The 57,671-nt window shown below is 55.8% G+C and carries 56 protein-coding genes (2 of these 56 cut by a window edge); 48 read left to right on the forward strand and 8 right to left on the reverse strand.

Features of this window, described 5'->3' with window-relative positions; translation table 11 throughout:
• Both B9Z39_RS03235 and B9Z39_RS03240 read right to left on the reverse strand, forming a co-directional pair.
• Positions 1–55, reverse strand: the 5' portion of a protein-coding gene (locus B9Z39_RS03235) for a TetR/AcrR family transcriptional regulator (protein WP_108300683.1). The gene continues 593 nt to the left of window position 1, outside the view; the window shows 55 of its 648 coding nt (coding positions 1–55); it begins with the start codon at positions 53–55; its stop codon lies beyond the left edge, outside the window.
• A 24-nt stretch (positions 56–79) separates the two neighbouring features.
• On the reverse strand, positions 80–547 hold the full coding sequence (locus B9Z39_RS03240; RefSeq protein ID WP_100147515.1) for a phasin family protein: 468 nt from the start codon (positions 545–547) through the stop codon (positions 80–82).
• 111 nt (positions 548–658) lie between these two features.
• Between B9Z39_RS03240 and B9Z39_RS03245 the strand changes: the two genes are divergently transcribed.
• The 23 genes from B9Z39_RS03245 (at position 659) to B9Z39_RS03355 (ending at position 24,543) form a co-directional block, all read left to right on the forward strand.
• Positions 659–1,198, forward strand: a complete 540-nt coding sequence (locus tag B9Z39_RS03245; protein ID WP_100147516.1) for a phosphatase PAP2 family protein — start codon at positions 659–661, stop codon at positions 1,196–1,198.
• A 7-nt stretch (positions 1,199–1,205) separates the two neighbouring features.
• Positions 1,206–1,571, forward strand: coding sequence for a diacylglycerol kinase family protein (locus B9Z39_RS03250; protein ID WP_108300684.1), 366 nt, complete (start codon positions 1,206–1,208; stop codon positions 1,569–1,571).
• 45 nt (positions 1,572–1,616) lie between these two features.
• Positions 1,617–2,123, forward strand: a complete 507-nt coding sequence (rfaH, locus tag B9Z39_RS03255) for a transcription/translation regulatory transformer protein RfaH (RefSeq protein WP_108300685.1) — start codon at positions 1,617–1,619, stop codon at positions 2,121–2,123.
• 29 nt (positions 2,124–2,152) lie between these two features.
• Positions 2,153–2,887 carry a polyprenyl diphosphate synthase gene (gene uppS / locus B9Z39_RS03260; protein WP_255416776.1) on the forward strand — a complete coding sequence of 245 codons (735 nt, stop codon included), beginning with the start codon at positions 2,153–2,155 and terminating at the stop codon, positions 2,885–2,887.
• An 8-nt stretch (positions 2,888–2,895) separates the two neighbouring features.
• Positions 2,896–3,861: a GDP-L-fucose synthase gene (locus B9Z39_RS03265; protein ID WP_108300686.1), complete on the forward strand. Its 966-nt coding sequence runs from the start codon at positions 2,896–2,898 to the stop codon at positions 3,859–3,861.
• Entirely contained in the window at positions 3,858–4,988 is a 1,131-nt protein-coding gene (gene gmd / locus B9Z39_RS03270) for a GDP-mannose 4,6-dehydratase (RefSeq protein ID WP_108300687.1), read from the forward strand. The genes B9Z39_RS03265 and gmd overlap by 4 nt, the downstream gene beginning before the upstream one ends.
• A 136-nt stretch (positions 4,989–5,124) precedes the next feature.
• A complete protein-coding gene (locus tag B9Z39_RS03275) occupies positions 5,125–7,773 on the forward strand; it encodes an SLBB domain-containing protein (protein WP_158269443.1) in 2,649 nt (882 codons plus the stop codon).
• A 9-nt stretch (positions 7,774–7,782) separates the two neighbouring features.
• Positions 7,783–8,970, forward strand: a complete 1,188-nt coding sequence (locus tag B9Z39_RS03280) for a Wzz/FepE/Etk N-terminal domain-containing protein (protein WP_108300689.1) — start codon at positions 7,783–7,785, stop codon at positions 8,968–8,970.
• Between the two features lie 195 nt (positions 8,971–9,165).
• Positions 9,166–10,335, forward strand: coding sequence for a nucleotide sugar dehydrogenase (locus B9Z39_RS03285; protein WP_108300690.1), 1,170 nt, complete (start codon positions 9,166–9,168; stop codon positions 10,333–10,335).
• A 9-nt stretch (positions 10,336–10,344) separates the two neighbouring features.
• Entirely contained in the window at positions 10,345–11,325 is a 981-nt protein-coding gene (locus tag B9Z39_RS03290) for a UDP-glucuronic acid decarboxylase family protein (RefSeq protein WP_108300691.1), read from the forward strand.
• Positions 11,326–11,423: 98 nt separating this feature from the next.
• Positions 11,424–12,587 (forward strand): DegT/DnrJ/EryC1/StrS aminotransferase family protein, encoded by a 1,164-nt coding sequence (locus B9Z39_RS03295; RefSeq protein WP_108300692.1) that lies wholly within the window; start codon positions 11,424–11,426, stop codon positions 12,585–12,587.
• Between the two features lie 10 nt (positions 12,588–12,597).
• Positions 12,598–13,818, forward strand: coding sequence for a class I adenylate-forming enzyme family protein (locus B9Z39_RS03300; protein WP_108300693.1), 1,221 nt, complete (start codon positions 12,598–12,600; stop codon positions 13,816–13,818).
• A gap of 20 nt (positions 13,819–13,838) precedes the next feature.
• Complete coding sequence (locus tag B9Z39_RS03305; protein ID WP_108300694.1) at positions 13,839–14,075, forward strand: acyl carrier protein; 237 nt, start codon at positions 13,839–13,841, stop codon at positions 14,073–14,075.
• Positions 14,068–14,988 (forward strand): iron-containing alcohol dehydrogenase, encoded by a 921-nt coding sequence (locus B9Z39_RS03310; protein ID WP_108300695.1) that lies wholly within the window; start codon positions 14,068–14,070, stop codon positions 14,986–14,988. The genes B9Z39_RS03305 and B9Z39_RS03310 overlap by 8 nt, the downstream gene beginning before the upstream one ends.
• A gap of 1 nt (position 14,989) precedes the next feature.
• Positions 14,990–16,036, forward strand: a complete 1,047-nt coding sequence (locus B9Z39_RS03315; protein WP_158269444.1) for a hypothetical protein — start codon at positions 14,990–14,992, stop codon at positions 16,034–16,036.
• Between the two features lie 7 nt (positions 16,037–16,043).
• Positions 16,044–17,216, forward strand: a complete 1,173-nt coding sequence (locus B9Z39_RS03320; RefSeq protein ID WP_108300697.1) for an acyl-CoA reductase — start codon at positions 16,044–16,046, stop codon at positions 17,214–17,216.
• Complete coding sequence (locus B9Z39_RS03325; protein ID WP_108300698.1) at positions 17,213–17,920, forward strand: hypothetical protein; 708 nt, start codon at positions 17,213–17,215, stop codon at positions 17,918–17,920. The genes B9Z39_RS03320 and B9Z39_RS03325 overlap by 4 nt, the downstream gene beginning before the upstream one ends.
• Complete coding sequence (locus B9Z39_RS03330) at positions 17,917–18,606, forward strand: sugar transferase (protein WP_108300699.1); 690 nt, start codon at positions 17,917–17,919, stop codon at positions 18,604–18,606. The genes B9Z39_RS03325 and B9Z39_RS03330 overlap by 4 nt, the downstream gene beginning before the upstream one ends.
• A 3-nt stretch (positions 18,607–18,609) precedes the next feature.
• Positions 18,610–19,407, forward strand: coding sequence for a hypothetical protein (locus B9Z39_RS03335; protein ID WP_108300700.1), 798 nt, complete (start codon positions 18,610–18,612; stop codon positions 19,405–19,407).
• Positions 19,408–19,444: 37 nt separating this feature from the next.
• The gene (locus B9Z39_RS03340; RefSeq protein WP_108300701.1) at positions 19,445–20,701 is read left to right on the forward strand and encodes a lipid II flippase MurJ; all 1,257 of its coding nucleotides are present in this window, start codon (positions 19,445–19,447) and stop codon (positions 20,699–20,701) included.
• Between the two features lie 10 nt (positions 20,702–20,711).
• Positions 20,712–22,055, forward strand: coding sequence for an O-antigen polymerase (locus B9Z39_RS03345; RefSeq protein WP_108300702.1), 1,344 nt, complete (start codon positions 20,712–20,714; stop codon positions 22,053–22,055).
• A gap of 39 nt (positions 22,056–22,094) precedes the next feature.
• Positions 22,095–23,231 carry a glycosyltransferase family 9 protein gene (locus tag B9Z39_RS03350; RefSeq protein WP_108300703.1) on the forward strand — a complete coding sequence of 379 codons (1,137 nt, stop codon included), beginning with the start codon at positions 22,095–22,097 and terminating at the stop codon, positions 23,229–23,231.
• A 13-nt stretch (positions 23,232–23,244) separates the two neighbouring features.
• Positions 23,245–24,543: a glycosyltransferase family 4 protein gene (locus B9Z39_RS03355; protein ID WP_108300704.1), complete on the forward strand. Its 1,299-nt coding sequence runs from the start codon at positions 23,245–23,247 to the stop codon at positions 24,541–24,543.
• A 228-nt stretch (positions 24,544–24,771) separates the two neighbouring features.
• On the opposite strand, the gene B9Z39_RS03360 is transcribed toward B9Z39_RS03355, so the two are convergent.
• Entirely contained in the window at positions 24,772–27,234 is a 2,463-nt protein-coding gene (locus tag B9Z39_RS03360; protein WP_199221162.1) for a nucleoside-diphosphate sugar epimerase/dehydratase, read from the reverse strand.
• Positions 27,235–27,553: 319 nt separating this feature from the next.
• Between B9Z39_RS03360 and B9Z39_RS03365 the strand changes: the two genes are divergently transcribed.
• The 23 genes from B9Z39_RS03365 to B9Z39_RS03470 all read left to right on the forward strand — a co-directional run bounded on the left by B9Z39_RS03365 (position 27,554) and on the right by B9Z39_RS03470 (position 49,413).
• Positions 27,554–27,844, forward strand: coding sequence for a hypothetical protein (locus B9Z39_RS03365; protein ID WP_108300706.1), 291 nt, complete (start codon positions 27,554–27,556; stop codon positions 27,842–27,844).
• Positions 27,845–27,967: 123 nt separating this feature from the next.
• Positions 27,968–28,585, forward strand: a complete 618-nt coding sequence (locus tag B9Z39_RS03370; protein WP_108300707.1) for a YjbF family lipoprotein — start codon at positions 27,968–27,970, stop codon at positions 28,583–28,585.
• Between the two features lie 299 nt (positions 28,586–28,884).
• Positions 28,885–31,461: a YjbH domain-containing protein gene (locus B9Z39_RS03375; RefSeq protein WP_369908107.1), complete on the forward strand. Its 2,577-nt coding sequence runs from the start codon at positions 28,885–28,887 to the stop codon at positions 31,459–31,461.
• 71 nt (positions 31,462–31,532) lie between these two features.
• On the forward strand, positions 31,533–32,018 hold the full coding sequence (locus B9Z39_RS03380; protein WP_108300709.1) for a helix-turn-helix transcriptional regulator: 486 nt from the start codon (positions 31,533–31,535) through the stop codon (positions 32,016–32,018).
• 52 nt (positions 32,019–32,070) lie between these two features.
• Entirely contained in the window at positions 32,071–32,664 is a 594-nt protein-coding gene (locus tag B9Z39_RS03385) for a nucleotidyl transferase AbiEii/AbiGii toxin family protein (protein WP_233248905.1), read from the forward strand.
• A gap of 15 nt (positions 32,665–32,679) precedes the next feature.
• The gene (locus B9Z39_RS03390) at positions 32,680–34,122 is read left to right on the forward strand and encodes a mannose-1-phosphate guanylyltransferase/mannose-6-phosphate isomerase (RefSeq protein WP_108300710.1); all 1,443 of its coding nucleotides are present in this window, start codon (positions 32,680–32,682) and stop codon (positions 34,120–34,122) included.
• Positions 34,123–34,225: 103 nt separating this feature from the next.
• A complete protein-coding gene (locus tag B9Z39_RS03395) occupies positions 34,226–35,050 on the forward strand; it encodes a glycosyltransferase family 2 protein (RefSeq protein ID WP_108300711.1) in 825 nt (274 codons plus the stop codon).
• Between the two features lie 17 nt (positions 35,051–35,067).
• On the forward strand, positions 35,068–35,751 hold the full coding sequence (locus B9Z39_RS03400) for a bifunctional 2-polyprenyl-6-hydroxyphenol methylase/3-demethylubiquinol 3-O-methyltransferase UbiG (protein ID WP_108300712.1): 684 nt from the start codon (positions 35,068–35,070) through the stop codon (positions 35,749–35,751).
• Between the two features lie 45 nt (positions 35,752–35,796).
• Positions 35,797–36,414 (forward strand): hypothetical protein, encoded by a 618-nt coding sequence (locus tag B9Z39_RS03405; RefSeq protein ID WP_158269445.1) that lies wholly within the window; start codon positions 35,797–35,799, stop codon positions 36,412–36,414.
• 23 nt (positions 36,415–36,437) lie between these two features.
• On the forward strand, positions 36,438–37,613 hold the full coding sequence (locus tag B9Z39_RS03410; RefSeq protein WP_108300714.1) for a glycosyltransferase family 9 protein: 1,176 nt from the start codon (positions 36,438–36,440) through the stop codon (positions 37,611–37,613).
• Positions 37,610–38,671: a dTDP-glucose 4,6-dehydratase gene (rfbB, locus tag B9Z39_RS03415; RefSeq protein ID WP_108300715.1), complete on the forward strand. Its 1,062-nt coding sequence runs from the start codon at positions 37,610–37,612 to the stop codon at positions 38,669–38,671. The genes B9Z39_RS03410 and rfbB overlap by 4 nt, the downstream gene beginning before the upstream one ends.
• Before the next feature lie 124 nt (positions 38,672–38,795).
• Positions 38,796–40,241, forward strand: a complete 1,446-nt coding sequence (locus B9Z39_RS03420; RefSeq protein WP_108300716.1) for a UbiA family prenyltransferase — start codon at positions 38,796–38,798, stop codon at positions 40,239–40,241.
• Positions 40,238–40,651: a GtrA family protein gene (locus B9Z39_RS03425; protein WP_108300717.1), complete on the forward strand. Its 414-nt coding sequence runs from the start codon at positions 40,238–40,240 to the stop codon at positions 40,649–40,651. Before B9Z39_RS03420 ends, B9Z39_RS03425 begins: the two co-directional genes overlap by 4 nt.
• Positions 40,648–41,988, forward strand: a complete 1,341-nt coding sequence (locus B9Z39_RS03430; protein ID WP_108300718.1) for an FAD-binding oxidoreductase — start codon at positions 40,648–40,650, stop codon at positions 41,986–41,988. The genes B9Z39_RS03425 and B9Z39_RS03430 overlap by 4 nt, the downstream gene beginning before the upstream one ends.
• A 2-nt stretch (positions 41,989–41,990) precedes the next feature.
• Positions 41,991–42,734 (forward strand): SDR family NAD(P)-dependent oxidoreductase, encoded by a 744-nt coding sequence (locus B9Z39_RS03435; RefSeq protein ID WP_108300719.1) that lies wholly within the window; start codon positions 41,991–41,993, stop codon positions 42,732–42,734.
• Positions 42,735–42,745: 11 nt separating this feature from the next.
• Positions 42,746–43,867 (forward strand): hypothetical protein, encoded by a 1,122-nt coding sequence (locus B9Z39_RS03440; protein ID WP_108300720.1) that lies wholly within the window; start codon positions 42,746–42,748, stop codon positions 43,865–43,867.
• A 73-nt stretch (positions 43,868–43,940) separates the two neighbouring features.
• Positions 43,941–45,488 (forward strand): hypothetical protein, encoded by a 1,548-nt coding sequence (locus tag B9Z39_RS16860; protein ID WP_146183269.1) that lies wholly within the window; start codon positions 43,941–43,943, stop codon positions 45,486–45,488.
• Positions 45,489–45,567: 79 nt separating this feature from the next.
• Positions 45,568–45,921 (forward strand): XRE family transcriptional regulator, encoded by a 354-nt coding sequence (locus B9Z39_RS03445; RefSeq protein WP_233248906.1) that lies wholly within the window; start codon positions 45,568–45,570, stop codon positions 45,919–45,921.
• A 42-nt stretch (positions 45,922–45,963) separates the two neighbouring features.
• Positions 45,964–46,320 (forward strand): hypothetical protein, encoded by a 357-nt coding sequence (locus B9Z39_RS03450; protein ID WP_146183270.1) that lies wholly within the window; start codon positions 45,964–45,966, stop codon positions 46,318–46,320.
• A complete protein-coding gene (gene rfbD, locus B9Z39_RS03455; protein ID WP_108300723.1) occupies positions 46,317–47,231 on the forward strand; it encodes a dTDP-4-dehydrorhamnose reductase in 915 nt (304 codons plus the stop codon). Before B9Z39_RS03450 ends, rfbD begins: the two co-directional genes overlap by 4 nt.
• A 5-nt stretch (positions 47,232–47,236) precedes the next feature.
• On the forward strand, positions 47,237–48,112 hold the full coding sequence (rfbA, locus tag B9Z39_RS03460; RefSeq protein WP_108300724.1) for a glucose-1-phosphate thymidylyltransferase RfbA: 876 nt from the start codon (positions 47,237–47,239) through the stop codon (positions 48,110–48,112).
• Between the two features lie 3 nt (positions 48,113–48,115).
• Positions 48,116–48,667: a dTDP-4-dehydrorhamnose 3,5-epimerase gene (gene rfbC, locus B9Z39_RS03465; RefSeq protein ID WP_108300725.1), complete on the forward strand. Its 552-nt coding sequence runs from the start codon at positions 48,116–48,118 to the stop codon at positions 48,665–48,667.
• The gene (locus B9Z39_RS03470; RefSeq protein WP_108300726.1) at positions 48,667–49,413 is read left to right on the forward strand and encodes a methyltransferase domain-containing protein; all 747 of its coding nucleotides are present in this window, start codon (positions 48,667–48,669) and stop codon (positions 49,411–49,413) included. The genes rfbC and B9Z39_RS03470 overlap by 1 nt, the downstream gene beginning before the upstream one ends.
• Positions 49,414–49,451: 38 nt before the next feature.
• Here B9Z39_RS03470 and B9Z39_RS03475 read toward each other — a convergent pair whose 3' ends face one another.
• From B9Z39_RS03475 to galE, 5 genes are read right to left on the reverse strand one after another with little or no spacing between them, the layout of a single operon-like run.
• Positions 49,452–50,684, reverse strand: coding sequence for a hypothetical protein (locus tag B9Z39_RS03475; RefSeq protein WP_100148029.1), 1,233 nt, complete (start codon positions 50,682–50,684; stop codon positions 49,452–49,454).
• A gap of 6 nt (positions 50,685–50,690) precedes the next feature.
• Positions 50,691–51,599, reverse strand: coding sequence for a glycosyltransferase (locus B9Z39_RS03480; RefSeq protein ID WP_108300727.1), 909 nt, complete (start codon positions 51,597–51,599; stop codon positions 50,691–50,693).
• Positions 51,593–52,606, reverse strand: a complete 1,014-nt coding sequence (locus B9Z39_RS03485; protein ID WP_146183271.1) for a glycosyltransferase — start codon at positions 52,604–52,606, stop codon at positions 51,593–51,595. Before B9Z39_RS03485 ends, B9Z39_RS03480 begins: the two co-directional genes overlap by 7 nt.
• 28 nt (positions 52,607–52,634) lie before the next feature.
• On the reverse strand, positions 52,635–55,364 hold the full coding sequence (locus tag B9Z39_RS17135) for a sugar transferase (RefSeq protein ID WP_233248907.1): 2,730 nt from the start codon (positions 55,362–55,364) through the stop codon (positions 52,635–52,637).
• The gene (galE, locus tag B9Z39_RS03495) at positions 55,361–56,383 is read right to left on the reverse strand and encodes a UDP-glucose 4-epimerase GalE (protein WP_108300729.1); all 1,023 of its coding nucleotides are present in this window, start codon (positions 56,381–56,383) and stop codon (positions 55,361–55,363) included. Before galE ends, B9Z39_RS17135 begins: the two co-directional genes overlap by 4 nt.
• Before the next feature lie 125 nt (positions 56,384–56,508).
• Here galE and B9Z39_RS03500 point away from each other — a divergent pair, with 125 nt between their 5' ends.
• Both B9Z39_RS03500 and argB read left to right on the forward strand, forming a co-directional pair.
• Entirely contained in the window at positions 56,509–57,378 is an 870-nt protein-coding gene (locus B9Z39_RS03500) for a hypothetical protein (RefSeq protein WP_108300730.1), read from the forward strand.
• A 17-nt stretch (positions 57,379–57,395) separates the two neighbouring features.
• Positions 57,396–57,671, forward strand: the 5' end (the start) of a protein-coding gene (gene argB, locus B9Z39_RS03505) for an acetylglutamate kinase (protein WP_100148024.1). 597 nt of this gene lie beyond the right edge of the window; 276 of the gene's 873 nt are visible here — the first part of the coding sequence; the start codon lies at positions 57,396–57,398; the stop codon falls past the right edge of the window.

The following is a 57,671-nucleotide window of genomic DNA, read 5'->3' on the forward strand; positions in this document are numbered from 1 at the left end:
CCAGCGTGACTTCTAAAATTCGCTCAGCGGTGCGGCGGGGCGCCTTCTTTGCCATGGTGAATGAAGGTCAGTGCCTGTATTACTTGGCCACTTTCTTTTTGGCCACAGCTTTTTTAGCTGGCGCTTTTTTGGCAACCGTCTTTTTCGCGGCTGGTTTGGCTGGTGTGCCCAATTGCTTTTCTAACTGGGCAATGCGTGCGTGCAAGGCTTGCAACTCGGCGGCAGAAGGAATGCCCAAGCGCGTTAACGCTTTGGCCACGCGGTCTTCAAAAATGTTTTCCAGCTTGTCCCATTGCCCTGTGGCACGCTCGTTGAACTGGTGCGCCACTTGCGTCACTTTTTGGGTGGCTTCAGCCAGCTTTTCCTCGGCGGTAATTTGCGCCTTGCGTTGCATGGTGATGCCGTCACTCACCAATTTTTCAAACGCTTTGGTGCCTTCTTGCTGCGCTTTAGAAAACGCGCCCAGGCCAGCCAACCAAATTTGCTGAGCTTGCTCTTTCACGTTATCGGTCATGGCGGCAGGGTCAAAGTGTGGTTTGGTAGACATGGGGTGCTTTCATCAAAATGGTTGGACAACTTTAACGTGAAGCCTCTCATTTGTCTAAATGCCAATCTTCACAATCGCTATATAGAATGATTTGATCGAAAGGCTCATCTCATGCAACAACTTCTCTCCAAGCTTATCCTCCTTGGCAGCATGGCCGTGTTGTCGTTGCAAGCACACGCACTTGACAGCACCACGCGCAACGCCAATTTGGTCACTATTGGGTTGCCTGCTTTCGCCGCAGGCATGAGTTTTTTGAATGACGACACAGCCGGTGTCGTGCAGTTGGTCAAGTCAGAGGTCGTGACCTTGGGCATTGTGGAGGTACTCAAGTCGACCACCCACGAAATGCGACCCAATGGCAAAGACGATAAAAGCTTTCCCTCTGGGCATGCGGCGGTGGCCTTTTCGGCCGCGCAGTACATGCAAATGAAAGGTGGCTGGGAATACGGTGTGCCCGCCTACTTGGCTGCCAGTTATGTGGCCTGGGCCCGGGTGGATGCGCGTGAGCACCACTGGCGCGATGTGGCTGCAGGTGCCGCCACAGGCATGTTGACGACCTATTACTTCACCGACGCCAACACTGGCCGTCGACTTGGCATGAGCTGGACCGGGCGCTCAGCCTCTTTGCAGTTTCAACAACCTTTGAACTGATCTGGCCATGGGATATTGGGCCCGCCGCTTACGCAGCTTTGGCTTTGCGGTGCAAGGCTTGCGCCTGCTGTTGACCACGCAGCCCCATGCGCGCATTCATGTGCTGGCCTCGGTGGTCGTGGTGTTGGCTGGTTTTTACTTTCAAGTCACGCGTTTGGAGTGGGTGGCCTTGTTGTTGGCGATGGCCATGGTGTGGGTGGCTGAGGCACTCAACACCGGCATTGAGTTGGCGGTCGATCTGGCGTCCCCTGAGTGGCATGCTTTGGCGGGCAAGGCCAAGGACGTGGCGGCGGCCGGTGTTTTATTGGCAAGTTTTGCGGCTTTTTTGATTGGGATGTTAATTTTTTTGCCAAAATTAACAAATACGGTTTAATTGAGCCCTCCGTGCTCAGGGTAAACTCTCATCAAAAGTAGAGAAATGACCATCACAGACATGTCCTCCTCCGCTTGGTACGCCGTCCACACCAAGCCGCGCCAAGAAGTTCGGGCCCTTGAAAACCTTGAAAACCAAGGCTTTGAGTGTTTTTTGCCGATCATGGAAGTTGAAAAAGTTCGTCGCCAAAAAGTGGCGCGCATCAGCGAGCCCATGTTCAGCCGCTACCTCTTCATTCGGCTCAATGACGTCAACCACAACTGGTCGCCCATTCGTTCCACCTTGGGCGTGAGCAAATTGGTGAGCTTCGGCCATGTGCCAGCCAAGGTGCCTGCGCAGTTCATCGACTTTCTGCGTGAGGCACCCCCCACCACCGTTGCGCGTTTGTTCGAGCCCGGAGATAACGTGCGCATTGCCTATGGGCCATTGGCCGGCTTAGAAGGCGTGTACCAAGCCCATGACGGCGAAACCCGCGCGTTTGTGTTGGTGGACTTGTTGGGGCAACCCCAAAAACTCAAACTCGCTATCGAATCATTGGCCGTCAGCCATTGAGTCCGCGCGTTCATTTTGTTCTTACATAATTGCCTCCTGTGAACAGCGCTTTACCCCACACTCCCATCCACCCCCCCCATCACGTTGCCATCATCATGGATGGCAATGGCCGTTGGGCCAAACAACGCCACATGCCGCGCACGGTGGGCCATGCCAGGGGGGCTGCCGGCGTTCGCGCACTGGTGCAAGCGTGTGTTGACCATGGCGTTGACTACCTCACTTTGTTTGCCTTCAGCACCGAAAACTGGGGACGACCCAGCGACGAGGTGTCTACCCTCATGGGGCTGTTCATTCAATACCTTGAAAAAGAAATGAAGGCCATGCAAGCCGAAGGCGTTCGTCTGCGGGTATTGGGTGACATCAGCGCCTTCCCCGCAGAGTTGCAACAACGCATCGAAGCGGCACAAAGCGCCACCGTTCATAACCATGCCATCACGCTCAACGTAGCCGCCAACTATGGTGGCCGTTGGGACATCGTGAACGCAGTGAAGTCTTGGGGGCAGGCCAACCCAGGTCTTTCAGTTCAAAGCATGACCGAGCAAGACTTGGCCCAACACCTCAGTACCTCTGGCATGCCTGAGGTGGACTTGCTCATCCGCACCGGTGGTGAGTCACGCATCAGCAATTTTTTGCTTTGGCAGGTGGCTTACGCGGAGCTGTATTTCACCGATGTGTTGTGGCCAGACTTCGATGAGAAACAACTCGACAAAGCGTTCACATGGTTTGGTAGCCGTGAGCGACGTTTTGGCACCGTGACTGCCTGAACCAGAACATGACATCACCACAAAAAATCTACGTTGCAGGGCATCGCGGCATGGTGGGTTCAGCCATCGTCCGTGCGCTCAAACAGCAAGGACACGCGCGCATCATCACCCGTACCCATGCAGAACTTGACCTGACGGACCAGGCTGCGGTGCGTGGTTTTTTCGAAAGCGAAAAGCCCGATCAGGTCTATCTTGCCGCCGCCAAAGTAGGCGGCATTCACGCCAACAATACGTTTCCCGCTGAGTTCATTTACCAAAACCTCATGATGGAAGCCAACGTCATTCATCAGGCATGGTGCGCTGGCGTCAAAAAGCTGTTGTTCTTGGGCTCTAGTTGCATTTACCCGCGCATGGCAGAGCAGCCCATGCGTGAAGACGCCTTGCTCACTGGCACCCTAGAGCCCACCAACGAGCCCTATGCCATTGCCAAAATCGCTGGCATCAAATTGTGTGAAAGCTACAACCGTCAATACGGCGCCAGTCACGGGGTCGACTACCGAAGCGTCATGCCCACCAACTTGTACGGTCCCGGTGACAACTACCATCCAGAAAACAGCCACGTCATACCTGCGCTTATTCGGCGTTTTCACGAGGCCAAGGTTCATCATGCACCCAGCGTCAGCATTTGGGGTACGGGCACACCGCGCCGTGAGTTTTTGTATGTAGACGATATGGCCGCTGCAAGTGTCCATGTCATGCAGCTTGATAAGCCTGTGTATGACCAACACACCCAGCCCATGCAAAGCCACATCAATGTAGGTAGCGGGGGGGATGTCACCATTGCTGAATTGGCACACGCCATTGGTCAAACGGTGGGCTATCAAGGGCACATCACATTTGACAGCACCAAACCCGATGGCGCTCCCCGAAAGTGGATGGACAGCCAAAAACTCAACGCTTTGGGCTGGACGCCTCAAGTCAATTTACACAACGGTCTTCAGTTCGCCTACCAAGATTTTTTGAGCAACGTATGACGCAATCACAACCCAAAGTCGCCCTCATCACCGGTATCACTGGCCAAGATGGTTCTTATTTGGCTGAGTTTCTTTTGGAAAAAGGCTACATCGTTCACGGTATCAAACGTCGCGCCAGTCTGTTCAACACACAGCGCGTGGACCACATCTACCAAGATCCACACGTCGACAACGCCAATTTCAAATTGCACTATGGCGACCTGAGCGACACCAGCAACCTCATTCGCATCGTGCAAGAAACCCAGCCGGATGAAATCTACAACTTGGGCGCACAAAGCCATGTGGCTGTGAGCTTTGAAAGTCCGGAGTACACCGCTGATGTCGATGGCATGGGCACGCTTCGTTTGCTAGAGGCCATTCGTATTTTGGGTTTGGAAAAGAAAACCCGCTTCTATCAAGCGTCCACTTCAGAGTTGTATGGCCTGGTGCAGGAAACACCACAAAAAGAAACCACGCCGTTCTACCCCCGTAGCCCCTACGCTGTGGCCAAGATGTATGCGTACTGGATCACGGTCAATTACCGCGAAGCCTATGGCATGTATGCCTGCAACGGCATCTTGTTCAACCACGAAAGCCCGCGCCGTGGCGAAACCTTTGTCACCCGCAAAATCACTCGTGGCTTGGCCAACATCGCCCAAGGCTTGGAACAGTGTTTGTACATGGGCAATTTAGATGCCTTGCGTGACTGGGGTCATGCCAAAGACTATGTGCGCATGCAATGGCTGATGTTGCAACAAGACACAGCGGAAGACTTTGTCATTGCCACGGGTGTGCAGCACAGCGTGCGTCAATTCATCGCATGGTCTGCGCAAGAGCTGGGCGTTACCCTCAAATTCGAAGGCGCTGGCGTCAACGAAACAGCGACGGTGATTGCCATTCAGGGCGATGATGCCCCTGGCTTGAAGGTGGGCGATGTGGTGGTCAAAATCGACCCGCGCTATTTCCGCCCCACCGAAGTCGAGACCTTGTTGGGTGACCCGAGCAAAGCCAAACAAAAGTTGGGTTGGACACCCGAGATCACCGTGCAAGACATGTGTGTTGAGATGGTGAAAACTGATCTTTCAGAAGCTAAAAGAATGGCCCTGCTTAAAAAGCATGGCTATGAGGTCAACATCAGCGCTGAATAGTGCTGTTCGGTCAAAAGTGTGGGGCGATATGTCGCCCTACAATAAGTTTCATCAAAATAAAACATATCGACGTCGTCGCATATGTGGCGGTAGCGTGTTTTAGAGGAAAGATTTTCCAATGAGTCTCTTGACATCTATGGCCAAAGCAAAACATGTGCTTTGGCTGGCGGTAGCGTGCTTGAACGGCGCTGTCATGGCGCAACAATTACCGCAAACTGCTGGGGCTGGTACTTCTACCGGTACTTCTGTTGGCACTGGCGCGGCAGGCTTTAGCATGGGGGCAATGACCACAGGTGGCGTTCCTTCTATACGCCAAATCGATCCCATCACACCTGCGCAAACTGCCCCCAACAATTTCCAAGCTGGTTTTTTCCCGCCCCCTGAGCCGCTGAAGCCCAATGACTTTCAGAAGTTTGTTTTGGAAACGGCGGGCTACAAGCTTCCCCTGTACGGGCAAGTCTTTTTTGAAAACTTGCAGTTTTCACAGCAACGCGCCCAGCAATTGCAACAGGCCCAGTCTGCAACTTCCCCTGTGGGGGCTGGTTTTGCGCCTATCGACAACGCACCCGTTAGCAATGACTACTTGTTAGGCCCCGGCGATCAAGTGCTGATTCGTGGTTGGGGTTCGTTAGACATGGATGTGCGTGCCTTGATTGATCGCAACGGCATGGTCAGCTTGCCTCGTGTGGGCGCGGTATCTTTGGCGGGCGTCAAGGCATCGCAAGCAGAAGGCGTGCTGCGTAACGCCGTAGGCAAGTTTTACAAAGACTTTCAGTTGAGCGTGACTTTGGGGCAGTTGCGTTCCATCACCGTGTATGTGGTGGGGCAGGCGCGTCGCCCGGGCAGCTACGCACTCAGCAGCGTATCGACGCTGGCCAGCGGTCTGCTTGCAACGGGTGGACCCAATGCCACGGGTTCTATGCGTCGGGTAGAACTCAAGCGTGCAGGTCAAGTGGTGGCTGAGTTTGACTTGTACAGTTTCCTGGCGCGTGGCGACAGTGCAGGCGACATCAAGTTGACCGATGGCGACGTCATCGTCATTCCGCCCGCTGTGGGTTATGTGGCTCTGTTGGGCAAAGTCAACAACCCGGCCGTGTATGAAATTAAGTCGGTCAACGAAACGCTCGACCAATTGCTGGCTGTTGCTGGTGGCCTGCCTGTGGTGGCCGACCCGCGGCGTGTCACCTTGGAGCGCCTGACACCCAGCAACAGTCAGCCGCGTAGCGTGCAAGACTTTGCGTTGAACGAACAAGGCCTGAAAACCCAACTTAAAAACGGTGACTTGCTCACCGTCTTGGCCATTTCTCCTGAACTGGGCAATGCGGTGACTTTGCGAGGTAACGTTGCGCAGCCTGTGCGCTTGGGTTTTCGTGATGGCATGCGTGTGCGTGACCTGATTCCCAACCGCGAAGCCTTGATCAGCCGCGATTCAGTGCGGCGTCAAAATGAGGTGTTGTTTGATGCCAGCCAGCGCGAACGCACACAACGTGACCGCGAAATGATTCCCGACGATTTGTTGGCAGACAAAGAGCTGGATGACCGCTTGATGCGAGACCCGCGTTACGTCACACGCAGTACTTCCAGCATGCCCAGTACGCAAGGCACAAAGCCTGGTGATTCGAATGCCAACCCATCCATGTCTGCCGATGTCGTGCGCAATAACCAGCGCAACAACAGACCCGATATCTACGACATTGAAAGTTACCGTGACCAACGACAAGCACGCTTGTTTGGGCAGCAAGCGCCGATACAAACGAAAGACAAAAACGAAGTGCCTTCAGTGGCTGAACTGATTGGCAACTTGTATGACGAAATCAACTGGGACTACGCTGTCATTGAACGCATCAACCGCAAAGATCTGAGTGTCAGCTTGCTCCCGTTCAACTTAGGGCGCGTGTTGAACGATGCGAAAGATCCTGACAACCACTTGCTTCAAGCGGGTGACGTGGTCACGGTGTTTTCCGTTAACGACATGCGGGTGCCCATTGCCAAACGTCGCATCATGGTGCGCATTGAGGGCGAGGTGGCCCAGCCTGGTATTTATCAGGCCAAGCCCGGAGAAAGCTTGAGCAGTGTGTTGCAGCGTGCCGGTGGTTTGACGCATGACGCCTATTTGTTTGGAACAGGCTTGTACCGAGAAGATGTGCGCAAAAGTCAAATTGATAATTTGCAAAAACTCATGCGCCGTCTAGAGTCTGAGTCAAGCGCACAAATTGCGCAACTCAGCCAAAGCATGGGTGCCAGCTCAGACGCTAACTTGGCGCAAACCCGTATGTTGGCAGCTCAAAACGCGCAACGCCAAGCACTGGAGCGTGTCAGGTCGGTGCGTCCCGAAGGCCGCATTGCCTTAGGCTTGGAGCCCGATGTGTACAACTACATCAACAAACTGCCAGACATTCGTGTGCAAAACGGAGATCGACTGGTCATTCCTAATCGCCCAGATTTTGTCTACATCTATGGCGCAGTCAACACCGAATCGGCCTTGATTTATCGTGCGGGGCAAACCGTGGCCGACTACCTCAAGCTCTCGGGTGTGGGGGTGGCGGCTGATCGAAATGCCGTGATTGTGGTGCGTGCCGATGGCTCTGCATTCACCAGCGACAACTCGTGGTTTGGCACTTCGGTCAACAACGTCAAGCTCATGCCCGGTGACGCCATTGTGGTGCCCGACAAAGTGGATATGGAGTCCACATGGAGCTCTGCCATTCGCAATACCAAAGACATCACCCAAATTTTCTACCAACTTGGCTTGGGTGCAGCTGGGTTGAAGGCCTTGGGTTATTAAGGATTGCAGATGTCTGAAATGAACCAAATTGCAACCAACCCCGCTGAGCCTGAAGATGACGAAATCAGCCTCATTGATCTCGCGATTGCTCTGGGCGAGGAAAAGAAAACGCTTTTTGCAGTGCCAGCCATTGCCACCGCGCTGGCGCTTGTGGTGAGCCTTTTGATGACACCTGTATTTACCGCAAAAACCATCATGATGCCGCCACAACAGCAGCAAAGCGGTGCGGCCTCAGCGTTAGCAAGCTTGGGTGGTTTGGCCGGCCTCGCAGGTGCCGCTGCGGGTATCAAAAGCCCTGATGAGATGTATGTGGCTTTCATGCAGAGTGAAAGTCTGCAAAATGCTGTGATCAAACGGTTGAATTTGCAAGAGCGATATGACGAGAAAACCCTGATGGATACCCGCAAAGAACTGAAAGAGAAAGTCAAAATCTCTCCAGATAAAAAATCTGGCCTCATCACCATTGAGGCGGATGACAAAGAGCCAGCTTTTGCGGCCCAGTTGGCCAATACTCACGTTGAAGAATTGCGCAACTTACTGAGCCGCTTGGCAGTCACTGATGCTCAGCAGCGGCGTGTGTTCTATGAGCAGCAAATCAAAAAAGTGCAACAAGAGCTGGTGGCTGCCGAACAAAACTTTAAACAAGCCAAAGAAAAATCGGGCATGCAAGTCACTGCCGTGCTGGCTGAGAGTGGTGTGCGCACCAGTGCTGAGTTGCGTGGGCAAATTGCTGCTCGTGAAGTGCAACTGCAAGCCATGAGTCGTTTTGCGACCCCGCAAAATCCAGACATGCAGCGTATCAGCAGCGAGTTGTCAGCCATGCGCGGTCAATTGACTAAATTAGAACAAGGTGGGGGTGGCGATGTGCAAGGGTCACCCAGCCAACAGCAGGCAGTAAAGTCTTACCGAGACGTCAAAGTGCAAGAGGCCATGCTGGAGGTGTTGATCAAGCAGTATGAGTTGGCTAGGGTCGATGAGGCCAAGGAGGGACCACTCTTGCAGCAAGTGGACGTGGCTACGGTGCCGGAGCGAAAAGCTAAGCCCAAGCGTGCCATGATTGTGTTGGTGTCTGCCTTTGTCGGTTTGTTTTTGGGTGTGTTGATCGCCTGTGTACGACGCGCTCTGCGCAAATCAAAAGAGTCTGGTGAATTGCAACTTTTATTGCTGAAGAAAGCTTGGGGCATAAGTCGCTCATGATATATGGGCAAGTCTTGATGTTGGGGTTTTGCGGGATCTTCACGAAAACCTATTCAAAAATCATCACGCTGTGACTGATTTTTTGTTTATGTCTTTATTCATAAAAAATTTAGAAAAATACTTAATTTTTTTGATCGACTGCGTGGTTTTAAGGCCAACGAGTATCAAGTCAACGTCAGTCAGGAATAACTCAATATGAAAATCGCCATCGCTGGCACTGGTTATGTAGGTCTCTCCAACGCGGTTCTTCTGGCTCAGCACAACGAGGTCGTCGCTCTGGATATCAATGCCGAGAAAGTTGATCTAATCAACCAAAGACTTTCGCCTATCGAAGACGTTGAGATTGCCGACTATCTGAAAAAGAGCCAATTGAACCTGCGCGCCACTACCGACAAACTGCAGTCCTATATCGGTGCCGACTTCGTCATCATCGCCACGCCCACTGACTATGACCCGCAGACAAACTACTTCAATACCAAGTCAATCGAGTCGGTAGTTACCGATGTCTTGGCGATAAATCCAAAAGCGGTCATGATTATCAAGTCCACAGTACCAGTAGGCTACACGACCAAACTGCGTCAGCAGTTCAACTGCGACAATATCATTTTCAGTCCTGAGTTTCTGCGTGAAGGTCGGGCCTTGTATGACAACCTACACCCGAGTCGCATTGTGGTGGGCGAACAGTCCGAGCGAGCCCAGACGTTTGCGAATCTACTTAAACAGGGAGCCATCAAGCAAGCGATTTCGGTGCTGCTTACAGGCAGCACCGAAGCCGAGGCCATCAAGCTCTTTGCCAATACGTATTTAGCCATGCGTGTGGCCTACTTCAACGAGCTGGACTCCTACGCAGCCAGCCACGGCTTGGATACCCGCCAGATCATTGATGGCGTGTGCCTGGATCCCCGCATTGGCAATCATTACAACAACCCAAGTTTTGGTTACGGCGGATACTGTCTACCGAAAGACACCAAGCAGATGCTCGCCAATTACCAGGATGTGCCGCAAAACCTGATTCGAGCCATTGTGGACAGCAACACCACCCGCAAGGACTTCGTAGCTTTCGACATCCTTAAGCGCAGTCCCAAGGTAGTTGGCATCTACCGCCTAGTCATGAAGGCTGGCAGCGACAACTTCAGATCCAGCAGTGTGCAAGGAGTTATGAAGCGGCTTAAGGCCAAGGGTGTGGAGGTGATTGTTTTTGAACCGACACTGAAAGAAAAAGAGTTCTTTAGGAGCCCTGTGATTCAACACATTGAAGCCTTCAAAGCACAAGCCGATGTGATTATTGCCAACCGTCATTCACCTGAACTGGTTGACGTGCAGACCAAGGTCTATACGCGCGACCTGTTTGGATCAGATAGCTAACAAAAAAACATGCGCCAATACGAAACCCGCAAAAAAATCCTTGTCACCGGCGGAGCCGGCTTTCTGGGCAGCCACCTGCTCGACCGCCTACTCGCGCGTGGAGATGAGGTCATTTGTGTTGACAATCTCTTCACTGGAACCAAGCGTAACATTGAACACCTTCTGGACCACAAGCACTTCGAGTTCATTCGACACGATGTGACCTTCCCGCTGTACCTTGAGGTGGACCAGATCTACAACTTGGCCTGCCCAGCAAGCCCAATTCATTACCAGCACGACCCGGTGCAGACCACTAAGACCAGCGTACACGGTGCCATCAATATGCTGGGTCTGGCCAAGCGTTTGGAGGCCCGTATATTTCAAGCGAGCACCAGCGAGGTTTATGGTGACCCTGACGTGCACCCACAAACAGAAGCCTACTGGGGCAACGTCAATCCCATTGGCGTGCGTAGCTGCTACGATGAGGGGAAGCGTTGTGCCGAGACGCTATTTTTTGACTACCACCGCCAGTATGGTTTAGATATTCGCGTGGCACGCATCTTCAACACCTACGGGCCGCGAATGCACCCTAACGATGGCCGGGTGGTCAGCAACTTTATTATGCAAGCCCTACAGGGCAAAGACATAACCATCTATGGCGACGGCAGCCAGACCCGCAGCTTTTGCTATGTAGATGATTTGATCGAGGGCTTCATCCGCTTCATGGACTTGCCCCGGGCAGAAAATGGTGATCCAGGTTTTCCTGGCCCCATTAACCTCGGCAACCCGGGCGAATTCACCATCAAGCAGCTGGCAGAAAAGGTCATAGACCTTACCGGCAGCGCATCTAAGCTGATCTACCAGTCACTCCCTTCAGATGACCCCACACAACGTAAGCCTGATATCAGCCGCGCTAGAAAATATCTAAATGATTGGCAACCTGCGGTGCAACTCAACGAGGGTCTTCAAAAGGCAATCTCGTATTTTGACGATCTACTTACAAAAACCTAAATCACATAGAAATCATGCCTAAAACTTAGATCGAGAAGCTGACATAAGAAAATCAGGCCAATATTGCAGAGGTTTACTAAAAATCGCAAATTAATACCATGTCCCAACAACATTTCCTGCCCTTCGCGCTGCCGGATATCGGCGAGGAAGAGATCAACGAGGTCGTCAACGCCATGCGTTCGGGCTGGGTCACCACCGGTCCCAAGACCAAGCAATTTGAAGCGGACTTCGCGCAGTGGCTGGGAGGTGGCGTGGAGGCCATCGCCGTCAACTCGGCGACCTCGGGCCTGCACCTCGCGCTGGAAGCGCTGGGGATTGGCCCCGGCGACGAGGTCATCACCACTGCTTACACCTTCACCGCATCGGCGGAGGTCATGCGCTACCTCGGTGCACATCCAGTGCTGGTGGACATCGACCCCAACACCTTAAACATCGATCCTGCGCGAATCGAAGCTGCGATCACGCCGCGCACCAAGGCGATCATGCCGGTGCACTTTGCCGGACTGGGCTGCGATATGCAGGCCATCCTCGCCATCGCGCGCAAGCACAACCTGAAGGTCGTCGAGGACGCCGCGCACGCACTGCCCACCCGGGTCGGTGGTGAACTGGTTGGCAAGCTCGCATCCGACGTGACCGTCTTCAGCTTCTACGCCACCAAAACCATCACCACAGGCGAAGGCGGCATGGTCGTCTGCCGCGATGCCGACATCGCCAAGCGCTGTCGCCTGATGCGACTGCACGGCATCAACCGCGACGCCTTCGATCGCTACACCTCCAACAAGCCGTCCTGGTACTACGAGATCGTCGCCCCCGGCTTCAAGTACAACCTGAGCGACGTCGCCTCGGCGATGGGCATCCATCAACTGCGTAAGGCCGACGTGTTCCAGCAGCAGCGCCAGCAGATGGCGGACCGCTACTCCTTCGAACTGGCCGACCTGCCCTTGCTGCTGCCTCCCGGCGCACCTGCCGGCGACCTGCACGCCTGGCACCTCTACGTGCTGCGCCTGAGTGATGCCGCCACCGTCAGCCGCGATGACTTCATCCAGGCCATGTTCGACCGCGGCATCGGCTGCAGCGTCCACTTCATCCCGCTGCACCTGCACCCGTACTGGCGCGACACTTACAAGCTCCAGCCAAGCGACTTCCCGAAGGCGCTCGACTCGTTCCAGCGCGCCATCAGCCTGCCGCTTTACACCAAGATGACGTCCGACGACCAGGCCCGCGTCATCGACGCCGTGCGCGCCATCCTGACCGGCAACTGAGCACATCCGCATGTCCGGCACCATTTCGTCACCCACGGCACTGACCGGCTGGCGCGTTCTCCGTGAGGATGCACTCCGCCACGACTTGGCCGACCTGACTGCATGCTGGCGCGCGCGCCGACCCTTCGTGCTGATGCCCGCTAAGACCGCTGTCGCCGATGATTGGCTGGCCCAGGCACTCTCGACACTGCCTGCGCAGGCCCTCGAAGGCCACTTCGCGATGCTGACGTCCGGCTCGTCGGGCGATCCCAAGCTCGTGCTGTGCGAGATGGTGCGGGCCGAGGCGCTGGCCCGCGCACTGCAAGTCGCGCAGAGCAACGCCGATGTGGACGCAGCGATCGTCACGCTGCCGCTGACCTACAGTTTCGCGTTCGTGAACCAGTGGGTGTGGTCCGAGGTGCATGGCCGTCCGCTGGTGCAGACCGCCGGCCTGGCAGACCCGGCCGACCTGCGTTGGGCGCTGCTGGAAGCGAAGCGGGCCATGCTGTGCCTGGTCGGCGTGCAGGTGCCGCTGCTGCTGCAGTATTTTGCCGGGCAGGCCTTCCCCGGCGTGTCGCGCATCCACTTCGCCGGCGGCCGCTTCCCACAAGAGCAGTTGCCGGCGCTCGCGGCCCTGTTCCCGAAGGCGCAGGTCTACAACAACTACGGCTGTGCCGAAGCCATGCCACGGCTGACCGTGCGGCCCGCCACCGCCAGCACCGACCCGGCCGACGTCGGCCCGGCACTGCCCGGCATCGAGATCCGCTCCGACGGCGAAGGCGCGCTCGTGTTCCGCAGCGCCTATGGCGCCGTAGGCATCGTCGAGCAGGGCCGCTTCTCGCCCATCGGCGCGGACACCTGGGTGCGCAGCGGCGATATGGCTGAGCCCACGCCCGAGGGGCACTGGCGCCTCACCGGCCGCCTGAGCGAAGTCTTCAAGCGGCACGGCGAGAAGATCTCGCTGCCCACCATCCTCGGCACTGTGGCCGCGGCGTGGCCCGGCCAGTTCGCCGCCTATCGCGAGGTCGATCGGCTCGGCGAAGACAGCTGGGTGCTGGCATTGGCGCCGCTGGCCGAGGACGCACAGGTGCGATCCATCCTGCTTGCCTTGCGCAAGCAGCACCCGCGCGCCCACTGGCCCCTGCGCATCGAGGGCCATGCCGCACTCCCCCTGCTGTCCAACGGCAAAGCCGACCTGCGCAGCCTGCCGCAACATCCCGGCGCCGCCATCCTCTGGCGTCAACCCATCTGAATCACAGGACCACAGTCTTCATGAAAAAGCTCCAACGCGTCATCGTCGATGTCTTTCTGCTCGCCCCCGAGGAATTCCGCCTGGACTTGACCCGCGAGGAGGTCGATACCTGGGACTCGCTGGGCGTTGTGTCCCTGGCCGTCGGCATCCAGGAAGCCTTCGGCTACCACTTCACGCCGGACGAGGCGACCGGCCTGACCAGCGTGCAGGACATCGTCGACATCCTGCGCGCCAAGGGCATCGAACTGAATGATTGAGCTGCCGCCACGGCTGCCACTTGCCGAGGCCCTGCCCCGCATCGGCGGCCGGATCTGCCTGTGGACCAGTCCCTCCGTGCGTGCCTGGGCCGAGTTGCACCTGCCCTGGTCGGCCCAGGACGCACCCACGCATGACGCCGACTGGCTTGTCGTCGCCGGTGGCGGCCGGATGATCGACCAGGCCAAGGCCCTGAAGCTGGCACATCCCGACCTGCACCTGGCCGTCGCGCCTTCGCTATGGGGTAGCGGGGCGGAAGCCTCGCCGGTGGTGGTGCTGGACGACGCCGGGGTCAAGAACATCCACATCGACGCCGCATCGATGCCGGAACTGATCATCGACGTGCCCGAGTTCGCGGCCTCGGTGCCCGCCGACCGTGCCCGGCTGGCATGTGGTGATGCCTGGTCCCACGCGCTCGAAGGCTGGCTGTCACCGCTGGCATCCGACACGCTGCGAACCGACCTCGGCCAGGTCATCCGCGCGATGAGCGGGCTGCCGCTGGCGCCGGATGCGCGCTGGTTCCAACTCAGCGCTCTCGCCTGCGCTGGCCAGGCCAAGTCCAGCGTCGGACTCATCCACGGCATCGCCCACGAACTAGAAGCACCGCTGCAGGCCGCCGACCAGCACGGCCCCTGGCACCACGCACGGCTGTGCTCGCTCTACCTGTTGCCGGTGATGCGCTACAACGCCTCGCGCTCCGAGAAGCTGACCATATTTGCCGAACAGTTCGGCGTGGACCTAGCCCCGGTATGGCAGCGCCTGGCGGAACTGCACGACCATGCCGCCTACCGGGCCACGCTGCCCGCGCTGCAGGAGCACTGGCGCAAGGTGCTGCGCAACCCCTGCAGCCGTACCAACTCGGCGCTGGTCAATGCGCAGGCGCTGGACTTTTTGCTGGCCTTCGAGGCGACGTGACATGACCGCGCTTTTGAACGAACCACCGTTCTCACCTCGCGATGCCGCCGCGTTCGCGGCGGCCATGGACGCGCTGACGCTGGAGCACCTCGCGGGCTGCCCCGCCTACGCACGCGCCTGGCCGCAATCGCAGCCCGGCGGCGCGCTGGAAGACCTGCCCTACCTGCACGTCTCTGCCTTCAAGCACTACGTGTGGCGCACCGATGGCCCCGAGCTGAAGCATCAGCGACTGCTGCGCAGTTCGTCGACGTCCGGCGCCAACGCCAGCCAGATCTCGCTGGACACCCGCAGCGGCGAACTGCAAGCGGCGTCCAGCGCCGCCATCCTGCGCGACATGGTCGGCTCCGAGTTGCGGCCGCTGATCGTCATCGACAGCGTCAAGTCGCTGCAGCGCCGCGGAGAAGTCAGCGCGCGCATCGCCGCGGCCATGAGCCTCAAGCCGCTGTCGGCCGAAATCCATTTCGCGCTTGACGATGCCGACGCGCCCGACAGCACGCGCTGGGACCGCATCGCCGAGTTGGCCGAGCAGCACGCGAGCCTGCTCGTGTACGGCTTCACCTGGATCCTCTGGCAAGCCTGGGCTGACCGCGCCATCCCCGATCACGCCCGTGCAGCCCTGGCGCGCTGCAAGGTGCATTTCGTGCACAGCGGCGGCTGGAAGAAGCTTGAACAGATCCGCGTCGACCGCCAGACCTTCGACAGCGCGCTGCTGCGCCATGTGGCGCCCGGCTCCGAGGTGTGGGACTACTACGGCCTCGTCGAGCAGGTGGGCGTCATCTTCCCGTTGTGCCCGCACGGCTTCCGCCATGTGCCACGCTGGGCCCACGCCATCGTCCGTGATCCGTGGACCATGGCCGCGCTGCCCGACAGCCCCGGCCAGCTGCAACTGATGAATCTGCTGGCACACGGCGCGCCGTACCACAACGTGCTGACCGAGGACATGGCCCGCCTAGTGCCGGGCGACTGCGCCTGCGGCCGCCAGGGCCAGCGCTTTGAGCTCATCGGCCGGGTGCCCAAGTCCGAAGTGCGCGGCTGCGCCAACCAGTGACCGCGCCATGCTGACCTTCTTCGAAACTCCCCAGGCAGCCCAGGCCGTCGCGCTGAATTTCGACCTGACCCGGCGCCTGGACGACTGGACGTCGTTCCGCAAGGTGATGGCATCGCGCGTGCCCGACGCCTTCACGCGTGACGAGTGGGCCTACCTCATCACCTTCCTCGACGGCGACCATCTGCAGGCCATCTTCACGCAGACCTTCGGGCGCCGCCTCTACGCGCCCGGGCTCCGCCGCATCGAGGCGCTGTTCCGCGCCCGGCCACGCGTCTCCGTCTGGCTGCCCAACAACGTGAGCCTGCTGGGCCCTCTGGTGCTGATCATGATCTCGCTGGGGGGGGGCGCCATCACGCTGAAAGCCGGCTCGCGCTCGGAGGATCTCTGCCAGGCCTTCCTCGACTATTGCCGCGTGCATCTGCCCGAAAGCGAGCTGCGCACCTATCTGTCGAAACAGGTCGACGTGCAGCGGTTCAGCCGCGAGTCGCCGGCCAATCGCGAACTCGCCCAGGCCGATGTGCGCATCGTCTTCGGCTCGGACGCCGCCGTGGCCGCCATCGACGCGCTTCCCCACCCAGCCGGCAGCGTGCTGGTGCCGTTCGCCGACCATCAGTCGGAGGCCTGGGCCGAAGTCGCTGCGCTGAACGATGCCGCGCTGCTGCAGCTGATCAAGGTCTTCGCGATCTACGGCACCGCAGGATGCACGTCGCCGCGGCGCTTGCGCCTCATCGATGCCAGCGAGGCCGACTGCGAGACCGTGCGCCAGCGCCTCGCCGCACTCTGGCCCACCGCACAGCGTCAGGACGTCGCGATGAACGTCGCATCGCAAAACGTCGCGTCGCGCCAGGTGCTGGCGGCGCTGGGCTGGGCGGCAGAACTCGCGCCCCGCAACGCCGCCGTGCTGGCCACTGGCCATGCTGGCCTGCCCGAGGCGACCGGCGCCATGACACTGTCCATCGTGCCGTGCCAGCGCGATGACCTGGGCCAGGTGCTGCCCGCCAACATCCAGACCGTCGGGCACGTGCTGGTCGAGCCGCAATCCCCGGCCTGGCTGGAGCTGCTCGCCCCCACCGCTGTCAAGCGCTTCGTGCCGGTGGCCGCGATGCACCATTTCTCGCCGGTCTGGGACGGCGGCAATTTCTGGCGCTCGCTGTTCGAACAGGTAGACATCGCCTCATGATTGATCGCCACGATTTCAACTCGGACTGGTGGGGTCGCTCTGTCGGCATCATCCAGGACGACCAATGGTTCGACCTCCCACCCAGCCAGCAGCGGGCCGAGCTAGCGCCTTATGCGTGGGTGGAGTTCAAGTCGCCGCTGCCAGTGATTGAACCATCCCGCTATACCTCCGCCGGCTTCCGGCTGACCGATACGCAGATCGCCTTCCGCATCGCGCTGGACAAGATCGAGGAGACCGCGTCCATGCTGAAGCTCGACTGCGTGGCCGCGTCAACCAAGCCCTTCCAGCTCGATGCCGCGTCGATGTCCGACTTCCAGCACGAGCGCTTCGCCCACCTGTACGGTGTCTCGTCCGACCGCATCACCAGCCGCTTCGCTACATGGGCCGGCCAGCTCTTGAAAGCTCACCCGGACTGGGCGCTCGAAGTCTCCTACGAAGGGCAAACCCAGGGCTGGTTCGTCGCCGAACCCACCGGCAAAGGCCTTTACTTAGCCCTCGCCATGCTCGCCCGGGGCGCAACGCTGTCGGGCGCCAGCCTGTACCGCAAGGCGCTCCATCACTTCGCGGTCCAGGGCCAGCGCATCGGCCACGCTGGCTTCAGCGCCAGCAATACGGCCGTGCTCAACATCTATTCACAACTCGGCGCGCGCTTCACGGCGGCCCAGGGCATCTGGCTCTGGCAGGCCGACAACCCATCTTCATGATCAAGCGCCTTTTCGACATCCTGCTGGCCGCTGTTGCCTGCGCGATCCTGCTCGTCTTCTTTATCCCTTTCGCGATTCTCATCAAGCTAGATAGCCCCGGCCCCATCTTCTTCAGGCAGCAGCGGCTGGGCCGGCTGGGCTACACGATCAACGTGCTGAAACTACGCACTATGCACGTCAACGCTGAGGCCATCTTCAACGCCGACGGCTCCCGGTATGTAGGCCAGCGTGACCCGCGCATCACTCGCATGGGATATTTCCTGCGCACCGGTTTTGACGAACTAACCCAGGTTTACAACGTGCTGCTTGGTGAGATGAGCTTCATCGGCCCGCGGCCCGACGACCTTTTCTCGGTCCACAACCTCGAAGGTACCGAGTGGCTGAAGCTCAGCGTGCGCCCTGGCATCACAGGCCTGGCGCAGCTGACGGGCCGTAACGACCTACCCTGGAAGGAGCGCCTCCAGTACGACGTCTACTACGCGAAGAACCGCACCCTGATGCTCGATCTGCGCATCACCGCCCGCACGCTGGGCGTGCTGTTCAAACGCGAAAATCCGCAGCCGCTCGTCGCGCGCGACGTGATTAACGCCTTCTTCGCACGTCCTGAACTCAAGGCCGAGGCGGCCCAGCTACAGGCCATGGTGATGCAACGTCGACCTAGAGATCCTCGAAACCAGGTGGCCTGATCCATGGACTCCCGGTTCACCATTCTCGTCAACTCGTCCGACGGCTTCACCGACTGCTGGGGGCCGTTCTTCAAGCTGCTACAGCGCTACTGGCCTGGTTGCCAGTCGCGCATCCTGCTGAACACCGAGACGCACGACTACCAGCACCCTGAACTGCCCGTCGTCGCCACCAAGGTCCAGGGCGACTCCCCGCGCCGTCTGACTTGGAGCGAATGCCTTTCCGCCGCGCTCGACCAGGTGCAGACCCCGCTGATCCTGTACTTCCAGGAGGACTACTTCATCCGCCGCGCCGTGCAGGCCGGCAAAGTGGAGGCAGCCCTCGAGCACATGCTGGCCCACCCGGAGGTCAAGCACATCGCGCTCACCGGCATCGGCAGCCAGCCCCCGTTCGAGCCCTACGTCGACACTCGCTTCCAGAAGATCCGCCGCCGCGCCCGCTACCGAATCTCGACCCAGGCCGCGCTGTGGCGTGTAGAGACACTGAAGTCCTATCTGGTGGCCGAAGAGAACGGCTGGATGTTCGAAATCTATGGCACCTGGCGTGCACGTAAGCGAGACGAACTATTTCTCTGCGCTGACTACAGTGACGCAAGTGGCGGCCCGGCCATCGAGTACCTGCATACCGGCATCGTCAAAGGCCAGTGGTTGCAAGAGATTCAGGACGACTTTGAAGCCAACGACATCGACATCGACTTCGGTAAGCGAGGCTTCTACCAACCCAAGAACGTCCTGCGCCGAAAGATTGAGACCGGGATGCGGCTGCTGGAGCGGCCAGGCTACCTACTGAAACAACTGATGTGACGGACCCGGCCCGCTTAAACGTGATTGATGTTTCACCATGATGTTGACGCGAATCCTGCTAACGGTCGTCACCGCGGGTGCCAGCCTCGCATCGTTCGCTGCCTATGCGTTGCTGCTGCGCTACCTCGGCGCCAGTGCGGACCTCGACCAGCTCTTTTACGCAGGCAGTCTGCCGGTTGCCGTCTCCGGCATGCTCGCAGGCGTACTAGCCTATCTGCTGCCACCACGGCTTACCCGACTTTCGTATCGGCACCAGGACACCGTCACACGCGCACTGTCCCTCTTGGTGGCTGGTGCAACGGCCATCGCGCTTGCCGTCGGCCTGGCAAGCCTTGCCGCCCAGCCCGCGCAGTGTCGCTTCTGGCTGTTGTGGATTGGCTTCGCCCTGTTCGCAGGGTTGTCGCTTCTAGTCTCCGTGCTGAGTTGCTTAGCCCAGGCACGAGGGGACTACATCGCGACCGGCTGGGCACCGCTGGCCATGAGCGGCGGCTTGTTCACGGGGGCGATGGTCGCCATTACCACCAGACAGGTTTGGTGGCTGCTCCTTGGGCAGTTGGCTGGTGGCTTCGTAGCCTTGCAGTGGCTGGCCTGGCGGTTGCCTCTGAATTGGCGCGGGCTCAGCGGCCAACGGCGGCAGGCACTCGCCGCCCTGCGGTCGCTGCGGGCATCAGCCCTTCCCATAACGCTGGGCACCGCCGCATTTACTCTGTTCCAGCCGCTGGACGCTTGGCTGTGTCGGCCGCTGGGTGAGGGCTCATTGACGACCATGTCCTTTGCCCAACGTGTGCTGGTGGCAGTGAGCACGGTCATCAGTCTTGGCGCCTATGTCATCGCCGCCAAGACTTCGCGGGACACCCTGCGCACCGGCGGCGTAGGCGCGCTGCTCTGCCAGGCTAACCGCGAAGCCATGCGGCTGGTTTCGGCTGGGCTGCTGGCCGTGGTCGCCTACGTGATCGGCGGGCGCTGGGTACTTGGCCTTCTACTGGAGTCTTCTAGCCTGCACAGCGCCGATCTTGATCGTCTTCTCGACACTATTGGCTGGATGCTGGTGGGCGTCGGCCCCATGGCTGCCATGCCCTACCTTTGTCGGGTTTTCTATTCGATGAAGTCCTATGTCGTCCCTGCGGCGCTCGGCACCGCCGTGCCGGTCGGCTATGTGACGTTAGGTTGGCTGCTGTCGCGTCCGCTCGACGTCAAGGGACTGGCTTTTTCATATTCGATCGTGTGGTGGCTGACATTCGCGACTGCTTTGCTGTCCCTTCGCAAAATAGACCGCTTGCAAAGCACACACTAAGTAGAGTCATATGCTGAGTTACATATTGATCTCAACGATGATAATCATCGGCATTACGCCGATGATTTATGAAAAGCGACGAGGTCGCTTCGACTTCTTTAATTTGAAAAATACATTTATTTTCTACTTTGTCATCCAACTTGGCTTATCCGGTTTTGCGACAATCTACTTTGATCAACCGTCGGACATTGGACCTGACACGATTGCCAATCGAGCAGACTACGATTACGCGCTGACTATTTCAGCCATTGGTCTTGCCATGTTTCAGATAGGCTACTATAGCCGCTCAAAAAAAACGTGGCCAGCCCCTCAACTACTAATGAGACCCTGGAATATAGCCGCAACTAGAGTGGTTATATTCGTTTACATGGTGCTGGGCTTCGTTGGCTTTGCAGCTATTCTGCAGATCAATGGTGGTCTAAGTAGCTTCCTTGAGTCGCGTGAAGCTTTCCGAGCAGGTGGCCTCACTGGCATGGGGATTTTCCTATTTCCCGCTACTGGCCTAATGGCCATCGCAGCTTTAATCTATTTCCTCCGACACCGCAAGACACAATCGAAAATTCAAGTCATCAAGTGCCTCGGCGTACTGATCGCCGCCCTAATTCCTGCTTACTTCCTCGGTTTCAGAAGCTCAATTGCCCTACCCATATTGCAGCTCTTGGTTGTATGGAATTACGCAAGAGCACGACTGCCGTTCGGCAAGATTACAGTCTTGTCGATCTTTATCATGGGGATATTCACCTTCTACGGCATCGGTCGTGCCATTCCCTCAGAAACAGGTTTCAATTTCGATGATTTTGCGAGAATTGCCTCGGAGCGACCGGAGCTGGTATATGCAGTCATTTCGCGATCAAGAGGCACCGAGGTTGTCGCTGCCGTGACGGCGAAACTTGAGAAGACAAACGAATATGAGTATGGCTGGTCAAGCCTAGTTGAGACTCTAACAATCATCATCCCAAAGGCAATATGGCCGGATAAGCCGCAAGTGCTTTCCGAGCGCTTTGCAAATTATTTTTTTGGCCTGACACTAACGGAAACAAGAGGCTATGAAGCCGAAAACTGGAGCGGGATTTCACCAACAGTTATCGCCGAATGGTATTGGCATTTTGGCTTGCCCGGTGTGATTGCAGGCCTCTTCTTTCTTGGTCGAATCGCCAGCGGGACATATAACACCCTACTCGCCCACAAGTCTCAGCCCACCGTAGTTCTGTGCTACAGCATCATATTTACATCCTTCTCGATGTTTGCGGAAAGTCAGCAAAACTACAGCAACGGATTGGTTTTATATGCTGCAGCACTCACGGGAACTTTCATTTTAATTACCAACCGAACACGTGCAAGTCAAATTAGCTAAGCCGACGTTATCCAAGGCTCATGACTTTGCAGTAGCAATATGTCAGAAAACATCCTCATATTCCGCTCTGCAGCCCTAGGCGACTACATACTGGCCACACCTGCACTGACGGCACTGCGCCAAACATTCCCAGGCGCGCGCATCGTGCTGCTCACGACCCAGGCGGCCCAGAAGGCGCAGCGCGATAAAGTCGCGAAGTACGCTGGCGGTGAGAAGCAGGTGCCCTGGGTCGCATTGACTATGCCCCACCTAGTCGACGAGGTGGTCTCCGTCCCCGATGTCCAGTCGCTTGATGGGTTAAAGAGGGTGCGCGCCATCTTGAAGGGGCGAAAGTTCAGCCGCGCCGTGCTGCTGCTGGATCCCGCCGCCCCATGGCTGGGACGCATTAAGAAGTTCGTGATGATCTGGGCCTTGTTGGGGCCTCTGCCGGTGCTGGGTTGGCGTGGCTGGGGTTCGCTCAATGGTGACCGCGCTGCGCTGAAGGCGCAGGGTGTCCTTCGACATCACGTGCACGGCCCGCTGCAGTTCCTGCAGGAACTGCAGCCGCCACGGGCCTACACGGAAGCCGACGTTCGCTTCGACCTTCGACCTTCGCAAACTGATATCGCCTGGGCCTCGGAATGGCTGGCTTCGCATGCGCCGGCGGGTGAGCGAACCCGTTGGGTCGCTGTCGCTCCCGGCTCGATCCAACCCCACAAGCAATGGCCGATCGAGAACTTTCTGGCCTTGTGCTGGAATCTGGCCGACCGAGTGCCCGACATCGCTTTCATAGTGCTCGGTACGCCAGTAGACTCGGCGCTCGGCGCGAGGATCCAGGCGTCGCTGGGTACGGAGCGCTGCTTTGTGCTGGCGGGCCAGAGTTCTATTGCGCAGTCGGCGGCGCTGTTGGCACGTGTTGACTTGTTGGTGGGCAACGACGGCGGCGCCATGCATCTCGGAGATGCGATGGGCGCAAAGGTCGTTTCCATCATCCCCGGTCTCGAATATCCGGATTCCATCGAGCCTTGGCATAACCGCCATCGTGCAGTTCGCCATCCCGTGCCTTGCGCACCCTGCTACAGCTTCACTCACTGCCCCAAGATTCATAATCGATGCATGGTCGAACTGCCGCTCGCGGCCGTGCAGGAGCGCTGTGAAGAAGCATTGAAGGAAGCGTTAGACCGGCCCCTACAGTAGGTGCCCTTTCGTTATGACATTGAAAAACAAAAACGGCCAGCCGTTGACTGCCTGGTATCTGAGTCCACATGACAAAATTCCCTCAGACTCGTGGGGCTATGACCGCGCATTGATCCAGACCGACACGCTGCGGGCCGCCGGTTGCCGAGTGGTGTTCTGGGCTGCCTCGTTCTCGCACTCCACCAAGCAGGTGCGTGGAGCGCCATGGCAAAAGATTCCCGTTCGCGATGGTTTCGATGTACGGCTGGTGCCGGTGCGTGGCTATCAGCGCCACGGAGGCCTTGCCCGGATAGGGTCGTTGTTCGACTTCGGGTGGAACATGTGGCGTCAGCCCACTGACGAGCCCCCCCCCGATCTGATCGTGTCGGTGATGCCCACGCCGTTCGTTGACGTTGCATCAGTGCTGCTGGCTCGCCGCTATGGCGCTCGCTTCGTGCAGGACTTTCGCGATCTGTGGCCGGAGTTGTTCGTGCATGCATTTCCCAAGGCATGGCAAGGCCTCGGCCGCATCCTGATCAAGCCGTTGCAATGGATGCGCAAGTGGGCGCTGCGCCGCTCGGATGGCTTCCTGTCGGTGACCCAAGACTACCTGGACTTCGCTAACGACATCTCCGCCACCGTGAAGCAGCGTCCGCATGCCGTCGTGTATTTCGGCATGGATGCCCATTCGCCGGACATGACTCACGTACACGCGCAGAAACTCGAAGGCCTTCGCAAAGCGGACGCCAGCGAGATCTGGGTTGTGTACGGCGGCACGCTGGGCGACAACTACGACGTGGCCACAATGGTGGCCGCGTTCGACGTCATTCAGCGGGGGTATCCGGAATTGAAGTTGCGCCTCAAGGTCGCTGGCAGCGGGCCGCTGAAGGGCCTGGTGGAGGCTTTAGCCGGCAAGCACCCCGAGGTGGTTAGCTATTTCGGTCCGCTGAATAAGGATGAGTTATGGATGTTGCTGGGTTCGTCTGACATCGGCCTGCTACCCTACGCCGGATTCTCGACGGTTTCGGTGCCCGCCAAGACCTTCGACTACATCGCAGCCGGTCTGCCGATGATTAATTCGTTGCCTGGTGAAATACAACGCATCCTGGCGCAGCGCGGCATCGGTGCGCAATACCAATCAGGAAACGTGCATAGCCTGGTGAGCGCCATCGTCCGGATGGCACAGGACCCCACCGCGTTACTCCTGATGCAGGAGCGTGCCCGTGCTGCGGCAGAGGAATATTCAAAGGGCCGGCAGTACAGCCGGATGCTGGACGTACTGGGCGAACTGTTTCCCAAGTCGCCATGTTTGGTCAAAAAATTGAAGGATTAACGCGATGAGCATTCGTAACCGACTGCGAATTGCTCGGCACGAACCTAACATTTTCTGGTTGGTCTTAGTCAAGGTGTTGAAGCCGGATGGAGTGTTACATTGAAGATTAATTTTGAAACTAACTTCGATGGAAATACAACTCCGTTCGGACCTAAATCCAAATCTCGAAGTCATGGTTGTTGGATATTTCGGTGATGCCCGATATGTAAATTTATCGCTTCACAATTTTTAGTGAAGTAAATCCTCATTCCCACACTGCGGCTCAAACTCCTTCACCGCACTCAGCAACAACTCACGCAGTAGATCGCTATCGTTGGCATTACAAGCCAGGCCGAGGGCGTCCACCAGCGATACCATCGCATCCATCACCAGTTTGTGCTCATTGGCTCTCTGAATACGGGGGTGGCGTGTTGGTGTGACGTGATCGCCAATCAACAGCTCTTCATACAGTTTTTCACCGGGGCGTAATCCGCTGAACACGATTTCTATATCCCCAGATGGGTTGCTGTTATCGCGTATCGTCAAACCGCTGAGGTGCACCATTCTTCGGGCCATGTCTAATATTTTGACGGGCTCGCCCATGTCCAGCACAAACACATCGCCGCCGTGGCCCATGGCGCCAGCTTGAATAACCAATTGTGCGGCCTCTGGGATGGTCATGAAGTAACGAATGATTCGTGGGTCTGTCACGGTGATGGGGCCGCCATTTTTAATTTGTTCTCTAAATACGGGCACGACCGAGCCTGAAGAACCCAACACATTGCCAAAGCGCACCATCACAAACCGTGTGGGGCTAAACGGTTCTTGTGCGAGGGCTTGTAAAACAAGCTCTGCTACGCGTTTGGTGGTGCCCATGGTGTTGGTTGGGCGCACGGCTTTGTCGGTAGACACCAGGACAAAGGTTTCTACCTTATGCTCACGTGCGGTGCATGCGGTATGCCACGTGCCCAAAATGTTGTTGAATGCCCCGGCGCAAGGGTTCTTTTCTACCATGGGCACATGCTTGTAGGCGGCTGCATGAAAAACTGTTTCGATGCCGAAGCGCTTCAACACCAAGGCCATCTTGGCAGGGTCGGTGACGGACCCCAAAATGGGTTGAATTTTTTTGCTGACCGGTAGAGGCAATGACAACAACTCTTGCTCAATGCTGTAGAGCGCAAACTCATTGAGCTCATACAACACCAACACACGAGGGTGTTGTGCCAGTATTTGGCGACACAACTCAGACCCGATAGAGCCGCCCGCTCCTGTCACCATCACCGCCTTGCCTGTGATGTTAGCTTTGAGCAGCGTAGCGTCTGGTGGCACGGGGTCGCGACCAAGCAAGTCTTCAATTTCTACATCACGTAAGTCTGATGTTTTGACTTTCCCTTCTGCCAATGACGCAACACCTGGCAGGGTGCGCACTTGTACAGGCAGTTTTTCTAGTTCTTGAATGATGCGATTTCTCTCGGCGCGAGAGGTCGATGGAATGGCGAGCAGTACTTCAGTGATTTGTTCGCGCTGAATCAAAGGCGCTAAATCTTGACGCGCATAAACAGTGAGTCCAGCAATCTGATTGCCATGAAGTTTGTTGTCGTCGTCTACAAATGCAACGGGCTGCATTTCTTTGCTATGCGACAAGGCCAATGCCAGCTGTACGCCTGCAGAGCCCGCTCCAAAAATGACCGTGCGTTTTCTAGGAGGCCCTGAAGCGCTGCCATTCTGCGCCTGTGACAGCCATTGTCTGGCAAGCGTTCTTGAGGTGCCTATGAGCAAAGTGGTGAGCAAACCATGTATGAAGGCGACAGAGAGCGAAATGTCTTTGAGCTTGAAGACAAGTATGCCGACAGCAAGCAAAAGGGTGTATGCGGCCACAGCTTTGACAACGGCCACTATTGCGTGCAGGCCCACATAGCGCATGACTGCTCGATAGAGCCCGAAGTGAAAAAACACAGGCAGTGCAATGGCGGGCGCTGCCACCATGAGTGGAAACAATGACCACATAGGTACCCACAAGCTGTCAAGCCGGGTGGCTAAAGCAAGGTAGAGGCAGACTTCGATAGACAGCACATCGGACAACAAGATGAGTGCTTGTTTGCTTTGGCGTGGCAAGGTTAGTGCGTGTTGACCAAAGCTATATGCGATGGGCGGCGCAAGTTGAAGTGCAAGTGCAAGCAGCGCCGCCGCAGCAAGAGTGGCCCAAATGCCTTGGATATTTTCACTGTTCGCACTGATGAGTTGGGTTGAGACAAGTGGGCGTTCCACATTGGGTTCGTAACAGCGTACCGAAAAGCCTTTGTTCGCAGACTGTTGCGCGCTCAGTAGGCAAGCTTGTTGTGCAACGGGCTTTGAATTCGACTCATATTGAGCGACGCCATTGGGTAAAAGTGCGGAGTAGTTGGCAATCGCTTTACCGGATAGCAACTCAGCATCCTGGCTTGTTAAGCGTGTCGTGCAAGAGCTTTTTTCTGTGTTGCAAGTACTGCATGCGCTGTGAATGCTGAACGCAATATTTTTGAGTGTTTCCTCACACGATGTAGACGTTGTAGTGGCACGGACAAGAATGGTAGTAACCAGATCGTCGTTGGTAATTTTGACGACAGGGTAGTGTTCTCGTGGTTGTTGGAACAGTGCCAACATTGCAAACACTGTCGCTAAAAAACCTGCAGTCAAGGCTTTCCAATTGCGGAAAAGTAAAGTCAGAAGCATTGTTTTTATGAGTGTCGCTAAGTTTGTCGCAAACGATCAGCAGGTTGATTATGGACTCTTAACCTAATGATTTTTGTCACATTGATTCGATTGCTTTGTTTGAGTAAAAAGTATTCAAATAATTAACTATAAATTGGTATTTGTTGCATTGCATCAACATTTAAAAATATTCGCTATTGAACTCCTTCGGATGCTTTTCAAACTGCACAAGTTGAGGTATATTAAATCTTATATCGTTTTGAAAAGTAAGTTTGCATCTTGCTTTTTGCGGTAAACCTCATTGAGGGCTCTCATCAACCAACCTTTGTCTGGAACTGCTATGAAAAAAGTTACTGCATTATTCATCTCTGCGGCCTTGGCCTTGTCTTCTGTTGCCTTTGCACAAAACGAGTCATCTTCGGCTGGTTCTGCCGGTGGAGCAGGTAGTGCCGGTGCTGGCGCTACCGGTGCAGCTGCTGGTGCAGCTGCCGGTGTGTCTGTTGGTGTGGCTGCAGCTGTGGCTGCGGGCGTGGCTGTTGCTGCCGCAGTGGCGGCTAACAAGTCTGACCCTGTTTACACGACGACCAACTCTGGTACAGGTACAGTTTCTGTTTGCATCCGCAACTGCTAATTGCTTAACGACTGTTTGAACAAACGCCCCGTGAGGGGCGTTTGTTTTTATGCAAGCATGTTTAACTAAAGTTTCAAAGTGGTTTTTTCACGATATGTCAAATTTATTGTTGGGTGTCTTGCTGTGTTGCTCTTGGGCTGCCGTAGCAACCCCACGTTTGATACTTTCACAACGCTCTTGCCTTGGGGCAAGCAGTACGCTCAAGTACAACCAGGTATCGAATATCTGTGGGTATCACTGGACGGTCGTGCGAGTGTGATGGCCTTGGGTGAACGTAAGTTGCAGCCAGGTAAAGGCCATGCTGACGTGCATGAGTACTGGTACACAGGGCAGGGCGAAATGTTGTATTTGCTGAATGGGCGTATTCAACAGGCACATGGTTTTATCAGTGAGTGGCGCGCTCAAACAAGTTCTGCGCCTGCGTGGGAGGATGTGCGGCAAAGTTCAAGAGAGTGGCCATGGCAGAGGCAGCTAGACATCATGCCGGGCTATCGGTATGGCGTTGTTGAGAGCGTGGTATTGAACCGCATGCAAGCACCCAAACGTTTACCTGAGGGTGTCACAAGCCAAGCACAATGGGTTGTCGAAACCGTCAATAGCAAGGGGCACGATGGGTTGGAGTGGTGGTACTTGCAGAAATTTGCGTTGTTGAATGATCGCGTTGTTTACAGCGAACAATGTCTTGACAAAACACTGTGTCTGAAAATGCGGCCGCTCGGGGTGATGGTGACAGCACCATGAATTCAAAGCAAGGTTTGTGGGCTGGCGTATTGGCCGCTTTTTTTCTGCCGTCAATGAGTGTGTTGGCTCAAACGAATACATTGAACCGCATAGATGCGCCGCAGCGCTTAAGCCAGTGGTTGAATGAGCGCCAAGAATTAGCTGCTTCATACCCACTGGGCACGATGTGGCAGACGACAGAAGAGATGTCAAGGCAAGCGTTGGTTTACCAAGAGTTACGGGTTTCACTGGAGGAGTTGTTGAGGCAGGGCCATATTGGGCGTTCAAGTTTTGAGGGCTTGCTGAAAAATTTACAAACCATGCAGCCGACGGGGCGTGTGCCAGTGCCGAGCGTGGAAGCCAAATGGTTAGAGGCTTACCCACACAAAGACCCTTTGTTGCAAGTGGGGGACACGGTGTATGTGCCAATGCGTCCCATCAATTTGCGTGTCATGGGCGAAGACGGTCGTGTGTGTGAAATTCCGCACCGAGAGGGCTTGCAAGCGAAAGACTATGTGCGTGCTTGCATGGGGGCGGGCACTTATGGTCCGTTGGCTTGGGTGGTTCAGCCTGACGCGCGCGTTCAGCGCGTCGGGCTCAGCCTTTGGAACGCCGCGGAACAAGACCAGCCAGCGCCTGGCGCATGGATATGGGTTCCCGCGCATGCTTCTCGGTTGCCGGAAGTCTGGAGCCAGCGTTGGGCCGAGTGGCTGGCCACGCAAGGCGTGTCATCGCGCTTGGCATTGAATAATTTCTATCAGCCTATGCGGCAGGCCTACCCGCAAGCTGTCGATGACGGCCTGCTTGATTTGGCCGGACGTCATGCACAGCCAGACCCGACGGCCAGCAATTGGGGCAATGTGGGCTTGTTGCAAACACCCACAGCGCGCATGCAAAAAGCTGGATATTTTGGGCTGACGTTTCATCGCACATGGCCCTATCAAAACACCAATGTATTTTTCCAACCTCTCGATTGGCTGGAGGCTGGGTTTCGTTACACAGACACATCCAACCGTTTGTATGGGCCGGAGGCATTCAGTGGGTCGCTGCCTTACAAAGACAAAAGCTTTGATGTGAAGTTTCACGCGCTGAAAGAGTCTGATTGGGTGCCAGAGATGGCGGTTGGCCTACGCGATGTGGGCGGCACAGGCTTATATAGCTCGGAATATGTGGTGGCCAGCAAGCGCACTGGTCGAATCGATTGGTCGTTGGGCATGGGGTGGGGGTATTTGGGGGGACGAGGTAATTTGAGTAATCCCCTGAGCCGAGTACTTGGGCAGCGTATGAACACGCGAGTCAATGACACAGGCCAAGGCGGTACGTTTTCAACCAGCAGTTGGTTTCACGGTCGCGCTTCTTTGTTTGGCGGTTTGGAGTATCAAACCCCATGGAACTTCAATGTGAAGGTGGAGTACGACGGTAACAACTACCAGAACGAACCCCAAAGCAACAACTTACCCGTGGCGTCGCCATTTAACTGGGCCATCGTGTATCGCCCCTTGAAGGGCTTGGATGTGTCGATGGGTGTGGAGCGTGGCAACACGTGGTCAATGGGCTTCACGTTTTATGTGGACATGGCAGGGCTCAACATGCCCAAGGTGACCGACCCTGCGCGTCCCGCCGTGCAACTGGCGCGCCCGAAGGCGGAGCCCAATTGGCAAGACACCGCCAACGATGTATCTGCACTCACGCTGTGGGATGTACAGCAAATTTATCGAACACCTGACACCTTGATGCTGGAGGCACGCAACTCGTACAACGTGTACAACCAAGAGCGCTTGGACAAAGCGGTGGCCGTGTTGAACCGCGATGCGCCCGAGGGCGTTGAGAACTTTGAAATCCACCATCACAAGGTGGGTGATGTGTTGGCGGTAGAAAAGGTCAATCGCAGCGAATGGGTCACGCAACAAACACAGCCTGCACGCACGCAAGAGCCCGTGTTGCCGGTGCAACCGGTTTACAAGGTGCAGACCACCGCTGAGCGAAAACCACTGTTGCCAGACAAGCCGCTGAACTATTGGGTGGAGCCAGGCGTGGACTTGGTGCAAACCATCGGCGGACCCGATGGCTACCTGTACCAGTTCAGCGGTGCCTTGTGGATGGGGCTGGAGATGCCATGGAATGTCAAGGCCAACAGCACTTTGCGCATGCGCTTGAGTGACAACTACGAGAAGTTCACGCCCGGCTGGTCTTACATGCCGCAGGTGCGCACACACATTGCCGAGTATTTGAAAACCTCTAAGTTCACCGTCGACAGCTTGACGTTGAGCAAGTCTGAGCGCTTGGGCTCCAATTGGTATGCCGCAGGCTATGTGGGTTATTTTGAGATGATGTTTGGCGGTGTGGGCGGCGAGGTGTTGTACCGCCAACCCGGCAGCCGTTGGGCGGCGGGGCTGGATGTCAACCACGTGCAGCAACGCAGCTTTGCCCAAGACTTCAGCTTCAGAGACTACAAAATCAACACCGGGCATTTAACGGGCTACTGGATGACGCCGTTTGAAGGGGTGCACACTGCGTTGAGCGTGGGCCAGTACTTGGCGGGTGACCGTGGGGTCACGATGTCGGTGTCGAAGGTGTTTCGCAACGGCTCCAGCCTGAGCGCTTATGCCACCAAAACCAACGTGCCTGCTGCCGTGTTTGGCGAAGGCTCGTTTGACAAAGGCATTGCCTGGACCATTCCGTTTGACGCCTTCTTAACTAGCAGCAGCCGTTACGCTGCCGGCTGGAGCTGGAAGCCCTTGTTGCGTGACGGCGGTGCGCGTGTGACGCGCCCTGTCAACTTATTTGCCGATACCTCTTGGGTGTCGCCTGTGGCGAAGGCCTATAGTCCTGCCAAGCCACCCAACGATCGTGTGGCACCCGATGACCGAGTGGAAGAATATCAACGCGTGAGGTAATGTGAAAAAAGTTTGTGCCACTTGTCTTCTTAATTGGTGTTTAGTATATTGAACACAAATCAGAGGCTTTTATGAACTTGCAAGAATTAGGTGTGGCCGTTCATGAGCGGCGAGAGGCGTTGGGGCTGAGTCAGCTGCAATTGGCAAAGCTCGCGAACTTGTCGCGCACCACCATTGTTTTGCTAGAGCGAGGAAGCTTGAAAGATCTAGGCATCAGCAAGGCGATGGTCTTGATGGACGTGATTGGATTGACGCTTGAAACCCATCCATTAATGCATCATCAAAAGCAAGGGCTTGTGATGGCAAGTCGAATGGCAAGTGTGAGTTATCGCGAAAAACTCTCGACTAAAGAGCTGGCGCTGGCAATGGCAACTGGTGATATTCCCCACAAACGAAAAGCTCATTTGGCAACACTTCTCGATGAAGTGCCAGTGAGTGTGCTGGTTTCAGCGGTCAGCGAGGCTTCGCGCAAAACATCTGTGCCTCCGAAAATGATTTGGACAAATCTGACCAAGTGGGCGCATCACTTTCAATCGCCAAGAAGCGTGTGGTGCTGAGTTGAATTTACCGAATGGTCCTTGGAGCATTTTGCTGGGTCACGCGTTGACCGTGATTGATGACATGACTAGGCGCGGCGGTATCAAAGATCCTTTTTGGACGTTCGGTGGTGGTACTGTCTTGATGCTTCGGTATGAGCATCGCAAGAGTAAAGACATCGATATTTTTGTCCCTGATCCGCAATATTTGGGTTTTGTGACACCTCGTCTAAGTGATGTGGCGGCAGAAATTACAAGTGACTATGTTGAAGCTTCGGGGTTTGTTAAATTGATTCGACCAGAAGGCGAAATTGATTTCGTGGCCGCACCTAATTTGACGCCAGATCCTTTTGATGTATGGACCCTGAGTGGACGCCGAGTTAGAGTTGAAAAGTCTTGTGAAATTGTCGCTAAAAAGTTATGGCACAGAGGTGATATGGCAACGGCACGCGACTTGTTTGATCTGGCTTTAGTCATTGAAAAAGAAGAGAAGTTGCTGCGATGTGCTGCACCTTATTTGATTCGGCACAGAGATAAATTTCTAACCCAAATTCATGATCGTCAAGATTTGTTCAAGATTCAGTTCGAAGCGATTGACACTTTGAAATACAAGCCTGTATTTGAAGAAGCCCTTCATGCAGCCAAGAACTTCTTAACCAGTCTTTGAAATTAAAAGTACACCATGTCTACATTGATTCCTGTAGTGCTGTCGGGTGGCAGTGGCTCTCGCTTGTGGCCCCTGTCGCGTGCGTTGCGACCCAAGCAGTTCTTGTCGATCACCGACGAAGCCACCTTGTTTCAACTCACGTTGCAACGCTTGCAGGGCATACAGGGCGATGGTGAGGCGATGTGCCCCATCGTGGTGGCTAACGATGATCACCGTTTTTTGGTAGGAGAGCAGTGCCGCGAAGTAGGCGTGACCCCCTTGGCCATTTTGTTGGAGCCTGTGGCTCGCAATACGGCCCCTGCCATTGCGGCCGCAGCATTTGCGGCGCAAGCCTTGGCTGCTGCTGATACGGGCGATGACCCGGTGCTGTTGGTATTGCCGTCAGACCATGTGTTCAGCAATGTTCCTGCGTTTCACCACGCTGTGCGCGTGGGCTTGCAGGCCGCACATGCAGGTGCATTGGTCACCTTTGGCATTGTGCCCACCCATGCTGAGACGGGCTACGGCTATGTGCAAGCGCGCGAACCACTGAACGCGAACCAAGCGGTGCCTGTGTCGCGCTTTGTTGAGAAACCCGACTTGCTAACTGCGCAAGCTTATGTGGATGACGGCAGCTATACCTGGAACAGTGGCATGTTCATGTTCAAGGCCTCGGTGTTTTTGCAAGAGCTGGCCAAGACCGATGCCGCCATGCACAAGGCCTGTGAAGCTGCATGGACGGATGCGAAAAAAGATTTGGAGTTTGTGCGTTTAGACAAAGCTGCGTTTGCGTCGTCGCCTTCCAATTCGGTGGACTACGCGGTGATGGAGAAAACCGACAAAGCCGTGGTGGTGCCGTTGGATGCGGGTTGGAACGATGTGGGGGCTTGGTCTGCCGTGTGGCAAGTGTTGCCACAAGATGCGCAAGGCAATGCCCAGCGTGGTGACGTGGTGCTTGAGGGCACCACGGGCAGCTATGTGCATGCAGACAGTCGCCTGGTGACTTTAATTGGCGTGCAAGACTTGGTGGTGGTGGAAACCTCTGACGCGGTGTTGGTGGTGCACAAAGACAAGACCCAAGACGTTAAAAAAGTGGTGGACCAGCTCAAGGCCAGCAAGCGGCCAGAAACTGAACAACACCGCGAGGTGTTTCGCCCATGGGGTTCTTACGACTCGGTCGACCAGGGTGGGCGTTTTCAAGTCAAACGCATCAAGGTGAACCCAGGCGCTAAGCTGTCGCTGCAAATGCACCATCACCGCGCCGAGCATTGGGTGGTGGTGACTGGGACAGCCAAGGTGCGATTAGGTGACGACTACCGATTGGTGACAGAAAACGAATCGGTGTACATACCGGTGGGAACGGTGCACTCCCTGGAGAACCCAGGCAAAGTGCCGCTGCATTTGATTGAGGTGCAATCAGGCTCGTACCTGGGTGAGGACGACATTGTGCGTATGGAAGACTTGTACGGGCGGCTCTGAAGTTGTCGGGTTGCAGGCAAATAGAATGACGTCATACACGAGCGTCAGGCTACACGCCGCGATGTGACTCGAAGACAGATTGCATCGCTGCGAAGCCTTCCAGATGACAGACAACTACACTATCACCTTTGCTTGCTACAACCAGCTGGACTACACGAAGCAATTCATTGCCAGTTTAGACCGTAGCGAAGTAGATTTCTCTCGCATCGTGGCCGTGGACAACGGGTCTACCGACGGTACGCGTGAGTGGTTGGGGCAACAAGGTTTTGGCTCGGTGATTTTGAATGACCGTAACTTGGGCTGCGGTGCCGCCTGGAACCAAGGAGCCTTGGCCTTGCAGTCAGAGTGGACGGTGGTGATGAACAACGATGTGGTGTGTGCCAAAGGCTGGTTACGCCACTTGTTGCAAAGCGCGCAACAGCACCAGTTGCAAATTGCCAGCCCTGCTATGGTGGAGGGCGAGCTCAACTACGACTTGGCAGCTTGGGCCACCGAATCAGCACAAAAAATGCAGGGCTACTGCCGCCATGGCGCGCCCCATGCCGTGTGCATGGCCATTCACGACAGCGTGTGGCAAGACATTGGGTACTTCATGCCAGTGCCTAAGTTGCTAGGTTACGAAGATGCCATATTTTTTCAGCGCGCTTTAGAAAACAACATTCGTACCGGCACGGTGGCGGACGCATGGTTGCACCACTACGGCATGACCACGCAAAAAGCACTCAAGCTTGAAATGAACCTGGACCAAAGCGACAGCTTAGGTAACCGCAACCTGATGAAGCTGTACATGAACCAGTCGTGGTGGTCGCGCAAAGTGGCGCGTTACCAACGACGCAAACTCCTGCATGATGCGCGTGCTTATGAGTTGGGTGCTTTTGGGGTGACGGTGCATGGCACAAGGTCGTTAGAAGAATTTACATGGTGTTGATGTGATGAAAGATATGCATGCGTGAAGCTTCCAAAACAAATTTAATTCGTGACCCCTCGTTTTCAGCGCATTATTTGCAAGGGCAAGTGCTGGATATTGGCGCCGGTACGGATCTTGTTTGCCCTTGGGCGCAAAGCTTTGATGTAGAAGATGGCGATGCCAACTACATCACAAGATATTTTCAGAATGACGTGTTTGATACGGTGCACAGCAGCCATTCCCTTGAGCATATGGAGAACCCCGTGCAAGCCCTTAAAGGATGGTGGGCGTTGGTGAAGCCTGAGGGGTACTTGATTGTGGTGGTTCCGGATGAGGATTTGTACGAGCAAGGTATTTGGCCAAGTTTTTTTAGCAATGAGCACCGATCTACTTTTCGTTTGGGCTCAAACACCAGTTGGTCTCCGGTGTCTTTTGATCTACAAAAGTTGTGTGAAGCGTTACCCGGTGCGCAAGTGGTCAGTGTGCAAAAACAATCACTCGGCTACAACCCAGATTTGATGTTTCCTAAAGGCTTGCAACCCAAAAGAATCAAGCAGCCTCTTAAAACATGGGTCAGTTTGATCAAGCGAGTGCCTTTTGTGGGCGCCAAGTTGAAAGACGAGTTTCTAAAAAGTTTGATTAAACATGGCTATCCCTATGACCAAACTCAAAAAGATGCTTTGGCACAAATTGAAATCATCGTGAAGAAGGCAGCAAACTAAATGGGGACTCTCACCAAATATGACTTGGTCCATGTGCCATGTAACGTGTTCATCGAAATCGGGACAGGTTCTGGGGGAGCGCTAGAGCACGCGTGCCAAACGGGGCCGTTTGAAAAACTCTACAGTGTAGAAATTCATAAAGAAAGCGCCGAGAAGGTGCAGGCTAAATTTGCACACATGCCTGATGTAAAAATTTATAACGCCACCTCGTCTGAGGCGCTTCGTGATATTTTTAAAAAGCTACAGGCTTCTGACAAAGCCTTTTTCTTTTTAGATGCGCACTTTCCGGGTGAACACGGCATCGACTTCTCCGGTTACGACAACTTGACCTTGAACAAGGTGACATTGCCCTTGGAAGACGAGCTAGAGATGATTCGCGACGCACGCGCTCAAAGTGACGACATCATTGTGATTGATGATCTGCGTTTGTATGAGCAAGGGCCATTTGAGCGTGGCAACTTACCCATTGGTTTTGGCGGCATCCCAGAGGAAATGCGCAACACGGATTTCGTGTACCGGCTCTTTGGTGACCGAACCGTGATCAAAGATTACCGTGATGAAGGTTATCTGATCATTCTTCCGAAGAAGGGCGATTTTGAGTTGAAACGGCTGGGGGCATTTCAACGGTTAAAGCGCAATTTGCACAGAAAATTGAACGGCTAAGTCGGTTCGCAAGGCATATTCTGGTGAAGCTTAGGAAAGCACTTTATTTTTATGTGATCTTGATCAGGGCGATTGTTCAAGCTTGGGTGAAGTGCCCTCGCGAAGCGAAAGCCTTGGTGTCTGAGCTCTGGCGTGTTTACCAAACTCAGTCGTATGACGCGTTCATTCACTTTGTGCTCAAACGCGTGCTTGTGCACCAGTACCGACTCAAAGTCAAAATCAAACTGGGCCGTCCGTCGCCGACAATTTTTCGCAAATTTTACGAAGAGATCAATGGTGATGAAGCTCTGTGTGGCGATACCGCCGTTAAAGCACGACAACAACCAAAGTACTTGATCATTCGCGATGGCGCCATGGGCGACGTGTTGATGCTGACGCCTGTCGTGCGAGCGCTATACCTTCGGCATGAAGGTGACATTGCGATCGATATTGCGACACAGGCGCGGGCTGTTTTTGACCATAACCCTTATGTGCGTGCAGTGCTCGACCCGAAGACCTTGTCACGAGGTATTCATACGTACGATGCAGTTTTAGACCTCAACGAGGTGTATGAGCGTTCCCCTCAAGCGCATCCTGTCAATGTCTATGGAAAGTTTGTGCTGGGGGTTGGCGCGTTTGATAAGAAGTTAGAGCTTCATGCGACGCAAGAAGATGCCCACGTCATTGATGGCGTCGTTGCAAAAATTGGTGGACCTTACGTGGTGGTCCATCATTTCCGACACGAGTGGCCCAACAGAGAGATTGATCCGAAGGTTTGGGGTGGTTTGCTGGATGGGTTTGCACAGCAAAAGAATTTCAAGGTTATTTATGTCGGCGTTGATCGTGACCATGCGCATATCAAAGGGCCTGGGTTTGAAGACCACCGAGGCAGGTACTCGATACAGCAATTGAGCTTGTTGATTGCAAGGAGTGAGGGGTTTTTAGGTGGGGATTCTGGGCCCTCACATATCGCCGCCACGACAGATGCCCCCATGTGTATTTTTTATACGTGTGCACACCATGAAGCCCGCATGCCCTTGCGTCAGACGGGACGTTTTTTACCCATCACGCCTCGCATAGATTGCTACGGCTGTTTGACACGTAACCCTGTTCCTAGGCCCGGTTATTTTTGTCAGCGTGGCGATAACGCCTGTGTGGGGGCGTTTGATGTTGGCGATGTGACCCATCGTATTTTGAAATTTTTTGAAGGACGTCCATGACTCTTCTCGTCACCGGCTGCGCCGGCTTCATCGGCAGCAACTTTGTTCACACCTGGTTGGCAAGCTCCAACGAGACCATCGTCAACCTCGACAAGCTCACCTACGCGGGCAATTTGGCCAACCTTGAGGCGCTCAAGGGCGACAAGCGTCATGTGTTTGTACAAGGCGACATTGGTGACCGCGCGTTGGTTGAACAACTCTTGGCCACCCACAAACCGCGCGCAGTGCTGAACTTTGCGGCTGAGTCCCATGTGGATCGCTCCATTCACGGCCCGGGCGACTTTGTGCAAACCAACATCGTGGGCACCTTCAACTTGCTCGAATCGGTGCGTGGTTATTGGAGCGAGTTGCCCGCTGAGCAAAAAGCCGCCTTCAGGTTTTTGCATGTATCGACCGATGAGGTGTATGGCACCTTAGAGGCCAACGACCCTCCGTTTGCTGAAACCAAAAACTACGAACCCAACAGCCCCTACAGCGCGTCCAAAGCGGCCAGTGACCACTTGGTGCGTGCATGGCATCACACCTACGGTTTGCCGGTCCTCACCACCAATTGCAGCAACAACTACGGGCCGTATCACTTTCCTGAAAAGTTGATTCCTTTGGTGATTCACAACGCCTTAGCAGGCAAGCCCTTGCCTATTTACGGCGATGGCCAGCAAGTGCGTGATTGGTTGTATGTGGAAGATCACTGCCGCGCCATTGCGCGCGTGCTGGCCGACGGCAAAGTGGGCGAGACCTACAACATTGGCGGTTGGAACGAGAAGCCCAACCTAGAAGTGGTGCACACCCTGTGCGCCGTGCTCGACGAGTTGCAGCCCCGTGCCGATGGCCAGCCTTATGCCAGCCAAATCACCTACGTCAAAGACCGCCCCGGCCATGACCGCCGCTACGCGATTGACGCCCGCAAGATTGAACGCGAGGTGGGCTGGAAGCCACAAGAAACCTTTGAGACCGGCATTCGCAAAACCGTGCAGTGGTACCTGAGCCACCAAGACTGGGTGGAGGGTGTGACCAGTGGCAACTACCGCCAGTGGGTGGGCAAGCAATACGGCGCTTGATTTGCTACTTTATGGTGGACCTTCTATGTGGGACAAAGGAGGGTGTTGCTGCGTTGGGTTCACAATACACACAAATTGATAAAAAATTGTGAAGCTGAACAGTTTCTAACCTGTTTTAAAAATCATGTCCCATATTGAAATTCGCCCTATTGCTGTAGATCTTGACGGGACTTTGATTCGCACAGATTTGTTGGTTGAGTGTGTAAGTCAGTTCTTAATCCAGCATCCTTTGCAGTTTTTCAGAATTTTCATATGGCTTTTGCGCGGCAAGATAGTCCTAAAAACTGAGCTAGCCAAGCGGTTGCAGCTAGATACTTCGGCGCTACCTTACAACGCAGAACTCTTGAATTGGCTTCGCATTGAGAAGTTAGCTGGACGACGTTTGATACTTGCCACGGCGAGCCACTACATATTGGCCGAGCAAGTGGCACAACACTTGGATTTATTTGATGAGGTGTTGGCCAGCAAGGGGGATACCAACCTTAAATCCACAGCCAAAGCACAAGCCTTAGTCGATCGCTTTGGTGAAGGTGGGTTTGAATACGTAGGTAACGACGTTCCTGATTTACAAGTATGGATCAAAGCGCACACCGCACATGTGGTGGATGCATCGGCAAGGTTGCTGAGCCGCGCCCGGGCTCAGGGCAAAATTGGGCAAGTGTTTAACAGCAGCGTACCTTCAAAGCAAATTGCCATGCTCAAAGCCATGCGTTTGCACCAATGGATGAAGAATTTGTTGGTGTTTGTACCGTTGATGGCCGCTCACCAATACGCAGATATACAGCGTGACATGTCGGCATTGATGGGGTTTGTGGTGTTTTGCCTGACAGCGTCAAGTGTGTACTTGTTGAACGATTTGGTCGACGTTCAAGATGACCGTCACCATGCGCGCAAACGCAATCGTCCCTTTGCATCGGGTGCGCTAGGTCTTATCACCGGGTGGGTCGCATGGCCCGTGTTGTTGCTAGTGGCAATTGTGTTGTCGGTGCTGTTCATGCCTTTGCTGTTCTCAATCAGTCTTGGCATTTACTTCCTGTTGACGGTGGCATATTCACTACAGCTTAAACAGTTAGCTGTTGTGGATGTGCTCACGCTTGCTGCGTTGTACACCTTGCGCATCATTGCAGGGGCCGCTGCCATTGATGTTGCAATGTCTTTTTGGTTGCTGTTGTTTTCGATGTTTATTTTCTTGAGTTTGGCCCTGATCAAGCGCTACAGCGAACTCAAAGTGGCTCGCGATGCAGGCAAGACAGGCGTCTTGCGTGGCCGTGGCTACGAGCCAGATGATTTAGAGCTGGTTTCTAGCTTGGGCGGTAGCGCTGGTTTTATCGCCGTTCTGGTATTGGCTCTGTACATTCAAGATGGACAAGCTGCGCATTTGTATGCGACTCCCCAATTCATTTGGCTTGCGTGCCCTGTGATGTTGTTTTGGATTTCGCGTGCGTGGCTGATTGCTCACCGTGGCCGCATGCACGACGATCCGATCGTGTTTGCGCTCAAGGACAAAGTGAGTTGGGGCATAGGCGCTTTCATGATTGGCGTGTTGGTCGTCGCGCGCGTCTTGTCATGAAAACGGCCGCTCGTATTGCGCTGGTCTATGCGCTTGTATCTGCCTTAGCGACTGTTGCAAATATTGGTACGCAAGCTTTATCGATCTGGATTTATAGCGGTGCTTATGCCGTTGAACTGTCTGTTTTTGTAGGTACTGCGATGGGTTTTCCCATCAAGTATGTGCTTGAAAAAAAACACGTCTTTTACTTCAAGGCAGACAACCTGCGTCACGACACGCGTTTGTTCATTCTGTACGGCTTCATGGGTGTGTTTACCACTGCTATTTTTTGGGGTATTGAGTTTGCCTTCCACTACATCTATGGCTCCGACACCATGCGTTACATGGGGGGGGCAATTGGTTTGAGCTTAGGGGCGTACATCAAGTACCACCTTGACAAGCGTTTTGTATTTAAACAGGTGCTGATATGAAGCCAGTCAGCGCATGGGGGCGTTTGTCGAATGACCTGCACGAGGTGCAGGTACTGAGTGACCGCACGCAGGTGGCGGCGGTGTTAACTGCGCATCAACCTGGCTTGGCCTACGGAAATGGACGCAGCTATGGCGATGTGTGTCTGAACCCTCATGGTCGTTTATGGCACACCTCAGGCTTGAACAAACTTATTGCGTTTGACGAAACGACGGGACTATTGGTGTGTGAGTCGGGTGTGTTGCTGCGCGACATCCAGCGTTTGTTTGTTCCACGTGGTTGGATGTTGCCTGTAACTCCTGGCACACAGCTCATCACGGTGGGCGGGGCGGTTGCCAACGATGTGCATGGTAAAAATCACCATGTCGTAGGCTCGTTTGGGGACCACGTGCTTGGCGTGTGCTTGGCGCGCACGAACGGCGAATTACTTCAGTTGAACTGGGTAAACGCTCCCGCGTTGATGAGCGCCACTATCGGTGGTATGGGCTTGACGGGTGTGATCGTGACCGTGGAGTTGCAATTGCGTCGCGTGGGTAGCCCATGGTTACGAACAGAGACATTGCCGTACCAGGGGCTGTCCGAGTTCTTTGAGTTGGCTGATGCCTCCGAGAACGATTGGGAACACACGGTGTCTTGGATTGACTGCTTGTCGGGGCAAACTGCGCGCGGCATTTTTATGCGTGCCAACCACATGACTTCGCAAGAGGCTGCAACGATGCCGTCTCTTAACCAAGCCTTGGCGACACATCCGCGCAAGGCGCAAGGTAGCGCTATGAGCATGCCATTTGTGCCGCCCATCTCGTTTGTGAATGGGCTATCACTCAAGCCGTTCAATATGGCTTATTACCAGTTGCAAAAACTCAAGCATGGATTTGGTGTGGCGCACTATGAGCCGTTCTTATACCCGCTGGACAATTTGCAAGACTGGAATCGTATGTATGGGCCTCACGGGTTCTATCAATACCAAAGCTTGGTCCCACGTGAGGTCGGTCAGTTTGCCGTGCAAGCCATGCTTGACGCCATTGCCGCTTCAGGCGAAGGATCGTTCCTCGCCGTGCTCAAAACTTTTGGAACTCGTCAAGCCAAAGGCATGCTCAGCTTCCCGCAGCCAGGCGTGACCTTGGCGCTTGATTTCCCCAACCGCGGCGAGCGTACCTTGAAGTTGTTTGAACGGCTTGATGCCATCGTGCGCGAAGCACGAGGCCGTTTGTACATGGCTAAAGATGCGCGTATGCCGCGTGATTTGTTTGAAGCCGGATACCCGTGCTTGCCTGAATTTACGGCGCACCGTGATGCAGGCATCAGCTCTGCCATGTCGCGTCGTTTGATGGAGTTTTAAGAATGCAACATATTGTCATCATTGGCGCCACCTCGGCCATGGCCGAACACTGCGCTCGGTTGTGGGTTCAAGCAGGCCCCGTGCGCCTCACCCTTGTTGGACGCGATGAAGGGCGTACCAATCGGGTAGCCGATGACTTGCGTGTACGCAGCCCCCAATCTATCGTGCAGGTGATGACCACAGATTTTGTAGATGCATCGGCCATTCAACAAACGGCCGATGCTATTGCCGCTCTTGCGCCGGTGGATGTGGTGTTGATCGCGCATGGGGTGCTAGTGGATCAAACCATTTGCCAAGAAGATGTACTGACGTGTGATGCCGCCTTGCAAATCAACGGCGTGTCCCCCGCGTTGTTTGCTGAAACATTTGTAAAACCCATGGTGGCCGCTAACCACGGCACGATTGCCATCATCGGTTCGGTGGCGGGTGATCGTGGTCGCAAGACCAACTATGTGTATGGCGCCGCCAAAGGTTTGGTGTTGCGTTATGCGCAAGGCATGCAACATCGTTTGGCGCATACGCGTGTAAAGGTTGTGTTGATCAAACCAGGGCCGACCGACACGCCCATGACCAGCGACCTCAGAGCAGCGGGCAAAAAAATGGCGTCAGTTGAGAGCGTGGCACAAGACATCGTCAAAGGCATTGCTGTAGGCAAGCCTGTGGTTTATACGCCAGGCATTTGGCGAGTCATCATGTTGGTTGTTATGCATTTGCCGCGCATTATTTTCAATAAATTAAGTATTTAGATGGGCCGAGTATGAGACTCAATTGGTTCAAAATTTCCTATGGCTTTCTCATTTTTCTAATGAGTCTGTTATTAGTTCAGTATGCTGCTCAAATTTTTGCGGGCGGGCACTCCTGGAAAACAGGTGACTGGCTGATCAACTATTCTGACGGTTTTATACGGCGTGGCTTAAGCGGATCGATATCAATAACAATTTCTCAGATACTTTCAGTGAATGTAAAGTGGGTCATTTTTTCAATACAGGCCGCCATCTTCATTTCATTTATTGTGCTAACGTTGCGGGAATTTTATCAATTCAAGGAAAGCCCTAAATCAGTTTTTTTATTATTAAGCCCTGCATTTGCTTTTATGTTTTGGGTGAATGATCCAGCTGTAGCATTCAGAAAAGAAATTACCATTTACTTAGCTCTAATCTTCATACTAAAAGCCTTTCAGAGAAGTGAAATTAATTTTTCCTGGTATTGGGCATCACTCGCAATCTTTGCTTTCTCTGGCCTGTCTCACGAAATCACTGTATTTTTTTTGCCGTTTTTTGTTTTTCCAATATTCAACCATTTTACTCAAAAGAACTTGGGCCTTAAGCCAATCGTAAAATACGCAGCCCCTTTTATTGCTCTGAGTATTTCCATATTGTTAACCAGCTATCTTTATAAAGGCTCACAACAAAGCATGGATGTAATCTGTGCATCTCTCGCTCCTTACGATTTGAAAAGTGACATCTGCGAAGGTGCAATAAGCTGGCTTAAGTATGATGCTAAATTCGGAGTTGAAAGCGTTATTAAACTCGGTTCAGACGTCTGGGGTAACTACTTTTTCTTGGCCGTGTTGTCTATGCTTCCGATTTTGTTGCATCGAAGTGATAATTTTTTCCAGAGCATGATAGTAGCCGGTTTTTTATCAATGCTGCCATTGTTTATAGTGGCGGTCGATTACGGAAGATTTATATCTATGATTTATACCGCCATAGTTCTTGTTGCAATTTGGACTCGTCCAAATTTAATACATCGAATTTGGTCGGTTAGCTGGCTTATAGGGTGCGTATATTGTTTCTTCTGGGCGCTTCCTAATTGTTGCAAAAATTTTCCTGGTAGAGGGCTACTCGGTAATGCCTTGTTCTCGGCCCTAAAATTTTAGTATGCCCAGACTCGTTTGTGCCGAGGCTTTTATGAATATATTTTCGTAACATGAACTAAATCTGAAGGCTCGTATGGATTGGATCGGTCTAATCAAAACTTATTTAAGATATTTCACTCAAAATGGTTTGGGCATTAGCCTGCTTCTTGGTTATTTGTTGCCCAAATACATTCGTTACTGTCGTTTCGTATCTATTGATAAATATCTTGGCTTTTCTATATATCTCTCATACTTTACGATGTTATTGTTGGCACTTGCATACTGGGCTTATCCTAATTACTTGGATCATGTCGAGTCGACGGTTGCCATGCTTGGTCTAATGGTTAAAGCTGGTGGGGCGTTATACCCATCGATTGACTCCTATACTTTACATGGTCTGCTCTATGGGCCATTGTTAACGGAAACCCAAGCTATTTTCCAGTGGCTTCCTTTTGATGCCATAACTAATTCAAAAATTCCTGGTGTCTTTGCCTTCATGGTTTTTGCATTAATTGCTTCTTCAACTCTGAGGAATGTGGTTTCTCGTGGATATCTCATCATATTGTTAATGTTTGGCCCTTATGTTTTTTGGACACGTGCCGAGCCATTATTTTTATTAATTTGTATAACTTCTTGGGTTGCCTGTTTGCGACCAAGTTCATGGCGGTGGCCTGTATTAGGATTTGCTGCCGGTTTAGCTACAGCGCTTAAGTTGCATGGGTTTCTCTATATATTTCCATTTATGTGTATTTCATGGATGGTCCGACCTCTTGATGCCAAGAAAACTCTGCAAAGCCTTGCTTGGTCAATTTGCGGTGGCATTTTGGCGTTGTCTTTGTGTTTTGCGCCAAGCTCAATTTCAGTTAAAAACTATTGGGCGTACATAAGCCTTGCTTCACACCATGAAATATTGTATGAATTAGCTGAGAAAAATTTGATTTATAGCTTTCTTATGCAAATTCCTGTCCTTACGATTTTTTGTTGGAAAAGTTCAAGTTTCAATCAAAGAGTTTGCTATGGATTAATCGGTTTTTCAATATTTTTAGTTTCAATAGCTGGTGCTAAAGCAGGGGCTGGATTGCACCATCTAATGCCTTTTGTGATTGTCAATGCCTGTCTGCTGGAGATATTCTCTGATCGTGGCAATAGGCTCGCTATCGATAGACTTAAGTACGCTTTTCTTCTGCTTTCAGCATATTTTTTATTCTCGGATATGCCTAAGATGGTACGAAGTGCTATTGGCAATAACGACACTTCACTACAAATAGAAGCTCGCGAGGAATTGGTCTCATTTCAAGCGCGTTATCCCGATATGCTTATGGGTGTTACAGAAAATACAAAAAATTACTATTCATATACTTTTTACAGAGTATTTTTACAAGCACAGGGTAGTCAACAAATTGATCCTCCAGCCTTCATGGACTTGAGTTACGCAGGCGTCTCGGATGATTCGTTGGTCAGAGTGTTTGAGTATTGCAATCGCCCAATTGTTGTGATGCCTAATAGGGGCGTGCCATTTTCAATATTAAATTTTTATACAAGTGCACCGTTATTTTCTGATTCAATACGCAATGCTTTTTCTAAGCATTATCATAAAATTAAACAAGGCGAATTCTTTGATATTTATCAGTGCTCCCCATAAGTGTTGATGTGCCCTTGTTATCTATGCGCTAATTTAGGCGCTCAAAAATAGACTTCAAATAGCACAAAAAATCATTTTTGTGCTATCTTTAGTCATGCCTAAGTCGTCGGCCCACAACGATTTCTTACCCCCACAAGCTGCCCAAGCCATTGCCGCGCTGGGGCACAACTTGGCGTTGGCACGCCTACGCCGCAAAGAGTCCTTGCGGAGTTGGGCGCTGCGCATGGGGGTTGCTGTGCGCACAGTGCAGCGCATGGAAAAAGGCGATCCTGGCGTTGGCATGGGCGTGTATGCCTTAGCACTGTGGACGATGGGCCGCGCTCAAGACTTGGCCAACATGGCGTTACCTGAGTACGACATGGGAGCCCTGGACATCGAGTTGGAAATCGCCAAAAAGCGCGGTCGCGCGTCCAGCGTCAAGGCGCCTGCATGATTGTTCAAGCGTTGCCTGAAACCTTGTACTTGTGGTGGTTGGGTGACCCCCAAGCGCCACAGCGCTATGCAGCACGGCGGCGTGGCCTTGCGCTATGCCGAGATGTCTTTGTGGTTGAGACGCTGTGGCGACGCCGCACGCATTCAAACCTCGGGCGAGCAGGTGTTTCGCCGCATGGGCGCCGAATCGTCGCTGACCAATGCCTTGTCAGAGCACGCGGCATTCGGCTTGACGGCGCAGCGCGCGCAGCAACTTGTGGCTGAGGTGGCGCGTGTTGTCAGTGGCTGGCAAGCGCATTTTCTGCAAGTGGGCGTGAGCGTCACAGACATCCAAACACTGGCGCAATACATAGACCGACCTTTTTTAAAAACGCAGCGTGATGCTGTGCTGTCACCATGACCGTTCACAAAATTCTTTTGCTAGGTGCCAACGGCCAGCTCGGCCACGAACTCGCCACAGCCCTGCAAGCCTTGGGTGAAGTCAAAGCCCTCACGCGTATTGAGGCTGACCTGTCACAACCCGACGTGCTGCGTGAATCACTGGCGCGCATCACACAAAACTTTGTGCCCACGGTCATCGTCAATGCAGCGGCTTACACGGCGGTAGACAAGGCCGAGTCAGAGCCCGATGTGGCCCATGCGGTCAATGCGTTGTCAGTCGGCGTGTTGGGCGAGGTGGCCCAACATTGCAGTGCCATGGTGGTGCACTATTCCACCGACTATGTGTTTGATGGCTCGGGCAACCAGCCGTGGCAAGAGACAGATATGCCCCATCCGCTGTCTGTTTACGGACAAAGCAAATTGGCAGGCGAGCAAGCGCTGGCAAAAAGCTGTGCCAAGTATTTGATTCTGCGCACCAGCTGGGTGGTGGGCACACATGGCGGTAATTTTTTAAAAACCATGTTGCGCCTGGCTGCTGAGCGCGACAGCCTGCGCGTGGTGGCCGACCAAGTGGGCGTGCCCACCTCTACCGCTTTGTTGGCGCAGGTCACGGTGCAGATGGTGCAAGCCATGCAAGACGCTGACGCACATGACCCGCGCTGGGGCGCGTACCACGTGGCTGCGGGTGGCCAGACCACGTGGCATGCTTATGCACAGCACGTGATTGCCAGTGCGCACGCGCGCGGACTGTCACTCAAAGCCACACCAGAGGCGGTGCACCCAATCACCACCGCCGAATATCCGTTGCCTGCACCACGTCCGCTGAACTCACGTTTAAACACCCACAAAGCGCAACACACCTTCAATCTCACCTTGCCAGATTGGCAGCAAGGCGTTGACGGTATCCTTGGTGCTTTGTTGTCAAAGTAAAAGCCATGCAAAAAAACAGAAAAGGCATCATCTTGGCAGGGGGCTCAGGCACCCGTCTGTACCCGGTCACACAAGCGGTCAGCAAACAATTGATGCCGGTGTATGACAAGCCGATGATTTATTACCCACTCGCTACGCTCATGCTCAGTGGCATTCGCGAGGTGTTGGTGATTTCTACCCCCCAAGACACGCCGCGTTTCGCCGAGCTGCTGGGTGACGGCAGCCAGTGGGGCATGCACATCGAGTACGCGGTGCAACCCAGCCCCGATGGTTTGGCCCAAGCCTTCATCATTGGTAAACACTTTGCGGCAGACCACCCCAGCGCCCTGGTGCTGGGCGACAACATCTTTTATGGTCACGACTTGGTCAAACAATTGCAACGGGCCGACCAACGCAGCAGCGGCGCCTCGGTGTTCGCCTACCACGTGCACGACCCAGAGCGTTATGGCGTGGTCGAGTTTGATGCGCAGTTTCGTGCCTTGAGCATTGAAGAAAAACCCAAGCAACCCAAATCCAACTACGCGGTGACGGGTCTGTATTTTTACGACGAGCAGGTGTGCGACATCGCTGCTGCCGTGAAGCCTTCTCACCGGGGTGAACTCGAAATCACCGATGTCAACAAGCGTTACTTGGAGTTAGGGCAACTCAACGTGGAGATCATGGGCCGTGGTTATGCGTGGCTCGACACGGGCACACACGAAAGCCTGATGGAAGCAGCCAGCTTCATTGCCACTTTGCAAAAACGCCAGGGCTTGATGGTGGCGTGCCCTGAGGAAATTGCCTTTGCCCAGCACTGGATCGATGCAGCGCAGCTCGGCAAGTTGGCCGCACCTTTGGCTAAAAATGGTTACGGCCAGTACTTGCTCAGTTTGTTGAAGTAAGCCATGCCCTATCAAGTGACCCCCACACCCATTGACGGTGTGTTGATTTTGGAGCCCAAGGTGTTTGGCGATGCGCGTGGCTTCTTTTTTGAGAGCTTCAACGCACGCGACTTCGCGCAAGCCACCGGTTTAGAGCGAACCTTTGTGCAAGACAACCACAGCAAGTCGAGCCAAGGGGTGTTGCGTGGTTTGCACTACCAGGTGCAGCACCCGCAGGGCAAGTTGGTGCGTGTCACGCAAGGCTCGGTGTTTGATGTGGCGGTCGACATTCGTCGCGAATCCAAAACCTATGGCCAATGGTTTGGCCTAGAGTTGTCGGCAGAGAACAAACGTCAGCTGTGGGTGCCTGAAGGTTTGGCCCATGGTTTTTTGGTGACGAGCGAGAGCGCCGAGTTTTTGTACAAAACCACCGACTATTACCACCCGGAGTTCGAGCGCAGTTTGCTGTGGAGCGACCCAGACGTGGGCGTCGAGTGGCCGCTGCATCTGTTGTCTGCGCCACCGCTGCTAGCCGCCAAAGACGCCAACGCGCCCACCCTCTTCGCCAGTTTTTGATGCCTCATCCAGACGCATCGCAGAGTCGCGCCGAGGGTCAGTGGGCCTCGTTGTTGCGTGATGCTTCGTTCGACGCCGATGCCCGTTTCCCCGTCGCCTGGCCGTTTGACGCCCGAGGCCGCAACGCGGTGTTGTGCGATGCTGTGCGTGGCGGGCGCGTGTTGCATTTGGGGTTTGCCGACCATGCCCCCTTGATTGCCGACAAGTTGCAACAAGGCGTGTGGCTGCACGACCAAGTGCAGCAGGTGGCCGCAGCATGTGTTGGCGTGGACATCAATGCCGATGCGGTGGCCTTGGCCACGCAGCTGGGCGTCACCGACCTGCATTGCCTGGATATTTTTGATTCCGCTTTTCAGCGCCTGGTGGATGAATTTCAGCCCACCCATGTGTTGCTCCCTGACGTGATGGAACACCTTCACAACCCGATTGCGTTCTTGCAGCGCGTGGCCCACACCGCCCCAGGCGCCACCTTGGTGGTTTCTGTGCCCAATGGTTTGAGTTTGCGCAACCTCTGGAATGCCTGGCATGGTGTGGAATGCATCAACACCGACCACCTCTGCTGGTACTCACCATTCACGGTGCTGAAGGTGTTGGCGCGTGCGGGCTATGTTGGCTGCAATGCCATCTGTGCGCAAATTGCACCTGCCTCGTCCCTCAAAGGGCGTGTATTTGCAAGGTGTGTGGCGTGGCGTTCTGTGTGGGCCGACAACCTGGTGGTGTCGGCGCGTTTGACCCATCGGGTTTAAGCGATGCCATGCCCGCAAGCCGGCCAACACAATCGCTCTTAGCGCAAGCGTGCCACCCACACGGTCAAAGCCAACAACCCCAAGCCGCTGACGCTTGCAAACGTAACGATGTGCTGTGCCGCATCTGGTGTTGAACTCGCCAGCACAGGCCCCCACAACACCACCGCTTGCACACACGTCAACGCGATGCACGCCCATGAATAGCGGACGGCTGCGTGGGTTTGAAATGGGCGATGGCTGAACGCCGCCAACAGGCAGGCCCCAACCTGCCATCCGGCCACAGGCACTATGTAGATCCAAATGCCCGTCCAGCGCGTGTCCAGCCAATGCCATTCAAGAGCCAAGGTGCACACCCATCCCAGCCCAACCACGCAGGCCGCGGCGACCAAACCTAACAGTCCAGCCGTGCGGCGAGGGTGGAGGTGCTGTGGCGCATGACCTTGTGCCAGCACCACCTGGGCCCAGGCCATGTGAACCAGCGCTGGCACAAAGCCCAAGACGCGCAACAAGGCGGTCAACCAACCGGTGTCTTGTGCGCCATAGAGCCGTTGCCACACCACAACCAGGCAGGTGGCCAGCAGTGCGTCACTCAACGTGTGCGCAAAACGCAAGCGCGCGCTGCGCGGGTCTGACTGTGTGTGGACGGGGGCCGGGTTGATGGGCATGTGCGGCAGGTGCTGTGCATGCGCATCGGGCGTGGCCTGCCAGGCAGGTGCCAGCCACGCTGCGCCCACGGCGTAGCCCAGCACCGCCGACCACACCAGGGTTGGGCCAGACCAGGCCATCCATGCGCCGCCCAGAGCCGTCAGCGCCGCTGTGAGAGGGGGCACCACGCGCACGGTGGCCTGTTGCCAACGTGTCCCCACGCGCAGGGTGAAGCTTTGTGCCAACACCCAAGCCATTTGACACACCGCTAACAGCAGCACCCACAGCAACGCTGAGCCGGCGTTTAAGCCACTGAGCCACACGGCAGCAGCGGCCAGGGGCAGCAACCACAGACCGCGTTGCAGACTGCTTCGCCATGCGCTGCGCAGCGCATCGTTTGCAGGCGCATGGGCATTGGCTAGCAAGCTCAAGGGGGCTTGGGCCAGGGCCAGCGTCATCCAAAAAAAGCCGATCTGGCTCAATAGAGAAAACTCACCCACCTCTTGTGGCGTGAACAAGCGCAGCATGAGCAGCGCAAACACCACCTGGGTGCCAAACGCCACCAAGCTGGCCAAGGCCACGGTGTGGCTAGATGAGGGCAGTTGGCGCCAACGAGGCTGTTGCATGGGCTGTCAACCTAGCAGGTGTTGCCAGAGTGGCAATTTGGCCAGCACATGCGGCCAGGCCAAGGCTTGCACGTCAGGCACCACGTAGGGAAAGACGTCGAGCGCTTCGCCAAAGTTAGTTTCCCAGCTGCTGAGCTCAGCACGCAACAGCAAGAAGTTGCCTTGGTGTTGCGCCGCAAAGTAGCGCACCCAGGCGTAGTCGTTGCTCACCACAGGCAAACCTACCGCGCAGTACTCCAACAGTTTTGTGGAGGTTTGCTGGTTGTAGGGCACGACATTGCTCACCAGGTTCAAGCCAAACCGTGCGCGGCGCAACTGTTCGGGCACGTGGGTGTGTGGCACACGGCCCGTGCAGGTGACCGAGGCAGGCAACTGTGCTTGCAACGCGTCAGGGACGTCACCGATCAGCAACAAGCGTCGACCTGCCGCGTGAATGCTGTGCAGCATGGGCACAAAGGGCAATAAGCGGTTCATCTCGCCCAAATACACCAAGTCGAATTCAGGCGCGGGCAAGTCGCGACGCTGGGCCACATCGAAGAAGTGCTGGGCCACGCCCATGTCGCGCAAGGCGCTGGGCACCGACCCGCCAAAGCCCAAACGCTCACGCACCCAGCCGTTTTGGTAAATCCGAAAATCAGGCTTGGGCTGGGTCCAGTGTTTGATTTGGTCTTTCAGCCATGCGTGCGGTGGCACCGAGGCTGACGCGTATTCATGCACCTGAAATGCCTGGCGCAAACGATGCGCCTCTGTGTAGGGCACACGACCACATATCCACCACACCACCGATGCGCTGGTGGGCACACTGGTGCTGTCGTCGTGCACTTGCACCTGGTGACCACGGTCTTGCAAAAACGCGGCATAGGCATCGAGCTCTGGCAAGTAAGCGGAGCCGTTGCGTACAAAGTGAATCAGCATGCGCGCAACACCTCTTGCCAAGCTTGGGTGAATGCCGGCAGGTTGTGCCGGGCCACGATGCGCGCCATGTCGGTCTTGACTTGTTCGGGCGGCAAACTCAGCACCGTCATCACCGCCTCGGCCAATGCCACGGGCGCGTCACCACGTGCCAACAGATAGGGCGCATCGCGGTCAAACAACTCGCGCAGGGCGGGAATGGGCAGCGCCACACAGGGCACACCGCAGGCCAGCGATTCCAGTGCGGTCATGGGGCAGCCTTCAAAGCGAGAGGTCAGCAGCGTCATCTCCCATGGGGTGTACAAGCTCGCGCCGCTGGGGTGTTTGCCCAAAAAATGCAACCTGCCTTGCATCAGCAAGTCCATGCCCTGGTGGGCCAAGTGGCGGTGCAAGGGGCCGTCACCCACGATACCCAGTTGTGCCTCGTCGGGCAAAAAGCGCAAGGTGTCGAGCAACAAGCCTAGACGCTTCTCGGCCGACAAACGCCCCACATAGCCAAGCAGCAGCGGCGGTATGCCGCTTTCTCCGCCATGGCCGGCGTGCACATGAATGGGCTGCCCCGCAGGCATGGGCGCCATGGCGTTGGGCACCACGTGGCTGCGCTGCGTGCGATGGAGTTGTTTGACAAAGCCCAGCAGCGAGTTTTCGGTCGTGCGTGACACCGAGACAAAGTGGTCGACCTGACGGTAGAGCAGGCGCAGCCAGGTTTTTTTCAGCACCGAGGCGCGGGCTTCTTTGAGCACGTCTTGCAATGGGCCATGCACCCAGCTCACCAGGGGTTTGCCGCTCAGGGCTTTGAGGGCGGCGCCGCAGTAGGTGGGGCCAAAGTTGTGGCTGGCCAAAATCACATCGTGTTGCTTGGCCGCTTGCACCAGGGTGGGCCAATGGGTTTGACGCCAGGGCAAGGCGGTGATCTGCCAGTTGGCTTCGCCCAAGGCCTGTTGCAAGGTCAGGCACATGGTGGCCACGCCCCCCCAGCCAGGTTCTTCCAACATCAACACGTGGCGCATGGTCTGGCTCACTTTGAAGCGTCGGTGTTCATCGCGCACCAAAGCCGGTGAGCACGGTGCGCACGGTCTTGACGGCGATCAACAAGTCCAGTGCGATTGAGTAGTGCGCCACGTAGTACAGGTCGTAGCTGAGTTTCACGCGCGTGCTGTCGGCGCTGTCGGCGTAACCGTGTTGCACTTGGGCCCAGCCGGTCAAGCCGGGGCGCACCAGGTGTCGGTAAGGGTAGCTGGGGATGGTGGTGGCGAAGTCGCGCACAAAAGGCGCTTGTTCAGGGCGAGGGCCGATCAAGCTCATCTGGCCCCACAGCACATTCCACAGCTGCGGCAACTCGTCGAGCCGGGTGCGGCGAATGAACTGCCCCACGCGTGTGATGCGTGGGTCATCGGTCTGTGCAAAGCGTGTGGCGGGCGCGGACGCGCCATGCACCATGCTGCGAAACTTCCACAGTCTGAAGGCTTGGCCGTAGCGGCCAATGCGTGTTTGCGAATACAGCGCTGGGCCTGCCGAGTCGTAGCGCACCGCCACACCGACTGCCAGCGCCAAAGGCAACCACAGGGGGGCGAGCAGCAGCACCAAGCTCAGGTCGATCAAGCGCTTGAGGCGGTCGTAGCCGGGGTCGTTGTCGATCTCCCACAGCGCATCTGCGGCAGCAGGCAGCATCTTGCGTCCACTCACCAGCTCGGCCACGGCTTCGACGCTGTAGAGACGCAGGTGCTGCATCTTGAGTTGGCTCAGCAGTCGGGTGCGCTCTGGCGTGTTGGGCACATGGCGGTCCAACACCACGCCGTCGCACGCGGGCAGGGCGACGGTTGCGCCGACATCCCACGCTTGCAAGCTGATGGCGCGTGGGTCCAGCGCTTGCGGCTGCAGGCTGCGGGTCAGTTGTTCGGGGATGTTGGCGTCCAGGTGCACCAGGTGCAGCGCGCGTTGCCCCACGCGGCGACGGTAACCCCACCACAGCCACAGCGTGGTGGCTGCATAGGCCCACACCACCGCGGCGCGTGAGTAGGGGTGTTGCAACAGTGCAAAGCCCAGGGGCGTGAAGAGGAACGGCGCCGAGGTGGACACCCACAGCACAGCGCTGCGTTCAGCCAAGGGCAAGTGCGAGGCGCGCATCAGCAGTTGTGCCGCCAACGCATACGGCAGGGCGCACCACCACAAGGTGTCGGCAAATTGGTAGGTCACCCAGCCGAGGTTTTCCAAACCATGAGCCAACAGCAAACTGGGCAACAGCAGCCAGGCGCCCCAAAGTGTCCAGCTTTGCAGCGCGTCACGGCGACGCACCGTGGCCGACACCAAGGCGGAGCCCAAGGTGGTGCTCGGGCGCGAGGTGGCAAAGTCTTCGTGCAAGCACTGTTGGTAAACCGCCATCACGCGCTCGGCCATGTCGCCCAGCGTGAACTGCGCTTCAAAGCGCTGTTGTGCTGCATGTCCCAAGCGCTGGCGCAGGGCCGGGTCTTGTGCCAGGCGCAACAACTGGTGTGCCACGGCTTGTTCGGTGTTGGCCACCAGCAGGCCTTCATGGCCGTGCATCACTTGCTCGCGCAGTCCAGGCAAGTCGCTGGCCAGCACGGGCAGGCCAGCACGCATGGCTTCGAGCACGGTGATGGGCATGCCTTCGTGGTCGGACAGCAGCACAAACACGTCGTGCTGCGTCAACAACTCGGCCACATGGTTCACATCGCCAGCCCAGGTGATGTGTTCTAGTCCCAACTGCTGAGCCAGGGCTTGGTGCTTGCTCAGCAAGGGGCCATCGCCCGCTAAGGTGACGGGCAACTCATGGCCTAGCCAGTCGCGCACTTTGGCCAAGGCGCGCAGCAGCAGGTCGTGCCGCTTGGGCGACTTCATGCGCGCCACCATGATCAGGCGCGGCGTCGTTGTCGTGTTCGGGAGCGCGCGCTCGTGAGCGCTTGGCAGCAGGTGTTCTTGCTCACCCAGAGCAGGGGCGGCGGGGGGCATCGCGTCGGACGCGGTGTTGGTCGTGCTCAAGCGTGCAATGCCGTTGGCAATCACATGCACGCGTTCTTGTGCGATGGGCAGTTGGTGGGCCAGGGCGCGCTCAAAGGCCGAGACGCAAATCATTTGCGTGGTCCAGCCCGACAAGGCACGCTCGGCCAGTGAGGCGAGGTGACGGCGCAGCCATGGAATTTCAGCTTTGAACCCAAAGCCATGCACGGTGTAGACCACGGGGCGCGCCGTGCGCTGGCAGGCTAGGCGTGCGGCCAGTCCGGCCATGGCGCTGTGGGCATGAATCAGGTCTGGTGGGTTGGCTTCAATCAACGCAATCAGTTGCTGCACGGCCGGCCACAGGCGCCAGGGCAACATGGACTCCACCATGGCGGGCATAGGGCACACGCGCACGCCCAGGGCTAGTAGCTGCTCGCCCAGTACCGAGTCTTCGGGCGGGCCACCAATGACCACCGTGAAGTTCACCCGGGTGTGCAAGGCCTCGCACAAGGCCTGCACATGGCTTTGGGCGCCACCGGACTCTCCCTTGGTGATGACCAGCATCACATGGGGTTTGTGGGCAATTGGTGGTGTGGGTGCGTGGGTGGTGGCCCAAGGGCTGTTGCGGCGTGGTTGCAGCGCTGAATCGGTGGCAGAGGGAGGAGCGATGTCAGCCACCACGGGCGGCGCCTCGGTCGGTTCAGGCGCGATGCGTTTGACGCGCGGTTTTTTGGTCTCGGGCGCAGGTGTGGCTGGGGGCAAAGGCTCGTCGCCAAACAAAGACAAGGTGCCGTCGTCGCGTGTGCTCATAGGGGGGTGTCAAAGCCTTGTGGGTTCATCGATTGCCAACGCCAAGCGTCGGCGCACATGCGCTCCAGCCCGAGTTGGGTGTTCCACTTCAGCAGCGCTTTGGCTTGGCTGGGGTCGGCCAAGCATTGGGCCACATCCCCAGGGCGACGTGCCACCACGCGGTGTGCAATGGGCACGCCGTTGACGTGTGCAAAGGTGTCCACCATTTGCTGCACGCTCACACCTTGGCCCGTGCCCAGGTTGACGGTCAGCAGTTTGGGCGTGTCCAAGGCTTGCAAGGCGGCCAAATGGCCTTGTGCGAGGTCCATCACATGCAGGTAATCGCGCACGCCGGTGCCGTCGGGGGTGGGGTAGTCGTTGCCGAAAATTTGCAGCGCGTCCCGTTGCCCCAGGGCGACTTGGGTGATGTAGGGCATCAAGTTGTTGGGAATGCCGTTGGGGGCTTCGCCCAGCAAGCCGCTTTCGTGCGCACCCACGGGATTGAAATAGCGCAGGATGGCGATGTGCCAACGTGGATCGGCAGCGTGCAGTTCACGCAAGGCGTCTTCGCACATCAGCTTGCTGCGGCCATAAGGGTTGGTGGCAGTGAGCGGGGCAGTCTCGGGAATGGGCACCACGGCTGGGTCGCCATACACCGTGGCCGATGAGCTGAACACGATGCGGCGCACGTCGGCGCGGTCCATGGCTTGCAGCAGGCTCAAGGTGCCACTGACGTTGTTGTCAAGGTAGCGCAGGGGTTGCGCCACCGATTCCCCCACGGCTTTGAGCCCGGCAAAGTGCACCACCCCTGTAAAGGTGTGGCGAGCAAACACAGCGTCCAGTGCTTGTGCGTCGCGGATGTCGGCTTGTACAAACTCTAGCGGGCGCACGCCCAGACGAGCCAAACGGTCCAGCACTTTGGGGCTGCTGTTGCACAGGTTGTCCAAAATGACCACCGGTTGACCCGCTTGCGCCAACACGACGGCAGTGTGCGAGCCAATGAAACCGGTGCCGCCAGTGATCAAAATTGGATGATTCATGGCGCAATTATCGTCGCCAGTCCCTGGTCGGGCGTCCTAGAATAGAGCCAGCTTATGGACGCGCAGAGTTAGTGCATCCACAAGCTGGCTTTACCTTTTTACTTTTTTCTTCCTTTAGTCATTTCATGAAACGTCAACACTCTTCCCACGGTGGCGCGCACAACAGCGCCGAATCTTGCATTGCCTTGATCGACGCCCGTTTTCTGGCCTGGTTGCAGGGACAAACCGAAGCCGCTCAAGACAACACCCGTCAACACCTGCTCACTTTGTTGGGCCATGCGTTGGTGAACAACGGCCTGGACCTGAACTTGCGCCGTATTTATTGGTACAGCGACAGCGCTGAAGACCAAGTGGTGGACGCCCAAATCAGCCGTGCCGTGCTGCCGCACAGCCAAGACGGTGGTGTGTCCATCTTGCGTGCGTTGGGGGCTGACCTCAAGCGCTTGGCTGAGCGTCAAGCTTGCGAGCACATTTTGGTAGGCAGCGATGACGAGCGCCTCCTCAGCTTGATCGACGAAGCTCAGCTGCATGGCGTGGCCGTGCATTTGCTGGCCGATGAAGCCTCGCGCAACATGAACCAATTGCAGCGTGATGACCCGGGTTGGGCACGCTTGCTGTCGCAAGCCGACCACCGCGTGGTGTTGGGTGCGCAAAACCTGCGCGATGGCGCACAACCTCGCCATGGCAACGCTGCGGTGCACGCTGCCCCTGCGATGGACCCTGAGCAACTGCGTGAGCAACTCAACACCGTCATTCAAGCCTGGTGGGCCGACGAACCTGAAGACTTGCGCGAAGAGCTGCGCGAAGAACTGCACAACACCCGTGGCATTCCACAAGAGGTGGACCGTCAACTGTTGTTGGGTGTGCGTCGCGTGCTGGAACGTGCGCTGAGTTTCCAAGAGAAAAAACTGCTGCGTGAAATGGTGCGCGATTTGGTGCTGGGTCCACAAGCGCCTGCCGCCAATGCCGCCCCCCAAGACGATCACATGGACTGACCTTCGGAGCTTTTGACATGAGCACTTTGAACCCGGCCGACATCCTGGCCCAGGCGTTGCCCTACATCCGCAAATTCCACGGCAAGACCTTGGTCATCAAATACGGCGGTAACGCCATGACCGACCCCTTGCTGCAACAGGCGTTTGCCGAAGACGTGGTGTTGCTCAAGCTGGTGGGCATGAACCCCGTGGTGGTACACGGCGGGGGTCCGCAAATTGAAACGGCCCTCAAGCGTTTGGGCAAAAAGGGCGAGTTTGTGCAGGGCATGCGCGTGACCGACGCTGAAACCATG

The organism is Limnohabitans sp. JirII-29 (assembly GCF_003063395.1).
In the GTDB taxonomy this organism is placed as follows: Bacteria; Pseudomonadota; Gammaproteobacteria; order Burkholderiales; family Burkholderiaceae_C; genus Limnohabitans.

Coding starts and splice junctions, on each gene's coding strand:
- gmd (WP_108300687.1), top strand. CDS start 3,858: ATGACGCAATCACAACCCAAAGTCGCCCTCATCACCGGTATCACTGGC.
- B9Z39_RS03360 (WP_199221162.1), bottom strand. CDS start 27,234: ATGCTTCTGACTTTACTTTTCCGCAATTGGAAAGCCTTGACTGCAGGT.
- B9Z39_RS03470 (WP_108300726.1), top strand. CDS start 48,667: ATGCCTCATCCAGACGCATCGCAGAGTCGCGCCGAGGGTCAGTGGGCC.
- B9Z39_RS17135 (WP_233248907.1), bottom strand. CDS start 55,364: ATGAGCACACGCGACGACGGCACCTTGTCTTTGTTTGGCGACGAGCCT.
- B9Z39_RS03355 (WP_108300704.1), top strand. CDS start 23,245: ATGACATTGAAAAACAAAAACGGCCAGCCGTTGACTGCCTGGTATCTG.
- B9Z39_RS03285 (WP_108300690.1), top strand. CDS start 9,166: ATGAAAATCGCCATCGCTGGCACTGGTTATGTAGGTCTCTCCAACGCG.
- B9Z39_RS03430 (WP_108300718.1), top strand. CDS start 40,648: ATGAAGCCAGTCAGCGCATGGGGGCGTTTGTCGAATGACCTGCACGAG.
- B9Z39_RS03425 (WP_108300717.1), top strand. CDS start 40,238: ATGAAAACGGCCGCTCGTATTGCGCTGGTCTATGCGCTTGTATCTGCC.
- B9Z39_RS03480 (WP_108300727.1), bottom strand. CDS start 51,599: ATGCTGATTCACTTTGTACGCAACGGCTCCGCTTACTTGCCAGAGCTC.
- rfbA (WP_108300724.1), top strand. CDS start 47,237: ATGCAAAAAAACAGAAAAGGCATCATCTTGGCAGGGGGCTCAGGCACC.
- B9Z39_RS03245 (WP_100147516.1), top strand. CDS start 659: ATGCAACAACTTCTCTCCAAGCTTATCCTCCTTGGCAGCATGGCCGTG.
- B9Z39_RS03390 (WP_108300710.1), top strand. CDS start 32,680: ATGTCTACATTGATTCCTGTAGTGCTGTCGGGTGGCAGTGGCTCTCGC.
- B9Z39_RS03500 (WP_108300730.1), top strand. CDS start 56,509: ATGAAACGTCAACACTCTTCCCACGGTGGCGCGCACAACAGCGCCGAA.
- B9Z39_RS03350 (WP_108300703.1), top strand. CDS start 22,095: ATGTCAGAAAACATCCTCATATTCCGCTCTGCAGCCCTAGGCGACTAC.
- B9Z39_RS03315 (WP_158269444.1), top strand. CDS start 14,990: ATGACCGCGCTTTTGAACGAACCACCGTTCTCACCTCGCGATGCCGCC.
- B9Z39_RS03340 (WP_108300701.1), top strand. CDS start 19,445: ATGATGTTGACGCGAATCCTGCTAACGGTCGTCACCGCGGGTGCCAGC.
- B9Z39_RS03475 (WP_100148029.1), bottom strand. CDS start 50,684: ATGCAACAGCCTCGTTGGCGCCAACTGCCCTCATCTAGCCACACCGTG.
- B9Z39_RS03265 (WP_108300686.1), top strand. CDS start 2,896: ATGACATCACCACAAAAAATCTACGTTGCAGGGCATCGCGGCATGGTG.
- B9Z39_RS03335 (WP_108300700.1), top strand. CDS start 18,610: ATGGACTCCCGGTTCACCATTCTCGTCAACTCGTCCGACGGCTTCACC.
- rfbD (WP_108300723.1), top strand. CDS start 46,317: ATGACCGTTCACAAAATTCTTTTGCTAGGTGCCAACGGCCAGCTCGGC.
- B9Z39_RS03380 (WP_108300709.1), top strand. CDS start 31,533: ATGAACTTGCAAGAATTAGGTGTGGCCGTTCATGAGCGGCGAGAGGCG.
- B9Z39_RS03295 (WP_108300692.1), top strand. CDS start 11,424: ATGTCCCAACAACATTTCCTGCCCTTCGCGCTGCCGGATATCGGCGAG.
- rfbB (WP_108300715.1), top strand. CDS start 37,610: ATGACTCTTCTCGTCACCGGCTGCGCCGGCTTCATCGGCAGCAACTTT.
- rfaH (WP_108300685.1), top strand. CDS start 1,617: ATGACCATCACAGACATGTCCTCCTCCGCTTGGTACGCCGTCCACACC.
- B9Z39_RS03420 (WP_108300716.1), top strand. CDS start 38,796: ATGTCCCATATTGAAATTCGCCCTATTGCTGTAGATCTTGACGGGACT.
- B9Z39_RS03330 (WP_108300699.1), top strand. CDS start 17,917: ATGATCAAGCGCCTTTTCGACATCCTGCTGGCCGCTGTTGCCTGCGCG.
- B9Z39_RS03280 (WP_108300689.1), top strand. CDS start 7,783: ATGTCTGAAATGAACCAAATTGCAACCAACCCCGCTGAGCCTGAAGAT.
- B9Z39_RS03485 (WP_146183271.1), bottom strand. CDS start 52,606: ATGCGCCACGTGTTGATGTTGGAAGAACCTGGCTGGGGGGGCGTGGCC.
- galE (WP_108300729.1), bottom strand. CDS start 56,383: ATGAATCATCCAATTTTGATCACTGGCGGCACCGGTTTCATTGGCTCG.
- B9Z39_RS03395 (WP_108300711.1), top strand. CDS start 34,226: ATGACAGACAACTACACTATCACCTTTGCTTGCTACAACCAGCTGGAC.
- B9Z39_RS03250 (WP_108300684.1), top strand. CDS start 1,206: ATGGGATATTGGGCCCGCCGCTTACGCAGCTTTGGCTTTGCGGTGCAA.
- B9Z39_RS03320 (WP_108300697.1), top strand. CDS start 16,044: ATGCTGACCTTCTTCGAAACTCCCCAGGCAGCCCAGGCCGTCGCGCTG.
- B9Z39_RS16860 (WP_146183269.1), top strand. CDS start 43,941: ATGGATTGGATCGGTCTAATCAAAACTTATTTAAGATATTTCACTCAA.
- B9Z39_RS03440 (WP_108300720.1), top strand. CDS start 42,746: ATGAGACTCAATTGGTTCAAAATTTCCTATGGCTTTCTCATTTTTCTA.
- B9Z39_RS03310 (WP_108300695.1), top strand. CDS start 14,068: ATGATTGAGCTGCCGCCACGGCTGCCACTTGCCGAGGCCCTGCCCCGC.
- B9Z39_RS03400 (WP_108300712.1), top strand. CDS start 35,068: ATGCGTGAAGCTTCCAAAACAAATTTAATTCGTGACCCCTCGTTTTCA.
- B9Z39_RS03275 (WP_158269443.1), top strand. CDS start 5,125: ATGGCCAAAGCAAAACATGTGCTTTGGCTGGCGGTAGCGTGCTTGAAC.
- B9Z39_RS03300 (WP_108300693.1), top strand. CDS start 12,598: ATGTCCGGCACCATTTCGTCACCCACGGCACTGACCGGCTGGCGCGTT.
- B9Z39_RS03325 (WP_108300698.1), top strand. CDS start 17,213: ATGATTGATCGCCACGATTTCAACTCGGACTGGTGGGGTCGCTCTGTC.
- B9Z39_RS03240 (WP_100147515.1), bottom strand. CDS start 547: ATGTCTACCAAACCACACTTTGACCCTGCCGCCATGACCGATAACGTG.
- B9Z39_RS03375 (WP_369908107.1), top strand. CDS start 28,885: ATGCAGCCGACGGGGCGTGTGCCAGTGCCGAGCGTGGAAGCCAAATGG.
- B9Z39_RS03435 (WP_108300719.1), top strand. CDS start 41,991: ATGCAACATATTGTCATCATTGGCGCCACCTCGGCCATGGCCGAACAC.
- B9Z39_RS03290 (WP_108300691.1), top strand. CDS start 10,345: ATGCGCCAATACGAAACCCGCAAAAAAATCCTTGTCACCGGCGGAGCC.
- rfbC (WP_108300725.1), top strand. CDS start 48,116: ATGCCCTATCAAGTGACCCCCACACCCATTGACGGTGTGTTGATTTTG.
- B9Z39_RS03365 (WP_108300706.1), top strand. CDS start 27,554: ATGAAAAAAGTTACTGCATTATTCATCTCTGCGGCCTTGGCCTTGTCT.
- B9Z39_RS03345 (WP_108300702.1), top strand. CDS start 20,712: ATGCTGAGTTACATATTGATCTCAACGATGATAATCATCGGCATTACG.
- B9Z39_RS03305 (WP_108300694.1), top strand. CDS start 13,839: ATGAAAAAGCTCCAACGCGTCATCGTCGATGTCTTTCTGCTCGCCCCC.